The organism is Amycolatopsis sp. NBC_01307 (assembly GCF_035975215.1).
Lineage (GTDB): Bacteria > Actinomycetota > Actinomycetes > Mycobacteriales > Pseudonocardiaceae > Amycolatopsis.
In genome coordinates this window covers 5539886-5596233 of record NZ_CP108403.1, presented here as the reverse complement: position 1 = coordinate 5596233, position 56348 = coordinate 5539886, and the positions used below count along the sequence as shown (strand labels likewise).

The 56348-nt window shown below is 71.7% G+C and carries 59 protein-coding genes and 1 pseudogene (1 of these 60 cut by a window edge); 39 read left to right on the top strand and 21 right to left on the bottom strand.

Annotation, left to right across the window (positions count from 1 at the left end; translation table 11 throughout):
• Positions 1-94 precede the first annotated feature (94 nt).
• The 7 genes from rimP to OG439_RS23705 all read left to right on the top strand — a co-directional run bounded on the left by rimP (position 95) and on the right by OG439_RS23705 (position 6884).
• Positions 95-646: a ribosome maturation factor RimP gene (rimP, locus tag OG439_RS23735; RefSeq protein WP_326943080.1), complete on the top strand. Its 552-nt coding sequence runs from the start codon at positions 95-97 to the stop codon at positions 644-646.
• Positions 643-1689: a transcription termination factor NusA gene (nusA, locus tag OG439_RS23730; RefSeq protein WP_247054727.1), complete on the top strand. Its 1047-nt coding sequence runs from the start codon at positions 643-645 to the stop codon at positions 1687-1689. The genes rimP and nusA overlap by 4 nt, the downstream gene beginning before the upstream one ends.
• Complete coding sequence (locus OG439_RS23725) at positions 1686-2081, top strand: YlxR family protein (protein ID WP_326943079.1); 396 nt, start codon at positions 1686-1688, stop codon at positions 2079-2081. Before nusA ends, OG439_RS23725 begins: the two co-directional genes overlap by 4 nt.
• A gap of 78 nt (positions 2082-2159) precedes the next feature.
• Complete coding sequence (gene infB, locus OG439_RS23720) at positions 2160-5174, top strand: translation initiation factor IF-2 (protein WP_326943078.1); 3015 nt, start codon at positions 2160-2162, stop codon at positions 5172-5174.
• Between the two features lie 82 nt (positions 5175-5256).
• The gene (locus OG439_RS23715) at positions 5257-5550 is read left to right on the top strand and encodes a DUF503 domain-containing protein (RefSeq protein ID WP_247054723.1); all 294 of its coding nucleotides are present in this window, start codon (positions 5257-5259) and stop codon (positions 5548-5550) included.
• A 19-nt stretch (positions 5551-5569) separates the two neighbouring features.
• The gene (gene rbfA / locus OG439_RS23710; protein WP_326943077.1) at positions 5570-6046 is read left to right on the top strand and encodes a 30S ribosome-binding factor RbfA; all 477 of its coding nucleotides are present in this window, start codon (positions 5570-5572) and stop codon (positions 6044-6046) included.
• Positions 6047-6050: 4 nt separating this feature from the next.
• Positions 6051-6884, top strand: a complete 834-nt coding sequence (locus OG439_RS23705; protein WP_326943076.1) for an alpha/beta hydrolase — start codon at positions 6051-6053, stop codon at positions 6882-6884.
• Here the strand turns inward: OG439_RS23705 and OG439_RS23700 are convergent.
• The 4 genes from OG439_RS23700 to OG439_RS23685 are packed head-to-tail and all read right to left on the bottom strand — an operon-like array spanning position 6868 to position 8943.
• On the bottom strand, positions 6868-7278 hold the full coding sequence (locus OG439_RS23700) for a VOC family protein (protein WP_326943075.1): 411 nt from the start codon (positions 7276-7278) through the stop codon (positions 6868-6870). The genes OG439_RS23705 and OG439_RS23700 overlap by 17 nt on opposite strands.
• A 5-nt stretch (positions 7279-7283) precedes the next feature.
• On the bottom strand, positions 7284-7727 hold the full coding sequence (locus tag OG439_RS23695; RefSeq protein ID WP_247054714.1) for a helix-turn-helix transcriptional regulator: 444 nt from the start codon (positions 7725-7727) through the stop codon (positions 7284-7286).
• A 26-nt stretch (positions 7728-7753) separates the two neighbouring features.
• Positions 7754-8386 (bottom strand): class I SAM-dependent methyltransferase, encoded by a 633-nt coding sequence (locus tag OG439_RS23690; RefSeq protein WP_326943074.1) that lies wholly within the window; start codon positions 8384-8386, stop codon positions 7754-7756.
• On the bottom strand, positions 8383-8943 hold the full coding sequence (locus OG439_RS23685) for a TetR/AcrR family transcriptional regulator (RefSeq protein ID WP_326943073.1): 561 nt from the start codon (positions 8941-8943) through the stop codon (positions 8383-8385). Before OG439_RS23685 ends, OG439_RS23690 begins: the two co-directional genes overlap by 4 nt.
• A 143-nt stretch (positions 8944-9086) precedes the next feature.
• Between OG439_RS23685 and OG439_RS23680 the strand changes: the two genes are divergently transcribed.
• Positions 9087-9338 carry a hypothetical protein gene (locus OG439_RS23680; protein ID WP_326943072.1) on the top strand — a complete coding sequence of 84 codons (252 nt, stop codon included), beginning with the start codon at positions 9087-9089 and terminating at the stop codon, positions 9336-9338.
• Between the two features lie 20 nt (positions 9339-9358).
• A complete protein-coding gene (locus tag OG439_RS23675; RefSeq protein ID WP_326943071.1) occupies positions 9359-10519 on the top strand; it encodes an SPFH domain-containing protein in 1161 nt (386 codons plus the stop codon).
• A gap of 55 nt (positions 10520-10574) precedes the next feature.
• On the opposite strand, the gene OG439_RS23670 is transcribed toward OG439_RS23675, so the two are convergent.
• The 5 genes from OG439_RS23670 to OG439_RS23650 form a co-directional block, all read right to left on the bottom strand.
• The gene (locus OG439_RS23670; RefSeq protein WP_326943070.1) at positions 10575-11510 is read right to left on the bottom strand and encodes an ABC transporter substrate-binding protein; all 936 of its coding nucleotides are present in this window, start codon (positions 11508-11510) and stop codon (positions 10575-10577) included.
• An 8-nt stretch (positions 11511-11518) separates the two neighbouring features.
• Positions 11519-12286 carry an amino acid ABC transporter ATP-binding protein gene (locus OG439_RS23665; RefSeq protein WP_326943069.1) on the bottom strand — a complete coding sequence of 256 codons (768 nt, stop codon included), beginning with the start codon at positions 12284-12286 and terminating at the stop codon, positions 11519-11521.
• Positions 12283-13206: an amino acid ABC transporter permease gene (locus OG439_RS23660; RefSeq protein WP_326943068.1), complete on the bottom strand. Its 924-nt coding sequence runs from the start codon at positions 13204-13206 to the stop codon at positions 12283-12285. Before OG439_RS23660 ends, OG439_RS23665 begins: the two co-directional genes overlap by 4 nt.
• Complete coding sequence (locus OG439_RS23655) at positions 13203-13688, bottom strand: GNAT family N-acetyltransferase (protein ID WP_326943067.1); 486 nt, start codon at positions 13686-13688, stop codon at positions 13203-13205. Before OG439_RS23655 ends, OG439_RS23660 begins: the two co-directional genes overlap by 4 nt.
• Positions 13689-14158: 470 nt before the next feature.
• Positions 14159-15190: a TRM11 family SAM-dependent methyltransferase gene (locus tag OG439_RS23650; protein WP_326943066.1), complete on the bottom strand. Its 1032-nt coding sequence runs from the start codon at positions 15188-15190 to the stop codon at positions 14159-14161.
• Between the two features lie 25 nt (positions 15191-15215).
• On the opposite strand from OG439_RS23650, the gene OG439_RS23645 reads away from it, so the two are divergent.
• The 3 genes from OG439_RS23645 to OG439_RS23635 all read left to right on the top strand — a co-directional run bounded on the left by OG439_RS23645 (position 15216) and on the right by OG439_RS23635 (position 19055).
• Positions 15216-16205, top strand: coding sequence for a DHH family phosphoesterase (locus tag OG439_RS23645; protein ID WP_326943065.1), 990 nt, complete (start codon positions 15216-15218; stop codon positions 16203-16205).
• 58 nt (positions 16206-16263) lie between these two features.
• The gene (locus OG439_RS23640) at positions 16264-17583 is read left to right on the top strand and encodes an MATE family efflux transporter (RefSeq protein ID WP_442792344.1); all 1320 of its coding nucleotides are present in this window, start codon (positions 16264-16266) and stop codon (positions 17581-17583) included.
• Positions 17584-17729: 146 nt separating this feature from the next.
• Complete coding sequence (locus tag OG439_RS23635) at positions 17730-19055, top strand: MFS transporter (RefSeq protein WP_326943063.1); 1326 nt, start codon at positions 17730-17732, stop codon at positions 19053-19055.
• Here the strand turns inward: OG439_RS23635 and OG439_RS23630 are convergent.
• Positions 19026-19532 (bottom strand): GNAT family N-acetyltransferase, encoded by a 507-nt coding sequence (locus tag OG439_RS23630; protein WP_410619834.1) that lies wholly within the window; start codon positions 19530-19532, stop codon positions 19026-19028. The two genes, OG439_RS23635 and OG439_RS23630, sit on opposite strands and share 30 nt — an antisense overlap.
• Positions 19533-19647: 115 nt before the next feature.
• Between OG439_RS23630 and truB the strand changes: the two genes are divergently transcribed.
• The 9 genes from truB to OG439_RS23585 all read left to right on the top strand — a co-directional run bounded on the left by truB (position 19648) and on the right by OG439_RS23585 (position 28217).
• Entirely contained in the window at positions 19648-20553 is a 906-nt protein-coding gene (gene truB, locus OG439_RS23625) for a tRNA pseudouridine(55) synthase TruB (RefSeq protein WP_326943061.1), read from the top strand.
• Between the two features lie 27 nt (positions 20554-20580).
• Positions 20581-21543: a bifunctional riboflavin kinase/FAD synthetase gene (locus OG439_RS23620; protein ID WP_326943060.1), complete on the top strand. Its 963-nt coding sequence runs from the start codon at positions 20581-20583 to the stop codon at positions 21541-21543.
• 123 nt (positions 21544-21666) lie between these two features.
• Positions 21667-22140 (top strand): helix-turn-helix domain-containing protein, encoded by a 474-nt coding sequence (locus OG439_RS23615; RefSeq protein WP_247054687.1) that lies wholly within the window; start codon positions 21667-21669, stop codon positions 22138-22140.
• Complete coding sequence (locus OG439_RS23610; RefSeq protein ID WP_326943059.1) at positions 22140-22643, top strand: 2'-5' RNA ligase family protein; 504 nt, start codon at positions 22140-22142, stop codon at positions 22641-22643. The genes OG439_RS23615 and OG439_RS23610 overlap by 1 nt, the downstream gene beginning before the upstream one ends.
• A gap of 145 nt (positions 22644-22788) precedes the next feature.
• Positions 22789-23058 carry a 30S ribosomal protein S15 gene (rpsO, locus tag OG439_RS23605; RefSeq protein WP_003084034.1) on the top strand — a complete coding sequence of 90 codons (270 nt, stop codon included), beginning with the start codon at positions 22789-22791 and terminating at the stop codon, positions 23056-23058.
• Positions 23059-23285: 227 nt separating this feature from the next.
• Entirely contained in the window at positions 23286-25532 is a 2247-nt protein-coding gene (locus OG439_RS23600; RefSeq protein ID WP_326943058.1) for a polyribonucleotide nucleotidyltransferase, read from the top strand.
• A gap of 134 nt (positions 25533-25666) precedes the next feature.
• A complete protein-coding gene (locus OG439_RS23595) occupies positions 25667-27031 on the top strand; it encodes a M16 family metallopeptidase (RefSeq protein WP_326943057.1) in 1365 nt (454 codons plus the stop codon).
• Positions 27028-27774, top strand: a complete 747-nt coding sequence (gene dapB, locus OG439_RS23590; protein ID WP_326943056.1) for a 4-hydroxy-tetrahydrodipicolinate reductase — start codon at positions 27028-27030, stop codon at positions 27772-27774. Before OG439_RS23595 ends, dapB begins: the two co-directional genes overlap by 4 nt.
• Positions 27771-28217, top strand: a complete 447-nt coding sequence (locus tag OG439_RS23585) for a tetratricopeptide repeat protein (protein ID WP_247054677.1) — start codon at positions 27771-27773, stop codon at positions 28215-28217. Before dapB ends, OG439_RS23585 begins: the two co-directional genes overlap by 4 nt.
• Before the next feature lie 106 nt (positions 28218-28323).
• On the opposite strand, the gene OG439_RS23580 is transcribed toward OG439_RS23585, so the two are convergent.
• Positions 28324-28842, bottom strand: coding sequence for a hypothetical protein (locus OG439_RS23580; RefSeq protein WP_247054675.1), 519 nt, complete (start codon positions 28840-28842; stop codon positions 28324-28326).
• A 1-nt stretch (position 28843) separates the two neighbouring features.
• Between OG439_RS23580 and OG439_RS23575 the strand changes: the two are divergent.
• A pseudogene (locus OG439_RS23575) lies at positions 28844-29389 on the top strand (GtrA family protein); the annotation flags it as partial.
• Between the two features lie 66 nt (positions 29390-29455).
• Here the strand turns inward: OG439_RS23575 and OG439_RS23570 are convergent.
• Entirely contained in the window at positions 29456-30013 is a 558-nt protein-coding gene (locus OG439_RS23570) for a GNAT family N-acetyltransferase (RefSeq protein WP_326943055.1), read from the bottom strand.
• A gap of 60 nt (positions 30014-30073) precedes the next feature.
• Here OG439_RS23570 and OG439_RS23565 point away from each other — a divergent pair, with 60 nt between their 5' ends.
• Positions 30074-31288: a winged helix-turn-helix domain-containing protein gene (locus tag OG439_RS23565; protein WP_326943054.1), complete on the top strand. Its 1215-nt coding sequence runs from the start codon at positions 30074-30076 to the stop codon at positions 31286-31288.
• 91 nt (positions 31289-31379) lie between these two features.
• Here OG439_RS23565 and OG439_RS23560 read toward each other — a convergent pair whose 3' ends face one another.
• The 3 genes from OG439_RS23560 to OG439_RS23550 form a co-directional block, all read right to left on the bottom strand.
• Complete coding sequence (locus OG439_RS23560) at positions 31380-32462, bottom strand: ADP-ribosylglycohydrolase family protein (protein WP_326943053.1); 1083 nt, start codon at positions 32460-32462, stop codon at positions 31380-31382.
• 78 nt (positions 32463-32540) lie between these two features.
• A complete protein-coding gene (locus OG439_RS23555) occupies positions 32541-33557 on the bottom strand; it encodes a DUF4097 family beta strand repeat-containing protein (protein WP_326943052.1) in 1017 nt (338 codons plus the stop codon).
• Positions 33558-33569: 12 nt separating this feature from the next.
• Positions 33570-34106, bottom strand: a complete 537-nt coding sequence (locus OG439_RS23550; protein ID WP_247054661.1) for a toxin-antitoxin system HicB family antitoxin — start codon at positions 34104-34106, stop codon at positions 33570-33572.
• 144 nt (positions 34107-34250) lie between these two features.
• On the opposite strand from OG439_RS23550, the gene thyX reads away from it, so the two are divergent.
• From thyX to OG439_RS23510, 8 genes are all read left to right on the top strand, one after another.
• A complete protein-coding gene (gene thyX / locus OG439_RS23545) occupies positions 34251-35003 on the top strand; it encodes an FAD-dependent thymidylate synthase (RefSeq protein ID WP_247054659.1) in 753 nt (250 codons plus the stop codon).
• Positions 35003-35401 carry an ACT domain-containing protein gene (locus tag OG439_RS23540; RefSeq protein WP_247054657.1) on the top strand — a complete coding sequence of 133 codons (399 nt, stop codon included), beginning with the start codon at positions 35003-35005 and terminating at the stop codon, positions 35399-35401. The genes thyX and OG439_RS23540 overlap by 1 nt, the downstream gene beginning before the upstream one ends.
• 174 nt (positions 35402-35575) lie before the next feature.
• Positions 35576-36817 (top strand): Nramp family divalent metal transporter, encoded by a 1242-nt coding sequence (locus OG439_RS23535; protein ID WP_326943051.1) that lies wholly within the window; start codon positions 35576-35578, stop codon positions 36815-36817.
• 27 nt (positions 36818-36844) lie between these two features.
• On the top strand, positions 36845-37285 hold the full coding sequence (locus OG439_RS23530; RefSeq protein ID WP_326943050.1) for a hypothetical protein: 441 nt from the start codon (positions 36845-36847) through the stop codon (positions 37283-37285).
• A gap of 78 nt (positions 37286-37363) precedes the next feature.
• Positions 37364-38854: a serine/threonine-protein kinase gene (locus OG439_RS23525; protein WP_326943049.1), complete on the top strand. Its 1491-nt coding sequence runs from the start codon at positions 37364-37366 to the stop codon at positions 38852-38854.
• Positions 38855-38956: 102 nt separating this feature from the next.
• On the top strand, positions 38957-39970 hold the full coding sequence (dapA, locus tag OG439_RS23520) for a 4-hydroxy-tetrahydrodipicolinate synthase (RefSeq protein WP_326943048.1): 1014 nt from the start codon (positions 38957-38959) through the stop codon (positions 39968-39970).
• Entirely contained in the window at positions 39967-41664 is a 1698-nt protein-coding gene (locus OG439_RS23515; protein ID WP_326943047.1) for a ribonuclease J, read from the top strand. Before dapA ends, OG439_RS23515 begins: the two co-directional genes overlap by 4 nt.
• A 145-nt stretch (positions 41665-41809) precedes the next feature.
• On the top strand, positions 41810-43465 hold the full coding sequence (locus OG439_RS23510; protein WP_326943046.1) for a VWA domain-containing protein: 1656 nt from the start codon (positions 41810-41812) through the stop codon (positions 43463-43465).
• Between the two features lie 19 nt (positions 43466-43484).
• Here the strand turns inward: OG439_RS23510 and OG439_RS23505 are convergent, their stop codons facing one another.
• The 3 genes from OG439_RS23505 to OG439_RS23495 are packed head-to-tail and all read right to left on the bottom strand — an operon-like array spanning position 43485 to position 45964.
• On the bottom strand, positions 43485-44432 hold the full coding sequence (locus OG439_RS23505) for an EamA family transporter (RefSeq protein WP_326943045.1): 948 nt from the start codon (positions 44430-44432) through the stop codon (positions 43485-43487).
• A gap of 50 nt (positions 44433-44482) precedes the next feature.
• Positions 44483-45097: an NAD(P)H:quinone oxidoreductase gene (gene wrbA / locus OG439_RS23500; RefSeq protein ID WP_326943044.1), complete on the bottom strand. Its 615-nt coding sequence runs from the start codon at positions 45095-45097 to the stop codon at positions 44483-44485.
• A gap of 60 nt (positions 45098-45157) precedes the next feature.
• Positions 45158-45964, bottom strand: a complete 807-nt coding sequence (locus tag OG439_RS23495) for a lysophospholipid acyltransferase family protein (RefSeq protein WP_326943043.1) — start codon at positions 45962-45964, stop codon at positions 45158-45160.
• Between the two features lie 913 nt (positions 45965-46877).
• Here OG439_RS23495 and OG439_RS23490 point away from each other — a divergent pair.
• On the top strand, positions 46878-49394 hold the full coding sequence (locus OG439_RS23490) for an FtsK/SpoIIIE family DNA translocase (protein ID WP_326943042.1): 2517 nt from the start codon (positions 46878-46880) through the stop codon (positions 49392-49394).
• Between the two features lie 36 nt (positions 49395-49430).
• Complete coding sequence (locus OG439_RS23485; RefSeq protein ID WP_326943041.1) at positions 49431-49868, top strand: hypothetical protein; 438 nt, start codon at positions 49431-49433, stop codon at positions 49866-49868.
• Here OG439_RS23485 and OG439_RS23480 read toward each other — a convergent pair.
• From OG439_RS23480 to OG439_RS23470, 3 genes are all read right to left on the bottom strand, one after another.
• The gene (locus OG439_RS23480) at positions 49861-50478 is read right to left on the bottom strand and encodes a nitroreductase family protein (protein WP_326943040.1); all 618 of its coding nucleotides are present in this window, start codon (positions 50476-50478) and stop codon (positions 49861-49863) included. The two genes, OG439_RS23485 and OG439_RS23480, sit on opposite strands and share 8 nt — an antisense overlap.
• A gap of 59 nt (positions 50479-50537) precedes the next feature.
• A complete protein-coding gene (locus OG439_RS23475) occupies positions 50538-50972 on the bottom strand; it encodes a phospholipase (protein ID WP_326943039.1) in 435 nt (144 codons plus the stop codon).
• Between the two features lie 105 nt (positions 50973-51077).
• Positions 51078-51596 carry an amino-acid N-acetyltransferase gene (locus tag OG439_RS23470; protein WP_371827714.1) on the bottom strand — a complete coding sequence of 173 codons (519 nt, stop codon included), beginning with the start codon at positions 51594-51596 and terminating at the stop codon, positions 51078-51080.
• Positions 51597-51683: 87 nt separating this feature from the next.
• Between OG439_RS23470 and rimO the strand changes: the two genes are divergently transcribed.
• From rimO to pspM, 6 genes are all read left to right on the top strand, one after another.
• A complete protein-coding gene (rimO, locus tag OG439_RS23465) occupies positions 51684-53120 on the top strand; it encodes a 30S ribosomal protein S12 methylthiotransferase RimO (protein WP_326943038.1) in 1437 nt (478 codons plus the stop codon).
• A complete protein-coding gene (gene pgsA, locus OG439_RS23460) occupies positions 53117-53767 on the top strand; it encodes a CDP-diacylglycerol--glycerol-3-phosphate 3-phosphatidyltransferase (protein WP_326943037.1) in 651 nt (216 codons plus the stop codon). Before rimO ends, pgsA begins: the two co-directional genes overlap by 4 nt.
• A gap of 2 nt (positions 53768-53769) precedes the next feature.
• The gene (locus OG439_RS23455) at positions 53770-54282 is read left to right on the top strand and encodes a CinA family protein (RefSeq protein ID WP_326943036.1); all 513 of its coding nucleotides are present in this window, start codon (positions 53770-53772) and stop codon (positions 54280-54282) included.
• Between the two features lie 98 nt (positions 54283-54380).
• Positions 54381-54848, top strand: coding sequence for a helix-turn-helix domain-containing protein (locus OG439_RS23450; protein WP_247054625.1), 468 nt, complete (start codon positions 54381-54383; stop codon positions 54846-54848).
• A 246-nt stretch (positions 54849-55094) separates the two neighbouring features.
• A complete protein-coding gene (locus OG439_RS23445; RefSeq protein WP_326943035.1) occupies positions 55095-55940 on the top strand; it encodes a PspA/IM30 family protein in 846 nt (281 codons plus the stop codon).
• Positions 55941-55971: 31 nt separating this feature from the next.
• Positions 55972-56348: the beginning of a phage shock envelope stress response protein PspM gene (gene pspM / locus OG439_RS23440; protein WP_326943034.1), read on the top strand. Its footprint extends 631 nt past the window's final position; the window shows 377 of its 1008 coding nt (coding positions 1-377); its start codon is at positions 55972-55974; the stop codon falls past the right edge of the window.

The window sequence follows — 56348 nt, the reverse complement described above, 5'->3', positions numbered from 1 at the left end:
GCCCGCCGCTCGCGCGTGGTGACAAGGCGACCGGATAAGCTGGTCCACCACCGACCCGTTCCCCAACCCCCACCCCGACCGAGGAGAGCCCCACGTGCCAGGAGAACTCGCCAGCCGGCTTCAGCCGATCGTGGCCGAAGCCGTCACCGCCGCGGGTTTCGACCTCGATTCGTTCGAGGTCCAGCAGGCCGGCCGGCGGCAGCTGGTCAAGGTCGTCGTCGACTCCGACGACGGCATCGGGCTGGACGAGGTCGCCGAGGTCAGCCGCAAGGTGGCGGCGGCGCTCGACGAGAACGAGCACGTGCTCGCGAGCGCGTACACGCTGGAGGTCACCTCACCGGGCATCGAGCGCCCGCTGACCCAGCAGCGGCACTGGCGGCGCGCGCGGTTCCGCTTGGTCAAGGTCACCCCGGTCGAAGGTGACGCCTTCGTGGGCCGGGTCGGTCACGCGGGCGCGGACGCCGCCCGCCTCCTCGCCGACGGCGAGCTCCGCGACGTCCGCTACGCCCAGGTGGCGAAGGCGGTCGTCGAGATCGAGTTCAAGCAGCCGCCCGCCGAGGATCTGAAACTGCTCGACGACGACGCGTCCGGCCTGACCGGCGCCGGTCAGGCCGAGACCGAGAAAACGGAGAAGGGGTCGAAGTGAACGTCGACATCGCCGCACTGAGGGCGATCGAACGGGACAAGGACATCCCCTTCGAAACGGTGATCGAGGCCATCGAGACGGCCTTGCTCACCGCGTACAAGCACACCGAAGGGCACCAGCCGCACGCCCGCATCGACATCGACCATAAGTCCGGCCTGGTGCGCGTGCTCGCGCGCACGCTGACCCACGACGGCGAGACCGACGAGGAGTGGGACGACACCCCCGAGGGGTTCGGCCGGATCGCCGCCACCACCGCGCGCCAGGTCATCCTGCAGCGGCTGCGTGACGCCGAGCACGAGAAGACCTTCGGCGAGTTCTCCACCAAGGAGGGCGAGATCGTCGCCGGCGTCATCCAGCGCGACGCCCGCGCCAACGCGCGCGGCATGGTCGTGGTCCAGGTGGGTGACACCGAGGGCGTGCTGCCGTCGGCGGAGCAGGTGGCCGGGGAGTCCTACGAGCACGGCAGCCGGATCAAGGCGTACGTGGTCACCGTCGCGCGCGGCAACCGCGGCCCGCAGATCACGCTCTCGCGCTCGCACCCCAACCTCGTGCGCAAGCTGTTCGCGCTGGAGGTCCCGGAGATCGCCGACGGGACCGTCGAGATCGCCGCCGTGGCGCGCGAGCCGGGACACCGCACGAAGATCGCGGTGAAGTCCACCGTGGCGGGCGTGAACGCCAAGGGCGCCTGCATCGGCCCGGTCGGCGCGCGCGTGCGCAACGTGATGAGCGAGCTGGCCGGCGAGAAGATCGACATCATCGACTACTCGGAGGACCCGGCCCGGTTCGTGGGGAATGCCCTGTCCCCGGCGAAGGTTGTTTCCGTACGGGTCATGGACGAGCGGGGCAAGACCGCCCGCGTCGTGGTGCCGGACTTCCAGCTGTCGCTGGCGATCGGCAAGGAGGGCCAGAACGCCCGCCTCGCCGCCCGTCTGACCGGCTGGCGGATCGACATCCGCAGCGATGCCGCGCCGGTGGACGACGAGGGTGATCAAGACCACGCCGGTCCGTCGCGGCCCGCCGCGACAACCGGTTCGGCTGAGTGAAGGTCGAAGCGGTAGACTCCGGAGTGGTTCGAAGCCCGCGGCGGGTAGCCGAGCGCCAGCCCCACCGAGAATCCCCGGTGCGGACTTGTGTCGGTTGCAAGCGGCGGGCCTTGATCGGTGAGCTGCTGCGCGTGGTCGCGGTGGCCGGACGGGTGGTCGTCGACGGACGTCGTCGGCTCCCGGGTCGGGGGGCGTGGTTGCACCCCGACGCGGACTGTCTGGCCAAAGCCGAACGGCGGCGGGCTTTCCCGAGGGCCTTGCGGGCCCCGGGAGCGCTCGACGTCCGGGAGGTCCGCGGGTACGTCGAGCACGCCACGCATCACGAAGCCGGGACGTCCCCGGCTCCGCGAGGAACGAAGGAAGCAGGTCGACCCGTCATGAGTCAGCCGTGAAGCTGAAGCCATGAACGCGAGACAATAAGGACGAGGTCAGCGGGTTCCCCGCCTGGCCTCCCCTAGATGAGGAGAGCTGTGCCAGGCAAGGCCCGCGTACACGAGCTCGCTAAGGAGCTCGGCATCACCAGCAAGGACGTGCTCGCCAAGTTGAAGGAACAGGGCGAATTCGTCAAATCCGCGTCGTCCACGGTCGAGGCGCCCGTCGCCCGCCGGTTGCGCGACGCGTATGCGCCCAAGGGCGCCAAGAAGCCCGGCCCGACCCCCGGTCCGTCGGCGCGCCCGGGACCCCCGGCCGCCAAGCCGGGCGCTCCCGCGCCGAAGCCCGCGACGCCCGCTCCCCAGCAGCAGGCACCCGTCGTGCAGGCCGCCCCCGCGGCGGCCCCGCAGCAGCAGGCCCCGGCCTCGAAGCCGGCCGCCGCACCGGGCAACCGCCCGGCCGGTCCCGGCCCCCGGCCCGGCCCGCGTCAGCAGCCGGCCACGCCCGCTCCGGTGGAGCAGGTCCCGGCCGCGAAGGCCGAAGCGCCGGCCGCACCCCCCAAGCAGGAGACCCCGGCCGCGCCCGCTCCGCAGGGCAACACCGGTTCGGTCGTCCCGCCGAAGCCGCAGGGCCCCAAGCCCGGCGGTCCCAAGCCCGGTCCGCGCACCCCGCGGGTCGGCAACAACCCGTTCGGTGTCGGTTCCGGCGCCCCGCCGCGCCCGCAGGGCCCGCGTCCCGGTGGCGGCGGCCAGGGCGGCGACACCCGCCCGCCGCGTCCCGGTGGGACCGGTGGCGGCGGTGACCGTCCGGCTCCGCGTCCCGGTGGCGGCGCCGGTGGCAACCGGCCGAGCCCGGGCAACATGCCCCCGCGGCCGAACCCCGGCATGATGCCGGGCCGCACGCAGCGCCCGGCCGGTCCCGGTGGCGGCGCTCGCGGTGGTCCCGGTGGCGGTGCCCGTGGCGGCCCCGGCGGCGGCGCTCGTGGCGGTCCCGGTGGCGGCGGCGGCGGTTTCCGCGGCGGCCCCGGTGGCGGCGGCGGTGCCGGTGGCGGCTTCCGTCCCGGTGGCGGCGGCGGTGGCGGCGGTGGTTTCCGTCCCGGTGGCGGCGGCCCCGGTGCCGGTGCCCCGGCCGGTGGCGGCGGCGGTTTCCGCGGTGGCGGCGGCCGTGGTGGTCCCGGTGGCCGTGGCGGCACGGCGGGTGCCTTCGGGCGTCCGGGTGGTCCCTCGCGCAAGGGTCGCAAGTCGAAGCGGCAGAAGCGCCAGGAGTACATGGACAACATGCAGGCGCCCAGCGTCGGCGGCGTCCGCTTGCCCAAGGGGCAGGGCGAGACGATCCGGCTGCCGCGTGGCGCTTCGCTGACCGACTTCGCCGAGAAGATCGACGCCAACCCGGCTTCGCTGGTGCAGGTGCTCTTCCACCTCGGCGAGATGGTCACCGCGACGCAGTCCGTGTCGGACGACATCCTCGAGCTGCTCGGCGGCGAAATGAACTACCACGTTCAGGTCGTCAGCCCCGAGGAGGAGGACCGCGAGCTGCTGGAGACCTTCGACATCACCTACGGCGACGACGCCGGTGGCGAAGAGGATCTGCAGGTCAGGCCGCCGGTCGTGACCATCATGGGTCACGTCGACCACGGTAAGACCCGGCTGCTCGACACGATCCGGAAGACGAAGGTCCGCGAGAGCGAGGCCGGCGGCATCACGCAGCACATCGGTGCGTACCAGATCGAGACCGAGCTCGAAGGCAACCCGCGCCTGATCACCTTCATCGACACCCCGGGCCACGAGGCGTTCACCGCCATGCGTGCCCGTGGTGCCAACTCGACCGACATCGCGGTGATCGTGGTGGCGGCCGACGACGGTGTGATGCCGCAGACGGTCGAGGCGATCAACCACGCGCAGGCCGCCAAGGCCCCGATCGTGGTCGCGATCAACAAGATCGACAAGGAAGGCGCGAACCCGGACAAGATCCGGCAGCAGCTGACCGAGTACAACCTCGTGGCCGAGGAGTACGGCGGCGACACGATGTTCGTCGAGATCTCCGCGCGGCAGAACATCAACATCGACGGTCTGCTCGAGGCGATCCTGCTGACCGCCGACGCCGCTCTGGACCTCCGGGCCAACCCGGACATGGAGGCCCAGGGTGTCGCGATCGAGGCGCACCTCGACCGCGGCCGCGGCCCGGTGGCCACCGTTCTGGTCCAGCGCGGCACGCTGCGCGTCGGTGACTCGGTCGTGGCGGGTGACGCCTACGGCCGCGTCCGCCGGATGGTCGACGAGCACAACGTCGACGTCACCGAGGCGCTGCCGTCGCGTCCCGTCCAGGTCATCGGGTTCACCTCGGTGCCGGGTGCGGGCGACACCTTCCTGGTGGTCGACGAGGACCGCGTCGCCCGGCAGATCGCCGAGCGCCGTTCCGCTCGTACGCGCAACGCGCTCAACGCGTCGCGCCGTAAGCGGGTCAGCCTCGAGGACCTCGACTCCGCCTTGAAGGAGACGAACAGCCTCAACCTGATCATCAAGGGTGACAACTCGGGTACCGTCGAGGCCCTCGAGGCATCGCTGCTGCAGCTGGACGTCGGCGACGACGTCGAGCTGAACGTGGTGCACCGCGGTGTCGGTGGCGTGACCGAGTCGGACATCGACCTGGCGACCGCGTCCGACGCGATCGTCCTCGGGTTCAACGTCCGCGCCCAGGGCAAGGCGACCGAGCGGGCCACCCGCGAGGGCGTCGACGTCCGGTACTACACGGTCATCTACCAGGCGATCGACGAGATCGAGCAGGCCCTCAAGGGCATGCTCAAGCCCGAGTACGAAGAGGTCGAGCTGGGCCGCGCGGAGGTTCGCGAGGTCTTCAAGTCCTCCAAGATCGGCACGATCGCGGGTTGCCTGGTCATGTCCGGCGAGATCCGGCGCAACGCGCGCGCCCGGCTGCTGCGCGACGGCACTGTCGTCGCGGAGAACCTGCCGGTCAGCTCGCTGCGGCGGTTCAAGGACGACGTGGTCGAGGTCCGCGAGGGCTACGAGTGCGGTCTGACGCTCGGTTCGTACGGCGACCTCAAGGTCGGCGACTCGATCGAGACGTACGAGCAGCGCGAGAAGCCGCGGGCGTAAGGCGTCCGGTCCCGGGGGTGCGGTTTCGGCCGCACCCCCGGGGATTTCGCTTCCCATCCCTACGACACCACCACCATTGCCTATGTACGTCGGAGCTCTTGAGCTCGACATCCTGCTCGGCGACGTCCATTCGCTGAAGCAGAAGCGATCCGTGGTCCGGCCGGTGCTGGCCGAGGTGCGCAAGCGCTTCGCCGTGTCGGTGGCCGAAGCCGGTCACACCGACCTGCACCGGCGGACCCTCATCGGGGTGGCCGTGGTCGCCGAAGGTGGCGAGCACGTCCGTGACGTGCTCGACTCGTGCGAGCGCTACGTGGCGAGCAGGCCGGAGTTCGAACTGCTCTCCGCCCACCGCCGGCTGCTCGGCCCAGACGACTGATTTTCTCGAGGAGAAAGACATGGCTGATCCTGCTCGGGCCCGCAAGCTCGCCAAGCGGATCTCGCAGATCGTGGCGTCCGCGATCGAGCACGAGGTCAAGGACTCCCGGCTGGACTACGTGACCGTCACGGACACGAAGGTCACCGGCGACCTGCACGACGCCACGGTGTACTACACGGTGCTCGGCGAAAAGCTGGACATCCCGCCGGACTTCGCCGGTGCCGCCGCCGCGCTCGAATCGGCGCGCGGCATGCTCCGCACGATGGTCGGGCAGGGCACCGGGGTGCGCTACACCCCGACCCTGACGTTCGTGGCCGACACGATCCCCGAAGAGTCGAAGCGCATCGAGGCCCTGCTCGAAAAGGCCCGTGAGGCCGACGCGGAGGTCGCCCGGCGGTCGGCGGGAGCCCAGCACGCGGGCGAACCCGACCCGTACAAGGCCCCCCGCGAAACCGAGGACGAAGACGAGCCGGCGGCGGAGGAGAGCCGGGGCTGACCCGGTGCTCTCCCGTCGCGGCCTGCTCGCCGGCAGCGCACTCGCGCTGCTGGCGGGCTGCTCGTCGGCCCCCTCCGGCCCGCCGCCCGGCCCGCCCGCGACGGCACCCCCGACCGGCCCGACGCCCCTGAGTGCGCCCGTCACCGTGCAGCGGATGCACTCCGCGGCCCGCGGCACCGACGTCGAGCTGGTCCTGATCACCCCCGACGGCGTCCCGGCCTCGGGCCTGCCGGTGTGCCTGGCCCTGCACGGCCGCGGCGCCCGCGCCCGGACGTTCCTCGACCTCGGCGTCCCCGAGGCGCTCACCAAGGCCGTGCACGCGGGTGTCCCGCCGTTCGCGATCGCCGCCCCCGACGGTGACCACTACTGGGTGAACGTCGGGAAGAACGACGACCCGCAGCGGATGCTGTCCGACGAACTTCCCGTTTGGCTCACCCAGCGTGACCTCAAGGCGCCCGCGGCGGTGTTCGGCATTTCGATGGGCGGCTTCGGCGCCCTCCGCTTCGCCCGCGCCCACCCGGACCTGAAGGCGACGGCCGTGGCGAGCGCGGCCCTGTTCGTCAGCTGGCCGGATGCCCGCGCCCGCAAGGTGTTCGCCGACGAGGCCGGCTGGCGCGCGGAGGAACCGCTGCTGCACGCGGCCGATGTGCACGGCGCGAACCTGGGTGTGTGGTGCGGCGAGTCCGACCCGTTCCTGGGCGCCGACCGCAAGCTGGTGAACGCGGTCTCGCCGGCCGTGGCGCGGTTCTCGCCGGGCAAGCACGAAGACGCCTACTGGCGCGGTGTCCTGCCCGACGTGCTGGAGTTCGCCGGGCGGCGGATCACCCCAGCTGGCTGATGCGGACCATGTTGCCCGCCGGGTCGCGGAACGCGCAGTCGCGGACGCCGTAGGGCTGGTCCATCGGCTCCTGGACGACGTCGGCGCCGCTCGCCTGGACCTGGTCGAACGTGCCCGCCAGGTCCGAGGACGCGAGCACGATCGACGCGTAGCTGCCCTTGGCCATCAGCTCGGCGATCGTGCGGCGCTCGTCGTCGGTCAGGCCCGGGTCGGCGGCCGGCGGGTGCAGCACGATCGACGTGTGCGGCTGGTCGGCCGGGCCGACCGTGATCCAGCGCATGTCCCCGTACCCCACGTCGTTGCGCACCTCGAAACCCAGCGCGTCGCGGTAGAACGCGAGCGACTTCTCCGGGTCTTCGGCGGGGAGAAACGTGTGCTGGATGATGAGGTTCATGCTGCTCACGATAGGTGCGAGCGGGTGGGCGTCGCTTCTCGATTCCTGATCGGCCGCATGACCTGCTTGGCCAGGCAGGTGGGGATGCCCTCGCCGTCACCGGCCGCCAGGCGCTTGTAGGCGCTCGGCGAGATGCCGACCAGCTCGGAGAACCGCGTGCTGAACGTCCCGAGCGACGAGCAGCCGACCGCGAAGCAGACCTCCGTCACCGAGAGATCACCCCGCCGCAGCAGGGTCATGGCCCGCTCGATGCGCCGGGTCATCAGGTAGCTGTAGGGCGACTCGCCGAAGGCGGCGCGGAACTCCCGGCTCAGGTGGCCCGCCGAGAGGTGGACGCCGCGCGCCAGCGCCTCGACGTCCAGCGGCTGCGCGTAGTCCCGGTCGATCCGGTCGCGGACGCGGCGCAGCAGCACGAGTTCGCGCAGGCGCGCGTCCGATTTGCCGGTCACGCAGTCAGCATGCCCGCTCGATCACGTCACCGCAAAGGCGGCCGCCGAGCGAACAGGATCGCTTGCGGAACGTCATCATCGGGGTTCAGCAGCCACTCCGCCTCGATCTCGAACCCCGCGTCGCGGACGAGCGCGCCGACCCGTTCCGGGCGCCGGCGGTGAACGTGGACCTTCATCGGGTGGCCGCCGTAGCCCTGGGTCTTCAGCGTGGCCGAGTCGCCGACGTGGTAGCCGATCACCAGCCGGCCGCCCGGGCGCAGCACCCGGTGGAAGTGGCCCAGCACGCCGGGAACCGCGTCGTCCGGGACGTGGATCAGCGACCAGAACGCGAGCACTCCCGCGACGGAGGCGTCCGGGCGGGGCAGGTCCGTCATCGAGCCCACCTCGAACCCGACGCCCGCGTAGGCCTCGCGGGCCAGCTCGATCATCGACGGCGAGAGGTCGACGCCGGACGCGTCGACGCCGAGGGACACCAGGTGGGCGGTGAAGTGCCCCGGGCCGCAGCCGACGTCCACGACCGGGCCGTCGGCCCGCGCGGCGAACAGCGCGAGCGCCGCCCGCAGGTACGGCTGGGTCGTGACGGCGTCGCGCACGATGCCGGCGTAGCTCGACGCCACCGTGTCGTACGACGTGCGGGTGTCCGCGAGCCAGCCGGTCACGGCAGCGGGTGGGCGGCCGGGGCCCGCAGGCCGTCGAGGACCAGGGCGAGCCCGCGCCGCCAGTCCGGGGTCGCCGTCGCCGCCGCGAACACCACGGCGAGGTCCATCGTGCGGAAGTCCGGCCGCAGCGCGCCGGCGTCCTGCGCCCGCTTGACGATCCGGTCCATCCGGGAACCGTTGGCGCGCTTGGCTTTTTCGAGACCCGAGGCCGGGTCGAACGTCCGCGAGCACACCTCGGTGAAGCCGCGGTCGGTCACCTGCATCCGCACCGAGCGCTCGAGGTAGAGCACGAAGCCGTCCCACGGGTCCGCGCACGCGAGGGCCTCGTCGCTGATCGCCTGCGCTTCTTCCAGCGTCGGCAGGAACGCGGCTTCGACGAGGTCGGCGCGGGTCGGGAAGCGGTTGTAGAGCGTGCCGATCGCGACCTCGGCGCGGCGGGCGATCTCGTCCAGCGGGGCGTCGACGCCCTTGGCGCCGAACACCGCCCGCGCGGCCGCGACCAGCGCCTCGCGGTTGCGCCGGGCGTCCGCGCGCAGGGGGCGCTGCTCCACCGTCACGGTTGGTGAGTGTAGCCGCCGGCGCCGCTTCCCGATCGGAACCTCGCACAGCCCACGCCCGGGGGCCACCGGGAGCACAATGGGGTGAGCGGGGTGAGCGGGCTCGGTCCGCGCCGAGGCGGGCAGACGAGGGAGGTCGGTACATGCACTCCGATCTGACCCCGTCGGGCCGCACCGGGGTCCTCCTCGTCGGCACCCGCGGGCCGCACGGTCCCGGGGAGGTGCTGATCCGGATCCGGGGCGGGCTGGAAACCTTCCTGGCCTGGTCCGACACGGCGCTGCCGAAGGGGACGACCGTGCTGGTCGTCGAAACCCGCGGCCGGCGCACGGTCGACGTCGTGGCGTGGGACGTCCCGGAAAGCTCCGCGGAACCCGCGCCGGAAACCACTTCCTAGTGTTCGTCTAAGGACAGTCGATGTTCGGTTATCGCGTGCCGGCCCCCAACGAGGCGATGCTCATTTCGGGCGGCAAGAGCAGCAAGGGCGCGTCGCCGTTCCGGGTCGTCACCGGGCACGGCGCTTTTGTCATGCCGGTGTTCCGGAAAGTCCGGTTCCTGACGCTTTCGATGTGTGAAGCCGAAGTGACCGAAGTGTGCGTGACGAAACAGGCCATCGCCCTGACCGTGCGGGCGGTGATCGCGTTCAAGGTCGGCAACGACACCGAAAGCATCGTCAACGCCGGCCAGCGGTTCCTCTCCGACCAGGACCAGATGTCCGTGCTGACCGGCCGGATCTTCTCCGGCCACCTGCGCTCGATCATCGGGTCGATGACGGTCGAGGAGATCATCACCGAGCGGCAGAAGCTGGCCACCGAGGTGCTGGACGGCTCGGCGGTGGAAATGGCGAAGATCGGCCTTTCGGTCGACGCGCTGCAGATCCAGTCGATCGACGACATGAAGCTCGGCTACATCGCCGCGATGGCCGCGCCGCACAACGCCGCCATCCAGCGGGACGCCCAGATCGCCCAGGCCGTGGCGAACAAGAGGGCGGCGGAGGCCGAGCAGGAGTCGCAGCGGACCCAGGCGGCGTACGTCCGGCAGACGTCGATCGTGCAGGCGCAGTACCGCGCCGAGGTCGAGGCGGCGCAGGCCGAGGCGGCTCAGGCGGGGCCGCTCGCGCAGGCGAAGGCGCAGCAGGAGGTCATCGACGCGCGGACCGTGCTGGCCGAGCGCGAGGCCGAGCTGCGCCAGCAGCAGCTGGTGGCCGAAGTCATCAAGCCGGCCGACGCGGAGGCCGAGCGGATCCGCATCCTGGCCGTGGCCGACGCCGAGAAGATGCGCGTGCAGGCGGAAGCGGCGGCGTCGAACAACCGCGTCGCGCTCGACCGGATGCTCATCGACCAGCTGCCGCTGATCGTCAAGGAGGCCGGGCGCGGCCTGGCCGGCGCGAACGTCAACATCCTCAACGGCGCCGACGGCCTGGGCGAGATGGCCGCGGGCCTGGTCGGCCAGGGACTGTCCATCCTGGACTCGGTGAAGCGCGGGCTGAGCGCCTCGCCGGCCCCCGCGCCCGCGGCTTCCCCGGAGAGCAACGGAAAAGCCATCACCGCGAAGCCGGGCGAAGTGACCCAGTCCTGAATCATTCCTGACCGGTGCCGCGGGCCCGAGCGGCGACGGGCCCGCGGCACCCGGGTCACTTGCGGGGCAGCCCCTGCGGGTTGATCTCCGACGCCGGCAGCCCTTCCGACGCCAGGTTCCAGCGCTTGAGGACCTCGGCGTACCGGCCGTTCTTGATCACCGTGTCCAGCGCCTGCTGCAGGGCGTTCACGAGGCCGTTGCCCTTCTTGGTCATCGCCGCGATGTCGGCCTCGATCGTGCCGCCGCCGGACACCGAGCCGACGATCTTCGTCTTGCCCTCGACGGCCACGTGGTAGGCCGACGTCGGGTTGGGCCCGACGTAGGCGTCGATCCGGCCCGACTGCAGCGCCAGGTAGTAGTCCGAGGTCGCCTGGTAGTACTGGAACTTCACCGGGGCCAGCCCGGCGGACTTGTTCTGCTGGTCCCAGCGCAGCAGGATCTGCTCCTGGTTCGTCCCGGCGCCGACGCCGATGGTGAGCCCGGCGATGTCCTTCGCCTCCCGCACCGTGGTGTTCTTGTCGTTGCGGACCTCGAAGGCGATGGTGTCCTTGCGGTAGGTCGCGAAGTCGTACTTGTCCTTGCGCTCCTCGGTCACCGTGATGTTCGAGAACCCGCTGTCGTACTGGCCGTTGTCGACGGAGAGGAACAGGTTCTCCCACGACGTGGCCTGCAGGTCGAGCTTCAGCCCGAGGACGTCGGCGACGATCGACGCGACGTCCGGCTCGACGCCGATGACCGTCTTGTCGTCGTCCGCGCGGAACGACAGCGGCGGCGTGCCGTTGCCGGTGGTGCCGACGACCAGCGTGCCGCGGGCCCGGATCGCCGCCGGGACGAGCGCGGCGATCGCGTCCACCTTGTCGGCGTGGACGCGGTTCTGGTTCGCGGTGATGTTGACGCCGCCGGGCTGGGCCGCCGGTTCCGTGGCCGCTTCGGGACTGCCGCACGCGGTGAGCGCGAAGGCCGACGCGAGCAGGAGGACACGCAGTTTCATCGTTTTCATCAAAGGACTTTCTCCACGAAGGCCCGGGTGCGGGCGTGCTGGGGGTGGTCGAGGACGGCTTCGGGCGAGCCCTGTTCGACGACGCGGCCGGCGTCGAGGAACACGACGGTGTCGGCGACTTCGCGGGCGAAGCCCAGTTCGTGGGTGACGACGACCATCGTCGTCCCCGCTTTCGCGAGGTCCCGGATGACCGCGAGGACCTCGCCGACGAGCTCGGGGTCCAGCGCCGACGTCGGTTCGTCGAACAGCAGGACATCCGGTTCGAGGGCCAGCGCCCGCGCGATCGCGACGCGCTGCTGCTGGCCGCCGGAGAGCCGGCGCGGGTACTGGCCCGCCTTGTCGGCGAGCCCGACCCGGTCCAGCAGCTCCCGGGCGCGGACCTCGGCCTCGCCGCGCGGCCGGCGTTGCGCCGAGATCGGCGCCTCGACGACGTTCTCCAGCACGGTCAGGTGGCCGAACAGGTTGAAGTTCTGGAAGACGAACCCGATCCGGGTGCGCTGCTTGAGGATCTCGCGTTCCTTGAGCTCGTGGAGCCGGTCGCCGGCCCGGCGGTAGCCCATGAGCTCGCCGCCGACGCTGATGAACCCGCGGTCGGCCCGCTCCAGGTGGTTGATCAGCCGCAGCAGCGTCGATTTGCCGGACCCGGACGGTCCCAACAGGACGGTCACTTCACCTTGGCGCACCTGGAGATCGACGCCGTCGAGCACGGTCAGCGGGCCGAAACTCTTGTGCACGCCCCGGACGTCCACCATGAACTCCGCGCTCATGCCCGCCCCCAGACCGCGCGCAGGCGCTGCAGCGGGGTCGGCGGCAACGTGCGGAGCGCCCCGCGGGCGTAGTAGCGCTCGACGTAGAACTGGGCGACCGAGAGCACCGACGTCAGCGCCAGGTACCAGAAGGTGGCCACCAGTAGCAGCGGGATGACCCGGCCGCTGCGGGTGTAGATGACCTGGACCTGGTAGAACAGCTCCGGCAACGCCATCACGTAGACCTGTGAGGTGGCCTTCAGCAGGCCGACGATCTCGTTGGCGGCGGTCGGCACGATCGTGCGCATCGCCTGCGGCAGCACGATCCGGCGGAACTGCCGCCCGGCCGGGATGCCGAGCGCCGCGGCGGCCTCGCGCTGGCCGGCGTCCACCGAGAGGAACCCGGCGCGGACGATCTCCGAGGCGTACGCGCCCTGGTGCAGCGCGAGCCCGAGCCCGGCCGCGAGGAACGGCGGGATGAGGCTCATCGTGCCGACCGAGACGAACGACGGCCCGAACGGGACGCCGAAGGAGATCTCGTTGTAGAGGATCGCGAGGTTGTACCAGAACAGCAGCTGGAGAATGAGCGGGACGGACCGGAAGATCCACGTGTAGGTCCAGGCGACCGCGCGCAGCAGCGGATTCCGGGAAATGCGCATGAGCGCGAGCACAGTGCCGAGCAGGAATCCGGCGACCACGCCGAACGCCGTCAGTTCCAGGGTGAGCAGCACGGCGTCGAGCACCGATTTCTGGAACAGGTACTTCGAGAAGGTCGGCCAGTCGAACGCCGTGTTGGTCACCAGCGCGTGGCCCGCCATCGCGACCAGCACCGCGACGATCGCGGCGGCCACCCAGGTCAGCGGGTGCCGTGCGGGCACGATCTTCAGCGACTCCTCCGGCGCCGTCAAAGGTGCGGGCCGGGTGCCGACGTCGCTGGTCACCGCGATCCCACGGGCGCGGGAAGCGCTTTCGAGAACCGCAGCCGGGTGACCGGCACGGCGTCGACGTCGAAGTGCGGCGTGTACCCGGCGGCCAGGTAGAGCGCCCGGGCCTCGGGCTGGCTCGGGCCGGTGGTCAGGTGGATCCGGCGGTACCCGCGGAGCGCGATCTCGGCCTCCAGCTCGGCGACGACGCGGCGGCCGAGCCCGTGGCCGCGGTGCGCGCGGTGCGTCCAGATCCGCTTGAGCTCGGCGGTGTCGTCGTCGTAGCGCTGGAACGCCCCGCCCGCGACGGCGCGCTGGTCGTGGAGCAGCACCAGCAATCCGCCATTCGGCGGCGCGAAATGCTCCGCCGGGTATTCCCGCAGTTCGAAATGGACGTCGGCGAGCACGCGGTGGTAACGCGTCGAATATTCACGGGCCAGGTCGGCGAGCAACGGCCGGACCCGCGGATCTGACTGGGCGACCCAGACGGATTCGGGCATGACGACACCTGTTCGGGGAAAAGAACGAGGAGGAAAAGCGCCTGCCCAAAACGCGGGGGCGCTTTCCGTTGACGTCGTCGACTTTAGGAACCCGGGCCGAGCCGGGTCAACGAGCCGCCGCCCGGTTCCAGATCCTGGACGGCGGCTTTCAGGAAGCGGGCTTGGCGGCTACGACGAGGTCGCGCAGGATGGCTTGGTCCACCCGGTGGGCGAACTCTTCGTAGGGCCCGCCTTCGCGGACGTCGAGGCCGCGCGGGATCGCCGCGCCGTAGTGGGTCTGCGTCCTGGACTCAGATCGTGGATTCGCAGCGACGACGAGGTCGCGGGATCGCTTGGTCCACCCGGTGGGCGAGCTGCTCGCACGGGCCGCCTTCGCGGAGGCGGAGGCCGGTCTCCCCGCGGGATCTGGGCCGGCTCTTCGTGCGCGTCCCCCGGGACCGCCGCCGCGGTGAGTCGACGGCGTCCCGGAGTCAGGAAGCGGGCTTGGCGGCTACGACGAGGTCGCGCAGGATGGCTTGGTCCACCCGGTGGGCGAACTCTTCGTACGGCCCGCCTTCACGGACGTCGAGGCCGGCCTTCGCCAGGATCGCGACCAGCTCTTCGCGCGGCAGCACGGTGGTGTTCCACGAGATGCCGAGCGCGCCGCCGGGCTTGAGGACGCGGGTCCACACCGGGATCGCCGCGGCCAGCAGGTCGCGCGGGCTGCGCTGCAGGCCCGTGTCGCGGTGGCTGCCGTGCTGGACGCCGTACGGGGCGTCCGTGACGATCACGTCGGCGGAGTTCGCGCGCAGGACCTCGTCCGTCGTCAGCGTGTCCGCGTTGAAGTAGGCGAGCTTGCGGGTGTCGCCCGCCTTGTAGTCCTCTTTGGTGAACGCGTACTCGATGTCGAGGCGGCGGCCGAGGCGGGCCTTGTTGCGGCGCAGCACGCCGGACTCGGCCGTGTGCTTCACGCGCTTGTTCCGCAGCCACGTCTTGATGAACGCCTCGTACGCCTCGAAGTCCTTGGCGTCGACGTCCAGGCCGGTGGCGTGCAGGCCGTACATGATCGCGTGGTTGAGCGTGGTGCCGCGGCCGCACAGCGGGTCGAGCAGGTAGCGCGGCCTGTCCGAGGCGGGGTCCGCGGTGGCCAGCAGCGTGATGTTCAGCAGCAGCTTGGTGAACGACTCGTTGGTCTTGCCCGCGTACTTCTGGATGGTCAGCAGGTCCGAGTCGGCCTTCGCGAGCGGCGTCACCTTCACCGGGCGCAGCACGTCGCCGTCCAGCTCGAACAGCGCGTACAGCGACGACAGGTTCGACAGCAGCGCGAGGTCGCGCTCGCCGAGCGGCGCGGAGCTGGTGAAGCGGACGTAGCCGACGCCGCCGAGCTCGACGTCCTCGATCCCGGACAGCCCGGCCGCCAGGGCCGTGCCGAACACCGCCAGCTCGGCGCGCAGCAGCGCGGGGGAGGAGGCGGCGTAGACCCGGTTGGCGGACGGGTGGACCAGGATCACGTACTCGGACATCCCGCAGAGCGTAGCGTGACGCACCGTGACCTCCACTTTGGCGCAGGACATCGAGGCCGCGGCCGCACTGCTCGCGACGGCCACCGACGTGACGGTGCTCGGGCACGTCCGCCCCGACGCGGACGCGCTGGGCAGCGCGCTCGCCCTCGGCCGGGCCCTGCTCCAGCGCGGCGCCCGGGTGCGCGTGTCCTTCGGCGAGCCCGACGAGGCCCCCGAGACGCTCCGCTGGCTCGACGAGGACGGCCTGCTCACCCACCCGGACGACCTGCCCCCGACCGAGGCGCTGCTGGTGTGCGTCGACACGCCGGTGCCGCAGCGGCTGGGCCGGCTCGCCGGGCGCGTCGGGGCGGCCGGGCAGGTGCTGGTGATCGACCACCACGCGACCAACACGTTCTACGGCACCCACCACGTCGTCGACGAGAGCGCCGAGGCCAGCGCGATCCTGGTGTTCCGGGTCCTCGACGCGCTGGGCGTCGAGCCGGACGAGCCGATCGCGCGCGGGCTCTACGCCGGGATCGTCACCGACACCAGCGGGTTCCGCCGGGCGAGCCCGGAGACGCACCGGATGGCGGCGCGGCTGCTGGCGGCGGGCGTCGACCCCGAGGCCGTGGTGCGGCGGATCGTCGACGAGCGGCCGTTCGCCTGGCTGCCGATGCTGTCCTCGGTGCTGGCGGCCGCCGAGCTCGAGCCGGAAGCCGCGCAGGGCAAGGGTTTCGTGCACACGATCGTCGGCGTCGACGCCGCGAGCACGGTGCGGGCCGAGGAGGTCGAGTCGGTCATCGACGTCGTCCGCTCGGTGCGCGAGGCCGCCGTCGCGGCGGTGCTCAAGCAGGACCCGGCCGACCCGCGGCAGTGGCAGATCTCGTTGCGCTCCATCGGGATCGACGTCTCCGCGGTGGCCGCGGAGTTCGGCGGCGGCGGGCACCGGCAGGCCGCGGGGTGCACGATCGCGGGCCCCGCCGAAGACGTCCTGGCCGGCCTGCGCGCCGCGCTGGAACGGGCGCCGCTGCTCTAGGGTCGCGATTCCCGCCGGCCGGAAACTGTCGGTGCCGGCGGTTAGAGTCCGGTTCGTGGTGAACGTGGCGGAGAACGAGCGGGTCCCGGCGAAGCGGGTCCTGGGGCTGGCCGTGCCGGCGCTGGGCGTGCTGGCCGCCGAGCCGCTGTACGTGCTGGTCGACACGGCGGTCGTCGGCCACCTCGACGCGCTGTCGCTGGCCGGGCTCGCGCTCGGCGGCGTCGTGCTGTCCCAGGTGTCGAGCCAGCTGACGTTCCTGTCCTACGGCACGACCTCGCGCACGGCCCGCCTGCACGGGGCCGGCCGCCGGGCCGACGCCGTCCGCGAAGGCGTCCAGGCGACGTGGCTGGCGCTGTTCGTCGGGCTCTTCGTGCTGGTCGCCGGGCAGCTGCTGGCCTGGCCGATCGCGCGGGTGCTCTCGGGCAGCGACGAGATCACGAGCGCGGCCGTGTCGTGGCTGCGGATCGCGTTGTTCGGGGCGCCGCTGATCCTGGTCACCATGGCCGGCAACGGCTGGATGCGCGGGGTGCAGGACGCCGTCCGGCCGCTGCGGTACGTGCTGGCGGGCAACGGGATCTCGGCCGTGCTGTGCCCGGTGCTCGTCTACGGGGCCGGGCTCGGCCTGGAGGGCTCGGCGATCGCGAACGTCGTCGCGCAGGTGATCTCCGCCTCGCTGTTCTTCGCCGCGCTGGTGAAGGAGAAGGCCGGGCTGCGGCCCGACTTCCGGGTGATGCGCGCCCAGCTGAGCCTCGGCCGCGACCTGGTGCTGCGCAGCCTCGGGTTCCAGCTGTGCTTCGTCTCGGCGGCGGCCGTCGCGGCCCGGACGTCGACCGAGGCGGTCGGCGCGCACCAGGTGGTGCTGCAGCTGTGGGTGTTCCTCTCGCTGATCCTGGACTCGGTCGCGATCGCGGCGCAGTCCCTGGTCGGGGCCGCCCTCGGCGCGGGTTCGGCCCGGCAGGCGCGCGGCGTCGCCACGCAGATCACGCGCTACGGGCTGCTGATGGGGTGCGTCCTGGGCGTGGTGTTCGCGGCCCTGTCGTGGGTGCTGCCACGCGCGTTCACGGCCGACCCGGGTGTGCTGGCCGAGGTCCCGCACGCGTGGTGGTTCTTCGTGGCGCTGCAACCGATCGCGGGCGTGGTGTTCGCCCTGGACGGCGTGCTGCTGGGCGCGGGCGACGCGGCGTTCCTCCGCAACGCGACGCTCGGCAGCGCGGCCCTGGGCTTCCTCCCGCTGATCTGGGCGTCCCTCGGCTTCGGCTGGGGCCTCACCGGCATCTGGACCGGGCTCTCGCTCTTCATGGTCCTGCGCCTGGTGGCGGTGCTGGTCCGCTGGCGCTCGGGCACCTGGGCGGTGACCGGCGCGATCCGCCCCGCGTGATACCCGCCGAGCGGGTGTGACGCCGGTGACCTGTGGTGAACGCCACCGGGGTAACGGCTAGGTTTCGCCGTTGCTCAGGCGCTACAAGTAGTGGGGACGGCAGTGCGGGCGTCCCGTACCGAAGCCCCTAGCCACTGGAGGTCCCCGTGCCGCCCGCCACCGGCCGCGCCACCGCCCGGTCCTGGCTCATCTGGTCCGCCGCCGTCACCGTCTACCTGCTCGCGGTGTTCCACCGCACCTCCTTCGGCGTCGCCGGGCTGCAGGCGGCCGAGCGCTTCGGCGTCGGCGCGGCCGCGCTCGGCACGTTCACCGTGCTGCAGGTCGGCGTCTACGCCGCGATGCAGATCCCGACCGGCGTGCTGGTCGACCGCTACGGCCCCCGCCGCGTGCTCACCGTCGCCGTGCTGATCCTCGGGGCCGGCCAGATCCTGCTCGGCGTCGCGCACTCCTACGGCCTCGGCCTGCTCGCCCGCGGTGTGCTGGGCCTCGGCGACGCGCTCACCTTCGTCAGCGTGCTGCGCCTGGTCGCGGCCCACTTCCCGGGCCGCCAGTACGCGCTGCTGACGTCGTTCACCGCGGCCGTCGGCTACATCGGCAACCTCGCGGCCACCGTCCCGCTGTCGCTCGTCCTCGACAGCGCCGGCTGGACGCCCACCTTCCTCGCGGTCGGCGCGCTGACCGTGCTCTACACCCTGGTCGTGACGCTGCGGGTGCGCGACGTCCCGGCCGGCGTCGAGGTGCCGGTCCGCGAAGCCGTCCGCCCGCGCGAGCTCGGCCACCAGGTCGCCGAGGCGTGGCGGACGCCGGGGACACGCCTGGGGTTCTGGGTGCACTTCAGCACGATGTTCGCGCCGAACGCGCTGACGCTGCTGTGGGGCGTGCCGTGGCTGGTGCAGGGCCAGGGGCAGTCGAAGGCCGCCGCGAGCGCGCTGCTCACGGTGTTCGTCTTCGGCTCGATGGCCGGCGGTCCGTTGCTCGGCGGCCTGATCGGCCGCCGCCCGGAGCTGCGGATGCCGCTGGTCGGGGGCTACATCGGCGGCGCCGCGGTGCTGTGGGCGGTGCTGCTGAGCTGGCCCGGTCAGGTCCCGGTGGGGCTGCTGGTGCCCGCGTTCGCCTTCCTCGCGCTCGGCGGCCCGGCCTCGATGATCGGCTTCGCGCTGGCCCGCGACTACAACCCGCTCAGCCGTGTCGGCACGGCGACCGGCGTGGTCAACGTCGGCGGCTTCGTGGCGACGACGATCGCCGCGCTCGCGGTCGGCGTGCTGCTGCAGTGGACCGGCGGGAACTTCCGGTGGTCGCTGCTGGCGATCGTGGTGCTCCTGGCGGTCGGGACGTCCCGGATGCTCGTGTGGTGGCGCCGCACCCGCACCCACCTGTTCCTCGCCGCGGCCCGCGGCGAGGAGATCCCGGTCCGGATCACCCGCCGCCGTTGGGACGCCGCCCTACCGGAGACGCCGATCGTGGCCGCTTGACCGGCCCGGCGGCACCTCGGCCTGCATGAGGTGCCGGGCCACGGCGAACCCGCGCCGTTCGTAGGCCGGCACGGCGCGCTTCGACGAGTGCACGGTGACGCGCTCGAGCCCGAGATCCGCGGCCAGGCGCAGGATCGCGTTGATGAGCAGGCCGCCGAGACCGCCGTCGCGCGCCTCCGGCGAGACGTACACGCTCTGCACGTCGCCAGCGGCCCGGGTGAACGCTGTCGGCGTCGGCACGCGCGCGGTGATCGCCAGGAACGCCATCCCGATCACCTGGTCCTCGCGCACCACGACCAGGCACCGGTGGCTGGCCGTGTGGTCCCGTGCCCAGGCGGCGAACTCCCGCACGAACCCGGCGCGCGCGGCGCCGGGCAGGCCGTCCCGCTCGGCGACCCACCGCCACCGCAGCCCGGCGACGGCTTCGAACTCGGCGGCCCTCGCGGGCCGGACTTCGATCTTCGCCACGCCCCTCATCCTGGCCCTGTGCCGCGCCGCCGCTCAAGCACCCGGCTGCCCTACCGGGGACGCCGATCGCGCCGCCCGAACGCACCCGATCGGCCGACGATCAGCGGCCGCTAGGGTTTGCCGCGTGTCGAGCCCCAAACCGCCCCGCCGTCCCGCCCCGCCGCCCGGTCTCCTGATCGTCGACAAGCCCGCCGGGATGACGTCGCACGACGTCGTCGCCCGCGCCCGCCGGATCATGGGCACCCGCAAGGTCGGGCACGCCGGCACGCTCGACCCGATGGCGACCGGCGTGCTGGTGCTCGGCATCGAGCGCGCCACCAAGCTGCTCGGCCACCTGGCGCTCGACCGCAAGACCTACCTCGCGACGCTGTCGCTGGGCAGCAGCACCACGACCGACGACGCCGAGGGCGAGATCCTCACCACCGCGGAGACCGGCGGCGTCACCGACGCGGCGATCGCCGCCGGGATCGCGAAGCTCACCGGCCCCATCCAGCAGGTGCCCAGCGCGGTCAGCGCCGTCAAGATCGACGGCAAGCGCGCCTACGCCCGGGTCCGCGCGGGGGAGGAGGTCGTCATCCCGCCGCGCCCGGTCACGATCTACCGCTTCGACGTACTGGGCATCCGTCACGAGGACGACCACGTCGAGGTCGACGCCGTCGTCGAGTGCTCGTCGGGCACCTACGTCCGCGCGCTGGCCCGCGACCTGGGCGCCGACCTCGGCGTCGGCGGTCACCTGATGGCGCTGCGGCGCACCACGGTCGGCCCGTTCTCGCTCGCGAAGGCGCGCACGCTGGACCAGCTGGAAGAGGCGCCCGAGCTGAGCCTGGACCTCGACGCCGCCGTCGCCGCCGCCTTCCCGCGGCGCGACCTCGACGCCGCGACGGCCAAGGCGGTCCGCCACGGCCAGCGCATCCCGGCGGCCGGGGTCGAGGGCACCTACGGCCTCTTCGGCCCCGACGGCAAGGTGCTGGCGCTGGCCGCCGACGAAGAAGGCGTGTCCCGAGCAGTGGTCGTGTTGCTGCCCGCCTAGGGTGGTCCGAGAAGACGGGAGTGTGACGTGCTGCGGTGGCGTGGGCTGGGGGACCTTCCCGGCGGCTGGGGACGGTGCGTGGTCACCATCGGCGTGTTCGACGGCGTGCACCGCGGGCACCAGGAGCTGATCAACCGGACCGTGGCCGCGGCCGCGGAGCGCGACGTGCCGAGCGTGGTGCTGACGTTCGACCCGCACCCGTCGGAGGTGCTGCGCCCGGGGAGCCACCCGGCGCAGCTGACCACGTTGCGGCGCAAGGCGGAGCTCGTCGAAGGCCTCGGCGTCGACGTCTTCTGCGTGCTGCCGTTCACCTTGGAGCTGTCCCGGCTGCAGCCGGAGGAGTTCGTGCACGAGGTGCTGGTCGACCGGCTGCACGCGGCCGCGGTGATCGTCGGCGACAACTTCACCTTCGGGGCCAAGGCCGCCGGCACCGTCGAGCTGCTGCGCACCCTCGGCCGCCGCTTCGGCTTCGCCGCCTACGGCGCGGAACTGCAGGGCAAGGAACTGTCCGAAGAGGACCAGTCGGCCATCACGTTCTCCAGCACGTACGTCCGCTCCTGCATCGACGCCGGGGACGTCGTGGCCGCCGCCGAGGCGCTCGGCCGCCCGCACCGGCTCGAAGGCATCGTCGTGCGCGGTGACGGCCGGGGCCACGAGCTCGGCTACCCGACGGCGAATCTGTCGACCCCGCGGTTCGCCGCCGTCCCGGCCGACGGCGTCTACAGCGCCTGGTTCACCCGCTCGGCGGACCCGTCGCGCCGGCTGCGCGCCGCGGTCTCGGTGGGCACCAACCCGACGTTCTCCGGGCGCGAGCGGACCGTCGAGGCGTTCGTCCTCGACGTCGACGAGGACTTCTACGGCCAGCACGTCGCGATCGACTTCGGCACCCGGCTGCGCGACCAGGTGCGGTTCGCCGACTCGGCCGGGCTGGTCGCCCAGATCGACGAGGACGTCGTCGAGACCAGAAAGGCCCTCCCGGACGCGGGGTAGCGCCTCGACCGGGGCGAAAAGGGGGATTTCGCGTTCACGGACGTGATCGTGATGGCAAGATGCTCACGGACAGTGTGCGTGCAGACTGAGCGGGCGAAGAAGCGGTTTAGGGGAGCGGAACTGGTGGAGGACCACAAGATCGTCCAGCGGAACATCGCGCTGCAGCGCGAGTGGTACGGGGAGCCCCTGGGCGACCGCGTGCGCCGGCTCGTCGTCGCCTTCGACGTTTCGCAGGCGTTCCTGGCCGAGGTCCTCGGCATCAGCGCCCCCATGCTCAGCCAGGTGATGAGCGGGCGGCGCGCGAAGATCGGCAACCCGGTCGTGCTGGCCAGGATGATCATGCTCGAACGCAAGATCCTGGTCCCCGAGGTCGCCGCCGGCAACCGCGACGCGATGCTGGCCGCGATGGAGGACGTCCGCGACTCGCGGCCCACCGTCGGGCGCGACAACATCCCGGTGGTCAACGAGGACCAGGCCGTCCTGGCCTACCTGCGGGACCTGGCCGAGGACGAGGACCTGGGCGAGGCCGCCAAGCGGCTCGACGACGACTTCCCGGCGATCGCCGACCTGCTCCGCCGGGCCGGTCACGGCGGCTGATGCCGGCCCTGTTCAGCGCCCTGCTCCCGCCCGGCGACGTCGTCGACGCGGTCGCCGGGGCCCTGGGCGACCAGGCAGGCGGCCTGGCCTGGGAGCCACCGGAGAGGTGGCACGTCACGCTCGCCTACTACGGCCGGGACGACGCCGGCACCCGGGGAGCGTGGCTCGCGGACCGGCTGGCCGGCCGCCGCGCCGTCGACGTCCGGCTGGAAAAGGCCGCGACGTTCCCCGGGGTGCTGTGGTTGACTGTCGCCGGATCGGAGCTGACGCCGCTCGCGCACGCCGCGGGCGCCGATGCCGAGGCGAGGCCGTACCGGGCCCACCTGACGCTGGCGCGGTTCCCCCGGGAAGAACCCGGGCTCGCCGAGCGTTGGACGTCGCAGCTGGCCGGTTTCACGAGCCGGAACTGGCAGGCCACGCGCGTGGCGCTGATGACCAGCGAGCGCGAACCGGGCGGAACCCGCTACCGGGTGGCCCGCGAGTTCGAGCTGAACGGCGCCTGAAGGCCCTGCTCAGAGTGACACGTGGCCAGAATGGTAACGTCAATGATCGGGTCCGGCTGCAGTCCGTGGCGGCCGTGACCGACTTCCCGGCGTTGATTCCGCGACCGGGGCCGCACGGCACTGATCATCTCGAGGAGTTACACAAGTGGCGCTGTCCACCGAAGAGAAGAAGTCGATCCTGGCCGAGTACGGCGTGCACGACTCGGACACGGGATCCCCCGAGGCCCAGGTCGCGCTGCTGACCAAGCGGATCGTCGGCCTCACCGAGCACCTCAAGGCTCACAAGCACGACCACCACTCGCGTCGCGGGCTCCTGCTGCTGGTCGGCCGTCGCCGCCGGCTGCTGAACTACGTGATGAAGGTGGACATCGAGCGTTACCGTGCGCTGATCCAGCGCCTCGGCCTGCGCCGATAGCTTGAACCCGAAGGGGAGTGGCCGCCGGTCGCTCCCCTTCGGTTTAAGAGAACAACGGCGCGAGCGCGCACGAGGAACCGTCCGCCGGTCCTCGGTAGTGGTTCCCGGGAAGAGTCCCGGGGACTTCGATCGAAGACCGGCATCACTCCTCGAGCGTCCTTGAGCGAAACGGGTCCCAGGGTGGGAGACTCGCGTCGTACGAAGGAACTAAAGAGGAGAAACACCCTATGACCGACTCCACCGGAGTCACCGTGCACGAAGCAGAAGCCGTGATCGACAACGGCCGTTTCGGCACCCGCACCGTCCGCTTCGAGACGGGCCGCCTGGCCAAGCAGGCCGCCGGCGCCGTCGTCGCGTACCTCGACGAAGAGACCATGCTGCTCTCGGCGACGACCGCGTCGAAGCACCCGAAGGACCACTTCGACTTCTTCCCCCTGACGGTGGACGTCGAGGAGCGCATGTACGCGGCCGGCCGCATCCCCGGCGCGTTCTTCCGCCGCGAGGGCCGCCCCTCGACCGACGCGATCCTGACCTGCCGCCTGATCGACCGGCCGCTGCGCCCGTCGTTCACCGACGGTCTGCGCAACGAGATCCAGGTCGTCATCACCGTCCAGAGCCTGAACCCGGACGACCCGTACGACGTGCTGGCCATCAACGCCGCGTCGGCGTCGACCCAGATCGCCGGCCTGCCGTTCTCGGGCCCGGTCGGCGGCGTGCGCGTCGCCCTGATCGAGGACCAGTGGGTCGCGTTCCCGACCTGGTCGCAGCTCGCGAAGGCCACCTTCAACATGGTCGTCGCCGGCCGCATCGTCGGTGACGACGTCGCGATCATGATGGTCGAGGCCGAGGGCACCGAGAACACGCTCGACCTGATCGCCGACGGCGGCAAGGCGCCGGACGAGGTCTCGGTCGCGCAGGGTCTCGAAGCGTCCAAGCCGTTCATCAAGGTGCTGTGCGAAGCCCAGCAGAAGCTGGCCGACGTGGCCGCCAAGCCGACCGGCGAGTTCCCGGTCTTCCTGGCCTACGAGCAGGACGCCTTCGACGCCGTCGCCGCGATCGCGACCGACGACCTGGCGAACGCGCTGCAGATCGCCGGCAAGCAGGACCGCGACGCCGCGACCGACCAGGTCAAGGCCGCCGTGCTGGAGAAGGTCGGCATCAACGAGGGCGAAGCCTTCGAGGGCCGCGAGAAGGAGATCGGCGCCGCGTTCAAGGCGCTGTCCAAGAAGGTCATGCGCAAGCGCGTCCTCACGGACAAGATCCGCATGGACGGCCGTGGCCTGACCGACATCCGGTCGCTCTCGGCCGAGGTCGCCGTGATCCCGCGAGCCCACGGTTCGGCGCTGTTCGAGCGCGGCGAGACCCAGATCCTGGGCGTCACCACGCTGAACATGCTTCGCCTGGAGCAGCAGATCGACTCGCTGTCCCCGGAGACGCACAAGCGCTACATGCACCACTACAACTTCCCGCCGTTCTCCACCGGCGAGACCGGCCGCGTCGGTTCGCCGAAGCGGCGCGAGATCGGCCACGGCATGCTCGCCGAGCGCGCCCTGGTCCCGGTGCTGCCGAAGCGCGACGAGTTCCCGTACGCGATCCGCCAGGTCTCCGAGGCGCTGGGCTCCAACGGCTCGACCTCGATGGGCTCGGTCTGCGCGTCCACCATGGGCCTGTACAACGCCGGTGTGCCGCTGAAGGCGCCGGTCGCGGGCATCGCGATGGGCCTCATCTCCGACGAGGTCGACGGCGAGACGCGCTACGTCGCGCTGACCGACATCCTCGGGGCCGAGGACGCCATGGGCGACATGGACTTCAAGGTCGCCGGCACCAAGGACATCATCACCGCCCTGCAGCTGGACACCAAGCTCGACGGCATCCCCTCCGAGGTGCTCGCCGCCGCGCTGAAGCAGGCGAAGGACGCCCGTCTCACCATCCTGGAGGTCATCGCCGAGGCGATCGACGGCCCGGACGAGATGAGCCCGTACTCGCCGCGCGTCACCAGCGTGAAGATCCCGGTGGACAAGATCGGCGAGGTCATCGGCCCGAAGGGCAAGATGATCAACTCGATCACCGAGCAGACCGGTGCCGACATCTCCATCGAGGACGACGGCACGATCTACGTGGGCGCGGCCGACGGCCCGTCGGCGGAGGCGGCGATCGACCTGATCAACGCCATCGCCAACCCGCAGCTGCCCAAGGTCGGGGAGCGCTTCCTCGGCACCGTGGTGAAGACGGCCGCGTTCGGCGCGTTCGTCTCGCTGCTGCCGGGCAAGGACGGCTTGGTGCACATCTCCAAGCTGGGCAACGGCAAGCGGATCGCCAAGGTCGAGGACGTCGTCAACGTGGGCGACAAGCTCCGCGTCGAGATCGCCGACATCGACAACCGCGGCAAGATCAGCCTGATCGTCGTCCAGGAGGAGGAGGCCCCGGCCGCCACTCCCGCCGCAGACGCCGACGCCGAGAAGGCCGACGCCTAAGCAGAACCAGTCAGCGTGAAGGCCTCCTGATCCGCTCGGTGCGGGTCGTGAGTGGTAATGCGGGTTAGAACCCTCATTACCACTCACGACCGTCGGCGGCAGGGGGCCTTCACGGCATCGTGAGTAAGGAACCCATGGCACGGCAGGTTTCCGGGCACGAGCAGCCCGTCGGCACCACCCGCACGCTGGAGTCCACTCCGGACGGTGCGGTCGTCAAGCGCAGTGTTCTGCCCGGTGGCCTGCGCGTGATCACCGAGCACGTGCCGGCGTCCCGCTCGGCGACGGTCGGGCTGTGGGTCGGCATCGGCTCGCGCGACGAGCCGGTCGCCGTCGCCGGGGCCGCGCACTACCTCGAACACCTGCTGTTCAAGGGAACCGCGCACCGCGACGCCAAGCAGATCGCCGAGGAGATCGACGCGGTCGGCGGCGAGTTCAACGCCTTCACCGCGAAGGAGCACACCTGCTACTACGCGCAGGTGCTCGACGCGGACCTGCCGCTGGCCGTGGACCTGGTCACCGACGTCGTGTTCGACGCGCTCTGCACCGACCGCGACATGGACATGGAACGCAGCGTCGTCCTCGAAGAGATCTCGATGCGCGACGACGACCCGGAAGACCTGCTGCACGAGACGTTCGTCAGCGCGATCCTCGGCGACCACGTGCTCGGCCGCCCGGTGCTCGGCACCGAGAAGTCGATCATCGAGATGTCGCCGGCCGCGTTGCGCGGGTTCTACAAGCGCCGCTACACACTGCCGCGGATGGTGCTGGCGGTGGCCGGGAACATCGAGCACAACCAGGTGCTTCGCCTGGTGCGCAAGGCTCTTCGCGACCGGTTGGCGGGCGAGGCCACGCCGGTCGCGCCGCGCGAGGGCCGGGCACGGATCAAGACCGTGCCGAAGCTGGCCCTGCACACCGACGACACCGAGCAGGCGCACGTCATGCTCGGCCTGCGGTCGCTCTCGCGCCACGACGAACGCCGGTTCGCCTTGTCGGTGCTCAACGCGGCGCTCGGCGGCGGCATGAGCTCGCGGCTGTTCCAGGAGATCCGTGAACAGCGTGGCCTGGCGTACCAGGTGTACTCGTCCGTCGCGAGCTACTCCGACACCGGTCACATGTCCGTGTACGCGGGCTGCCAGCCGGAGAAGCTCGGCGACGTCGCGGGCGTGATCCGCGAGGTCCTCGACAAGGTCGGCGTCGACGGCCTGACCGACGCCGAGGTGGCCCGCGCCAAGGGCCAGCTGCGCGGCGGGATCGTGCTGGGCCTGGAGGACACGTCGTCGCGGATGTCGCGGATCGGCAAGAACGAGCTCAACTACGCCCACTACCTGGGCGTCGACGACACGATCGCGCGCATCGACGCCGTCACCACCGACGAGGTGTGTGCCCTCGCTCGCACTTTGTTCGCACGGCCGGGCGGGGTCACGGCGGCGGCGGTCGTCGGCCCGTACGCTCACGCCGACGACCTGCCCGATGACTTGCACGAGGTGATCGCTTCATGACCATCAACGTCGGTGTGCTCGGCGCGCGCGGCCGGATGGGCGCGACGGTGGTGAAGGCCGTCGAAGGCGCCGAAGACATGAAGGTCGTCGCCGCTTTGGACGACGGCGACGACTTCGCGGCGCTTGCCGAGGCCGAGGCCGAGGTCGTCGTCGACTTCACCCACCCCGACGCCGTGATGGACAACCTGAAGTACCTGGTGGCGCACGACATCCACGCGGTCGTCGGCACCACCGGCTTCAGCGAGGAGCGGCTCGCGTCGCTGCGCGCGCTGCTCGAACCGAAGCCGTCGCTGGGTGTGCTGATCGCGCCGAACTTCGCGCTGGGCGCGGTGCTGGCGATGCGCTTCGCGGCGCAGGCGGCGAAGTTCTACGCCTCGGCGGAGATCATCGAGCTGCACCACAACCGCAAGGCCGACGCGCCCTCGGGCACCGCCGCGCACACCGCCCGGATGATCGCCGCGGCGCGCGCGGAGGCCGGCGTGACGCCGGGCCCGGACGCGACGACGTCCGAACTGGACGGTGCCCGCGGCGCCACGGTCGAGGACGTCCGCGTCCACTCGGTCCGGCTGCCCGGGCTCGTCGCGCACGAGGAGATCCTGTTCGGCGGCGAGGGGGAGACCCTGACCATCCGCCACGACTCCCTGGACCGGACGTCGTTCATGCCGGGCGTGCTGCTCGGCGTGCGCACGGTGCTCACGCGCCCCGGCCTGACGGTCGGCCTGGAGAACGTGCTCGACCTGTGAAGGCGCGCAACGTCGCGCTGCTGATGACGGCGGCGCTGGTCGTCTACCTGGTCCTGCTCGCGGACCGGGCGTTCGCGCTGTTCGCGTCGGGTACCGGCCTGGGCATCGCGCTCGGGATCGGCGTGCTGCTGCTGCCGATCCTGGGCGTCTGGATCGTCGTCGTCACCTGGCGCAACGGCCTGCAGATCCAGCGGCTGTCCCGCCGGCTGGACAGCGAGGGCGAGCTCCCGGACGTCTCCGACCTGCCCCGCCGCCCGTCGGGCCGGGTCGACCGCGACGCGGCCGACGCCTGGTTCGACCAGCGCCGCGCCGAGGTCCAGGCCGACCAGGAGAACTGGCGCGCCTGGTACAAGCTCGCGTACGCCTACGACATCGCGGGCGACCGCCGCCGGGCCCGCGAGACGATGAAGAAGGCCCTGGAACTGGAAGCCGCCGACCACTGACCCGTCACTTTCCCCAGGAAAGCTGCGCCGCGCCGCCCGCGAGCCGTCACTTTCCCTAGGAAAGATGCATCGCCTCACGCGGACTTCACTCGCGGCCGGGCAGGCGTCAGTGGTGCATCCAGCCCGCGAACACGGCGGGTGCGGCGGCGATCAGGCTGAAGCGGATCCAACGTCCGGTCAGGCCGGCCGTCAGGAACGTCGCCAGGCGCATCCGGACCAGCCCCGCCAGGACGCTCGTCGCCATGAACGGCGGCAGGCCGACCAGGGAGCTCACGCCGTACGTGCCGGCCATCCAGTGCGGGTGGCGGTGGCAGCGCTCGCGCAGGGCGTCGACCCGCGCGCGGATCTTCTTCGTCCGCAGTTCCCAGCGCACCTTGCGGGCCGTCATCGGGCGCTCGCGGTGCAGCCGGTCGTGCAGTGGTTTCGGCAGCTTGATGGTGCCGCGCGCGGCCAGGTAGTAGAGCGTCTTCCCGGCGATCTGGCCCACCGCGACGGCCGCGCCGAGCCACAGCCAGTGCAGGCCCGGGTGGCTCGCGCACAGCCCGATCAGGAACACCTCGGCGTTGATCAGCGGCACGAGGGCCGAACCGAACGCGACGCCCAGCGTCAGCAGGATCCAGCTCATCGTGTCACCTCCTGATTTGCTCCCGGTCTTCCAAGTTATCAGTTCGAAATCTCCGCGCACTGGGGTTGGCCCTACTCTTCGGCCGGTGGTCCGCACCAGAAGATCACCTGCCGGACGGTTTCCGGCCACCTCCCGCTGGAACGCTGACGGCGTGGCCGCCGAGCAACCTCGTACGCCCGCTGACCGATTCGGCGCCCTGTGCCGGACCGTCGTGCGGTTTCTCCCCTGGGGTCTGTCGCGGATCGTGGCGCCGACGTTTCTCGGCTTCTGCCTGATCAACGGCTTCACCTTCGGCCTCGACCTGGGCCTGCTGACCGTTTTCCACGGGCTGCTGGGCTGGCCGGTGTGGCTCGGCATCACGCTGGCGTACGGCTGCGCGTTCGCGGTGAGCTTCGTGCTGAACCGGACGTTCAACTTCCATTCCCACGCGGCCGTCGGAATCCAGCTCGTGCTTTACACCGGGGCGATCGCCGTCAATTACGCGGTGTTCCTGCTGGGTGTGGGCGCGGGACTGAGCGCGCTCGGCGTCGAATACCACCTCGCGCGGGTGCTGGCGGGCGCCGGCGAGGGCGTCTTCATGTACGCCGTGATGCGGTGGGTGCTCTTCCAGGACTCAGACGAGGGACAGCTCGAGGGTTCCGGTGAGCCGGACCTCGCGGAGCATGCGCTCGCCGGTGTCGAGGGTGCGGACCGTGCCGTCGGGGTTCCAGCCGGCCCGGCGGTAGAAGCCGAGCGAGGCGTGGTCTCCTTGGCCGACCCAGGCGATGCCGCGCACGGCGCCGTCGGCCCGCAGCCCCGCCGCGGCGGTCCCGAGTAGCCGCCCGGCGTGCCCGCGCCGTCCCCAGCGCGGCTCGACGAGCAGGTTGGCGATCAGCCCGGTGACGTCGGCGTCCGCGGGCAGGGACCCGTCGGCCGCGGCGACCTCGACGTCCGGGGCCAGGCCGGCGACGCAGAACCCGACGGTGAACTCGCCTTCGGTGGCGACGTAGACCTGGCTGTCCGGGTAGTCGATGGCCTCGGTCCAGGTGCCGACCAGGTCGGTGCCGTCCAGCTCGGCCAGGGCCTGCTTGCCCAGGAGGTCTTCGTAGGCGGCGTGCCAGGTCTCGCGCTGGATGCGGGCGATCTCCGCGGCGTCGGACAGGTCGGCGGGGCGGACGGCGGCGTCGCTCATGGACCCGAATCTATCGGGTCGCCGAAAACTGTCGGTGGTGGCTGGCACGATGACGTCATCATGCAGACGATCAGTGTCGCGACGGCCCGGAAGACGTTCCTGGCCGCGCAGGGCTTCGCCGACCCGCGTCCCTCCGGTGTGCCGTCGCGGCGGCACCTGAAACGCGTGCTTTCGCGCGTCCAGCTGCTGCAGCTGGACTCGGTGAACGTCGCGGTCCGGGCGCACTACATGCCGGTGTTCTCGCGCCTGGGTTCCTACGACCCCGCGCTGCTGGACAGCGCGGCGTGGTCGCACTCGGCGAAGCAGCCGCGGCTGCTGGTGGAGACGTGGGCGCACGAGGCGAGCCTGCTGCCGGTCGAGGACTGGCCGCTGATCCGGTCGGGCGCGAAGCGGGACGGCTGGTGGAAGCACTACGGGCCGCTCATCGAGAAGTCACCGGGCCTGGTCGACGAGATCCTGTCGGTGGTCAAGGAGCTGGGCCCGATCGGCGCGGGCGGCATCGAGCGCCAGGTGGAGGCGGACGCGCAGCGGCGCGGCCCGGGGTCGTGGTGGGAGCGCTCGGAGGTCAAGCGCGTCTGCGAGTACCTCTTCGGCGTCGGCCAGCTGACCACGGGCACGCGCCGGTCGTTCGAGCGGCTGTACGACCTGACGGAGCGGGTGGTCCCGCCGGAGATCCTGGCCGTCTCGGTGTCGGCCGACGAAGGGGCGCGCGGCCTGATCGAGCGGTCGGCGCGCGCGTTGGGCGTCGCGACGGAGACGGACCTGCGCGACTACTACCGCCTCGGCCCGACCCCGGCGCGCCAGGCGGTGGCGGAGCTGGTCGAGTCCGGCGTGCTGGAGCCGGTGGCGGTCCGGGGCTGGAAGGCCCCGGCGTACCGCCACTTCGAGGCGCGGACCCCCCGAGCGGTCACCGGCCGCGCGCTGCTGTGCCCGTTCGACCCGCTGATCTGGGAACGCGCCCGCACGGAGCGGCTGTTCGGGTTCCGCTACCGCATCGAGATCTACGTCCCGGAGCCGAAGCGGGTGTACGGGTACTACGTGTTCCCCTTCCTGCTGGACGGCGAACTGGCGGCGAGGGTGGACCTGAAGTCCGACCGCGCGACGGGCGTCCTGCGCGTCCAGGGCGCCTTCGCCGAGGAGGGCGCAGACCTGGCGCGGCTGCTCCCGGAACTGGCGGCGGAACTGAGACACATGGCGGAGTGGCTGGGCCTGTCGGGAGTGGCGGTGGGCGCCCGAGGCGACCTGGCCCCGGCACTGACGAAGCTGGTGCGCTGAGGGCGGGTCGACCACCGAGCCGACCTTCTGGGCGCGCGAGTCGTCCATCCAGGTACGCGTGTCGTCCGTCGAGGTTCGCGGGGTTCCTCGCCTAGTACCCGCGCGTCTGCGCCGATTCCGTCGCGAAGTCGTCCGCCAGCCGGGCGATCGTCGCGCGGCCCTCCACAAGGGACACCCAGTCCCACGGCAGCACGTCGTCGCCGTGCCGGGCGCCGAGCAGGTTTCCGCAGATCGACCCCGTCGAGTCGCTGTCGCCGGAGTGTGTGACGGCCAGCCGGAGCCGGGCGCGGAACGTCGTCTCCGGGTGCGCGTCCGGCACGCTCACCGGTGCCAGCGCCGCGTAGACGGCGATCGCCAGCGCCTCTTCGGCCACCCAGCCACCGCCGAGGGACTCGACCTTCTCGGGCGAGGGATCGCCCGAGAAGGCCAGATCCAATGCCTGACGCAACGCGGCCAGCGTCTCCTCGTGCGCCGGGTAGCGCGCGAGCAGCCGCATCGACCGCAGCACCGCCGCTTCCAGGGACTCGCCTTCGAGCAGGTACGCGATCATCGCCGCGAACGCGCCCGCCGCGTGGTAGCCGGTCGGGTGGCCGTGGGTGATCCGCGCGCAGTTCGCCGCGACGACGTAGGCGTGCCGCGCGTCGCCGGCGAACCCGAACGGCGCCGAGCGCATCACCGTGCCGCAGCCCTTCGAGTCCGGGTTCACCGGACCCGGCCGGCCGTCCGGCTCGGCGTAGGTGTCCGGGGTGTAGGCCGCGCGAAGGCCGGAGAGGCACGCCGAACCCGGCGCTCGCCGCGCGTAGAGCCACGGCTCCAGCCGCAGCTGCCCGGCCCGGTGTCGCCAGCCTTCCGCGGGCGGCGGCGCCGGGTGCTCCTGCGTGTCGAGCCAGCGCAGGTACGCGTCGTGCACGAGCTGCGCCAGCGCGCCGCCGATGCCCTTCGCCTGCGCGCGGACCCAGCCGCGGTGGAAGCCTTCGAGGCTGAACAGCGTCATCTGCGTGTCGTCGGTGATCTCCGCGACGCCCTCGGCGTTCGCCACCAGGCCGACCGGCTGCCGGATCGCCGCGAGGGCCTGGAACTCGACCGGGTTGCCCAGCGCGTCACCGATCGCCCCGCCCAGCAGGCACCCGCGCAGCCGCGCCCGGTACACCGCGCGCTCGGTCTCCACCGTCATGCCGCCATCCTGGCACCCGGACGTGAAGAACGGGCCGTTCCCGGTACCCTCACCGGGAACGGCCCGTCATCCCCTCATTCAGCCGGCCGCGCGCGTCACCACGGCGTTGCCGGAGCCCGTGCGGGCGCGGACCTTCAGCGTCACGCCGCCCGCGGGGGCGGCGCCGGCGACGTCCAGCTCGCTGGAGACGCGGCCGCCGCTGGAGGTCAGGTCGACCTCGGCGGTCGTGCCGCCGCGGATGCCGATGCGGACCTCGCCGGAGCCGGTGATCAGGTCGAGCGTGCCGGCGCCGGCGTCGGCCACCGAGAGGTCGCCGCTGCCGGTGCGGGCCATCACCTCGCCGGTCACCGCGCCCAGCCAGACGTCGCCCGTGCCGGTCGCCAGGGTCGCCGAGCCGGCCAGGGACGTCGCCTCGACGTTGCCGCTGCCGCTGCGCAGCTGCAGGCCGCCGAGCGTCGGGCCGAGCTTGATGGCGCCGCTGCCGGTGCGCACGGTCGCCGCGCCGTCGGCCCGGTCGAGCTTCACCTCGCCGGAGCCGGTCAGCACGTCGACGCGCCCGGCCGAGCCGGCGACGGTGACGTCCGCCGCGCCCGCCCGCACCTCGACGTGCGAACCCGCCGGCGCGTGCACGGTCACCGACAGCGCGACGTTGCGCAGCTGCCACGCCTTCGGCGCCTGGACGACCAGGCGGTTGCCCAGCTTCTCGATCCGGCTCTGCTTCACCGCTTCGGCGGGGGAGGCCGTCGGGTCGACGCCCAGCTGGTCGCCGAAGCGCTCGCCGACCCAGGACAGCAGGTTGTTGACGCCCTCCACCCACGGCTGCTGCTCGCCCTGGTCGTGCCGCAGCTCGACGCGCGCGCCGGACTCGCGGTCCAGCACCAGTTCCACGCGCCCGATCGTCACGGCGACGTCCAGCTCGAGCGGCCCGCCGGCCTCGAACTCCTGGACGCGCACCAAGCCGTCGGCCGTGGTCTCGTCGGTGCGGGCCTCTTCGGCGTGGGTTTCTTCAGTGGAAGCCTGTTCGGTGGAAGTCTCGTCGGCCGGAACCTCCGAGGCGGGCGGTGTCTCGTTCGGTGTCGTCTGCTCTTCGCTCATGGTCGTTTCCCCTCAGCCCTCGACCCAGCCGTGCAGGCGGGAGCCGCTCTGGTCGCTCTTGGAGTGGTGCTTGCGCCCGCCGCCCAGCCCGCCGAGGCCGCTGCCACCCAGCCCGCCGTGGCCCAGCGCGCCCTGGACCGCCTGGGAGACGAAGGTGTTCAGCGAGACGCCCTGCGCCTGCGCGGCCCGCTCGGCCTGGCCCTTGATCTGGTCGACCAGCCGCAGCGTGATGCGGGTGATGTCACCGGTGTCGATCGGTGGTGGTGGCGTGGTGTCACGTGGTGTCGCCCGTGGTGCCGGTTCCTCCGCGGCGCCGGTGACGACCACGCGGACGTCCCGGCCGTCGAGCCGGACGTCGACGACTTGGCCGGGTAGGCTGGCGGTGACCTCGGCGGCGAGGTCCGCGAGCGCGTTCATCAGCGTCAGGCGGACCGCCGGTTCGAGCGCGGCCGACAGCAGGGCGGCCGCACGCCGGGTGTGCTCATCCCCGGCGGAGGCCGTGTTCGCGAGGTCCTCGCGGAGGTTGGCGATGTACGGCGTCAGGTCCATGACACCACTATGACGTCACTTCTGACATCGGTCAAGGCGATCGCGGTGTCAAGGCTGGTGTCATGTGTCGCCCGGGAGTGGCCGCCCTCACGCGGTTAGGCTGCGCTGGAGTCGTGGAGTCGGGCCGGGAGAAGGAGTGCGGACGTGGCCGAAACCGTGTCACCCAAGGTGCAGCTGATCGCGAAGACGGAGTTCTTCCCGCCTGAGGACGTGCCGTGGTCGACCGACGCGGACGGCGGCCAGGCGCTCGCCGAGTTCGCCGGGCGCGCCTGCTACCAGTCGTGGAAGAAGCCGAACCCGGTCACCGCGACCAACGCCGGCTACATCGAGCACATCATCGACGTCGGCCACCTTTCGGTGCTGGAGCACGGTTCCGTCAGCTTCTACATCAGCGGCATCTCGCGATCGCTGACCCATGAGCTGATCCGCCACCGCCACTTCTCGTATTCGCAGCTCTCGCAGCGGTACGTGCCCGAGCGCAACGCGGCCTTCGTCGAGCCCGAGGTGATCGCGAACGACCCGGCGCTGCACGAGAAGTTCCTCGCCGCGGCCCAGGCGAGCGTCGACGCCTACACCGAGCTGCTCGCCGGGCTCGAGGAGAAGTTCGCCGACGTGCCGAGCGCGACCCTGCGCCGCAAGCAGGCCCGCCAGGCCGCGCGCGCCGTGCTGCCGAACGCGACCGAGACCCGCATCGTCGTCACCGGGAACTACCGCGCGTGGCGCCACTTCGTCGCGATGCGCGCCACCGAGCACGCCGACGTCGAGATCCGGGAGCTGGCCGTGGAGTGCCTGCGGCAGCTGCAGAAGGCCGCGGCGAACATCTTCGCGGACTTCACCATCTCGACGCTGCCCGACGGCACCGAGATCGCCACGAGCCCGAAGGTCCTCGAAGGCTGATGAAACGCCTCGCGATCGACGTCCGGCCCGGCGAGTACGCCGTCGTCCGGCTGCCCGCGGACGCCCCGGTGCCGGCGGAGCTGCTCGCTCCCGGCGAACCCGCGTTCGTCTCGGTGACCCGGACGCCCGAAGAACTGTCGGTGATCTGCCCGGCCGGGCGCGAACCGGCCGGCAGCTCGGCCGCGGAGGACGGCTGGCGGCTGCTGTCGGTCCGCGGCCCGCTCGAGTTCACCCTCACCGGCATCATCGCCGCGCTGGCCTCGGAGCTGGCCGCGGCCGGTGTCGCGCTGTTCTCGATGTCCACGTTCGACACCGACCACATCCTGGTCCGTGCGACCGAGCTCGACCACGCCGTCAAGGCGCTGCGCGAGTCCGGCCACGAGGTCGCCCACCCCTGACTCGTTGTCCGTGAAGGCCTCCTTACCGGCTCTTAAGGCCGGGAAGGAGGCCTTCACGGCTTTTCGGGGTACCCGGGGTGACCGAGGTGGGAGCGATCACCCTTGTCAGGCAAAGTTCGGCATGCCTAAACTTCGGTTTTGGGTCCCCGACATCCGGTTCGAGAGGCAGGCGCCATGGCTGTGACCGAGGCCGCCCGGCCGAAACTGGTGTCGCGCCTGCGCACGGGCTCGGCCCTGCTCGGCCCGGCGTTCGTCGCGGCGATCGCCTACGTCGACCCCGGGAACGTCGCGGCCAACATCAGCGCCGGCGCCCGCTACGGCTACCTGCTGGTCTGGGTGATCGTCGTCGCGAACCTGATGGCCGTGCTCGTCCAGTACCTGTCCGCGAAGCTCGGCCTGGTCAGCGGGATGTCCCTGCCGGAGGCCCTGCGCGCCCGGCTGTCCCGGCCGGCCCGGATCGGGTACTGGCTGCAGGCCGAGGTCGTCGCCATCGCCACCGACCTGGCCGAGGTCGTCGGCGGCGCCATCGCCCTCAACCTGCTGTTCGACCTGCCGCTCGTCGTGGGCGGCCTGATCACCGGCGCGGTGTCGCTGACGCTGCTGGCCGTGCAGGACCGCGGCGGCCAGCGGACGTTCGAGCGCGTCGTCACCGGCCTGCTGCTGGTCATCGCGATCGGCTTCCTGGCCAGCCTGTTCGTCGAGCCGCCGTCGGCGTCGGGCACGCTCGGCGGGCTGGTCCCGCGCTTCGAGGGCTCCGGCAGCGTGCTGATCGCCGCCGCGATGCTCGGCGCGACGGTCATGCCGCACGCCGTCTACCTGCACTCCGGCCTGGTCCGCGACCGCCACGGCCGGGCGGACGCCGGCAGCCGCCGCCGGCTGCTGCGCGCCACCCGCGCCGACGTCGGCCTGGCGATGCTCCTGGCCGGCGCGGTCAACCTCGGCATGCTGCTGCTCGCGGCCACGAACCTGCAGGGCCAGGAGGGGGTCGACAGCATCGAGGGCGCGCACGGCGCCGTCGCCCACGCCCTCGGTCCCGGCATCGCGCTGATGTTCGCGATCGGCCTGCTCGCATCCGGCCTCGCGTCGACGTCCGTCGGGGCGTACGCGGGCGCGATGATCATGCAGGGCCTGCTCCACAAGCGGGTTCCGCTGGTCCTGCGCCGCCTGGTCACGCTCACCCCGGCTATCGTGGTGCTCGCGCTCGGTGCCGACCCGAGCGCGGCGCTGGTCGTCTCGCAGGTGGTGCTGTCGTTCGGGATCCCGTTCGCACTGGTACCACTGATCCGCCTGACGGCCGACCGCGAGCTGATGGGCGCGGACGCCAACCATCGCCTGACAACGGTGGCGGCGTCGCTGATCGCGGCGGTCATCATCGCGTTGAACCTGGTGTTGATCTACTTGACCTTCACCGGCTGACACCCCACGAGCAGGGAGGCCGCGACCATGGCCTGGATCTTCGCCCTCAACGCCGAATGCGGGGGGCGTGAGACCCACGCCCGGGATCTCGCGCGCCACTTCGAGGGCTGGCCTTCGCGCATCTTCACCGCCAACGGCGGCTGGTGGTGCGGAGTGGCGCCCGAGGGGGTGGGCGAGCGCGGCGTCGAGTCCGACGAGGACGCGACGGCCGTCACCGCGGCCGGGCGCCGGCTCTACTGGCAGCTCCGGACCGCGCCACCGGTCTACCGCTACGCCCTCGCCGGTCCGAAGACCGACGAGCTGCGCAGCTACGACCAGCTCATGGCCCAGGACCTGACGCTCGTGCCCGGTCTCGTGGTCAGCGAGGACATCTGGTTCGCGACCGGTCGGCGGTCCGACTTCAGCGACTTCGCCCCGGGCTACCGCTGGATCCCGTACCACGGCGAAAGGTACGCCCCGGCTCGCTGAGTCACGAATTGCGCGGAACCCGAGGCGCTCTGCGGCGGTCCGACTAGCATCTGCGCGACCGCCGCCTGAAGGAGCACCGTGACCGACGAACAGACCCGTCCGTACCCGCCGCGGGCGCCCGCCACGCCTGGTCAGCGGGTTGTCGCGGGCCGTTACGTCCTGCTCGGCGAGCTCGGGCGGGGCGGCATGGGCGTCGTGTGGCGGGCCCAGGACCAGGTGATCGGCCGCCAGGTGGCGGTCAAGGAGCTGCGGCTGCCCGACGCCGAGTCCGCCGCCGTCTTCTCCGAGCGCGCGCTGCGCGAGGTGCGCACCGGCGGCCGGCTCAACGACCCGTCGATCGTCACGGTCTACGACGTCGTCACCGACGGCGGCACCACGTTCATCGTGATGGAGCTCGTCGAGGCCCCGTCGCTGGCCGACCTCGTGCGCCAGCGCGGCCCGATGCACGCGGCGCAGGCCGCGCAGCTGGGGGAGCGCGTGCTCACCGCGCTGCAGGCCGCGCACAAGGCCGGGATCGTGCACCGCGACGTCAAGCCGGCGAACATCCTGGTCGCGCCGGACGGCCGGGTGAAGCTGACGGACTTCGGCATCGCCCACGCCATCGACGACCCGCGCCTGACCACCAGCGGGATGATCGTGGGCTCGCCCGCGTTCATGGCGCCGGAGCGCGTCGAAGGCCGGGAAGCCATGCCCGAGTCCGACCTGTGGTCGCTCGGCGCGACGCTGTTCTACGCCGTCGAGGGCACGATGCCGTTCGAGCGGGCGACCACGGCGGCGACGCTACACGCGATCATGACCGAGATCCCGTACCTGACCCGCGGCCACGGCCCGATCGCCGCGGTGATCCTCGGGCTGCTGGTCGCCAAGCCGGAGGCCCGGCTGACCACGGCCCAGGCCCAGAACCTGCTGGCCACGGCCCAGGGCGCGCGGCCGACCCCGCCGGGCGGCACGGCGATGCTGCAGGGCGGCCCGCCGACCCGGATGGCGCCGCAGCCGCCGAAGAAGAACCTGCGCGGGCTGTGGATCGCGCTCGCCGCGGTGCTCGTGGTGGCCGCCCTGGTCGGCGGGTTCTTCGCCGGCAAGGCCTTCGAGAAGCCCGCGGTCGACGCGCAGAAGCAGCCGACGATGACCTACGGCATCGGCGGTCAGATCCGCGCGGCCATCGGCAGCTACTACCGGTGCTTCAACGCCCCGGTGCAGGACGGCGCGATCATCAGCGAGGACGACAACAAGTCCGAGTGCGACAAGAGCCACTCGCTGGAGGTCTACGAGATCGGCGGCCTGCTGTCGGTCGAGAACTGGAACACCGAAGACGTCGCGGTGGCCGCCTACCCGGGTCTGGACGCGGTGAAGGCGAGCGCCGAAGCCGCATGCGCGACGGCGTTCCGCTCCTCGATCGTGCCGGAGGCCAAGCGCACCGGCCTCACCTACCGCGCGCTCGTGCCCACCGCGGCCGAGTGGACGGGCACGCCGGTGAAGGGCGAGGAACCCAGCCGCGACTTCTACTGCGTCCTCACCAAGGCCGACGGCGGCCCGATCACCGCGCCGATCGTGACCAAGGTCAAGTAGAAGTTCCGGGACGAACGGCCGGACCCCGGAAATCCTCCGCACTTTCCCGCACCCGACCAGGTCGGCGCGGTTTTCGTCGGGGGGAGGAGGTACCGTCTCAGCATGTCCAACCCACCAACCGCCGCGCCCGGACGGCCGTTCGGGCGCGTGCTCACCGCGATGGCCACCCCCTTCGACGCCGACGGCGCGCTGGACCTGAAGCGGGCGCAGGAGCTGGCCGAGCACCTCGTGGAGCTGGGCAACGACGGCCTCGTCATCAACGGCACCACCGGCGAGAGCCCGACCACGACCGACGCGGAGAAGCAGGAGCTCGTCCGCGCCGTGGTCGAGGCCGTCGGCGACCGCGCGACCGTCGTGGCCGGCGCGGGCACCAACAACACCGCGCACAGCATCGAGCAGGCCAAGCTGGCCGAAGCGGCGGGCGCGCACGGGCTGCTGGTCGTCACCCCGTACTACTCACGCCCCAGCCAAGCCGGGCTGTACGCGCACTTCACCACCGTCGCCGACAGCACCGGCCTGCCGGTGATGCTCTACGACATCCCGCCGCGCTCGGTCGTCCCGATCGAGGTCGACACGCTGCTGCGGCTGGCCGAGCACTCGCGGATCGTCGCGGTCAAGGACGCCAAGGGCGACCTGATCGCCGGCTCCGAGGTCATCGCCAACACCCACCTCGCCTACTACTCGGGCGACGACGGGCTGAACCTGCCCTGGATCTCCGTCGGCGGCACCGGCGTGGTGAGTGTGATCGGTCACGTCGTCGCGGGCCGGATCCGCGCGATGATCGACGCCTACGAGAACGGCGACACCTCCACCGCGCGCACCAACCACCGCGGCATGCTGCCGGTGCTGCGCGCGATGTCGCGGGTCGGCGGGGTCGCGTTCAGCAAGGCGGCGCTGAAGCTGCGGGGCTTCGACATCGGCGAGCCGCGGCTCCCGATCGTGGCCGCGACGCCCGAGCAAACCGCCCTGATCGCCGCCGATCTGGCCCAGGGCGGCGTGCCGCTGGGCGACACGGCGGCCCAGGACTGGCATGGTGAGCGGGTGGCACAAGCAGACTCGAGGGCCGCCTACGTGGCGCCGACCTCGCACACCAGCGTTGGGACCCTGCCTCGGTGAGCTCACTTCCCCCAGGTCCAGGCCCCACCAACGCCCCGCCCGAACTGCCCGCCGGGGCCCTGCGCGTTGTCGCGCTGGGCGGTATCGGCGAGGTCGGGCGCAACATGACCGTCTTCGAGTTCGCCGGCCGGCTGCTCATCGTCGACTGCGGGGTGCTCTTCCCCGAAGACGACCAGCCCGGCGTCGACCTGATCCTGCCCGACTTCCGCGCGATCGAGGACCGCCTCGACGACATCGAAGGACTGGTGCTCACCCACGGGCACGAGGACCACATCGGTGCCGTCCCGTTCCTCCTGCGCCTGCGGCCGGACCTGCCGATCTACGGCTCGAGGTTCACCAACGCCCTGCTCGCGGCCAAGGCCAAGGAGCACCGGCAGCGGCCGAAGCTGATCGAGGTCCGCGAGGGGGAGCGCCGCGACGTCGGCGTGTTCAACCTCGAGTTCTTCGCGGTGAACCACTCGATCCCGGACGCGCTGGCCGTCGCCATCCGCACCCCGGCGGGTGTCGTCCTGCACACCGGTGACATCAAGCTCGACCAGCTCCCGCTCGACGGGCGCCTCACCGACCTGGCCGGCTTCTCGCGGCTCGGCGACGAGGGCGTCGACCTGTTCTGCGTCGACTCGACCAACGCCGAGGTCCCCGGGTTCGTGATGCCCGAGCGCGACATCGGCCCGGTCCTCGACGACGTCGTCCGCCGCGTCGGCCAGCGGGTCATCGTGGCCTGCTTCGCCAGCCACGTGCACCGCGTCCAGCAGGTGCTCGACGCCGCGCAGCGGCACGGCCGCCGGATCGCGTTCGTCGGCCGGTCGATGGTCCGCAACATGGGCATCGCGGCCGACCTCGGCCTGCTCAACGTGCCGGACGGCCTGCTGGTCGACCTCGACCAGGCGAGCGGCCTGCCGGAGAGCAAGGTCCTGTTCGTCTCCACCGGGTCCCAGGGCGAGCCGCTCTCGGCGCTGTCGCGGATGGCGCGCGGCGAGCACCGGCAGATCTCGATCCGCGCGGGCGACACCGTCGTGCTGGCCAGCTCGATGATCCCGGGCAACGAGACCGCGGTGTTCGGCGTGGTCAACGGCCTGACCCGGCTCGGCGCGAACGTCGTGCACCAGGGCAACGCCAAGGTGCACGTCTCCGGCCACGCGTCGGCGGGCGAGCTGCTCTACCTGTACAACGCGGTCCGGCCGAGCAACGTGATGCCGGTCCACGGCGAGTGGAAGCACCTGAAGGCCAACGCCGAGCTGGCCATCCGCACCGGCGTCGCGGCGGACAACGTGGTGATCGCCGAAGACGGCGTGGTCGTCGACCTGGTCGACGGCAAGGCCTCCCGCACCGGCCGCGTCGAGGTCGGGCACGTCTACGTCGACGGCCTCTCGGTCGGCGACGTCGGCGAGTCGACCCTGTCCGACCGGCTGGTGCTGGGTGAGGGCGGGTTCATCTCGATCAGCGTCGCGATCGAATCCGCCACCGGCCGCCCGGTCAGCGCCCCGACGGTGTCCGGCCGCGGCTTCTCCGACGACCCGAAGGCGCTCGCCGCCGTCGTGCCGCTGGTGGAGATGGAGCTGGCGCGCACGGAGGCCGAGGGCATCACCGACACCCACCGCATCGCCCAGGCGGTCCGCCGTGTGGTCGGCCGCTGGGTGGCCGACACCTACCGCCGCCGCCCGATGATCGTCCCGACGGTCATCCCGGTCTAGACCCTTCGAAAGTACGCAGAACGCCTTCGCCTCCTCCGGGAGTGCGAAGGCGTTCTACGTTTCTTAGCCCGTCCGGACCACGTGCGGCCAGTGGACTGCGGACTAGCCTTGAGTCTCACCCGCCTCGGGAAGAGAGGCCGCGCCGATGGGACGTCATTCGCCGGACGGGCGACGACGCCGCTTGCTCGTGCCCGCCCTGGCGACCGGGCTCGTGGTCGTCCTCGGTGCCGCGGCCTGGGTGACCGTTTCGGTGGTGCGATCCGCGCCGGCCTGCGAACAGCCGGCGAAGGTCCTGGTCACCGCGTCCCCGGACATCGCGCCCGCGCTGTCGCTGGTCGTCCAGGGCCTCGACCTCGGCTGCGACTCCATCGAGGTCCAGACCCGTGAGGCGACGCTGGCCGCCGAACGGCTCGCGATGTCCGACGGCACCCCGCGACCGCAGGTCTGGGTGCCCGACTCCACCCTCGCGCTGCGCCGCGCCCACCAGCTCGGCGCCGCCGACGTCCCCGAGACCGGCGCGTCGGTCGCCAGCTCGCCGGTGGTGCTCGCGGTCGCGGAAGCGGCGGCGAAGGGTCTCGGCTGGCCGTCGCGCACCTTGAGCTGGGCCGACGTCCTCGCGCCGGACGCGGCGGGGATCGTCACCGGCATGCCCGACCCGGCGCGCGACGCCGTCGGCGCGGCGGCCCTGTTCGGGATCCGGGCCACCGTGCGGTCGAACCCCGACGCCGCGGCGGCCTACGTCGCACAGCTGCGGCGGTTCTCGACGAACACGCTCGGCGAGGGGAACGACCTCATCGCGCGGCTGCCGGGGTCGAGCGACGGCGCCGGCACGGGCTCGGTGACGGCGTTCCCGGTGTCGGAGAACTCCTTGCTGCGCCACAACGTCGAGGACGCGGCGTCGTCGCTGGTCGCCGTCTACTCGGCCGCGGTGCCCACGCTGGACTACCCGTTCGCCGAGCTGGGCGGGATCACGCCGGAGCAGCGCCCGATCGTCGACAAGCTGCGCGAGGCGATGCTCAACGGCTCGGGCGGCGACGCCATCGCGAAGACGGGCCTGCGCGCCGCGGGCGGCCAGGCGCTGCGCGAGCACGCGGACGACCCGCGCGTGTCGCCGACGGGCTTCCGGACGCTCGGCATGCCGGACGCCGTCGACGTCGACTACCTGCTCAACCAGTGGGCCGGCATCAACCTGAGCGCGCGGGTGCAGGTGCTGCTCGACGTCTCCGGTTCGATGAACGCGCAGGTGCCGGGCACCGGGCTGAACCGGATGCAGCTGACCACCGAGGCCACGGCGAAGGCGTTGCACCTGTTCAAGCCGACGACCCAGCTGCGGATGCTGGAGTTCTCGACCCGCTTGGACGGCGACAAGGACTACCGCGAGATCCTCCCGATGGCGCCGGTCGCCCAGCACCTGGCCAGCGGCGCGCTCGACAAGCTGAACCAGCTGAAGGCCACCGCCGACGGCGGGACGGGCCTCTACGACAGCGTGCTGGAGACCTACCGCACCGCGCGTCGCGAGTGGGAGCCCGGCCGGCTGAACCTGGTGATCGTCGTGACGGACGGCCGCAACGAGGACCCGAAGGGCATCAACCGCGCGGACCTGCTGACGGAGCTGGGAAAACTGCAGGACGCGAGACGCCCGATCCCGCTGATCGGCGTCGGCGTCGGCCCGGACGCGGACAAGACGGAGCTGGACGACATCACGAAAGCCACGGGCGGCAGCGCGTTCGTGGCCACCGACCCGACGAAGATCACGGAAGTGTTCTTCGGAGCCTTGAGCCGCATAGCCGGCGGCGGCTGACCCTCCACAGTGGACGCTGTCAGGCCGTGAGGATCTCCGAGTTGCGTTGCACGACGTAGGCGCCGGCCAGCAGGATCGCCGCGCCGAGCAGCTGCGGCCAGGCGAGCTCCTCGCCGAGCAGCAGCCACGCCGCGACCGTCGTGATCACCGGTTCGACCAGCCCGAGCACGCTCGCCACCGACGCCGGCAGGTGCCGCAGCGACGAGATGCCGAAGACGTAGGCGAGCACCGTCGCCACCAGGACCAGCAGGGTCAGCAGCAGCCACACGGGCGGGTGCCAGGCCCCGAACTCGACGTCGACGTCGAGCAGGCGCACCGGCCACGTCCACGGCGGCGCGACGACGCACACCGCGACCGCGCCGAGCACCATGCCCCAGGTGACCAGGCCCAGCGGGTCGATGTCGGCCACCGCGCGCTCGCCGAGCAGGAAGTACCCGGCCGAGCAGAGGGCCGCGCCGACGCCGGCGAGCAGGCCGGTGACGTCCAGCGTCACGCCCTGCCAGACCTGCGCGACCATCGCGAGCCCGGCCATCGCGAGGGCGATGCCGCCCCAGACGGCCCGCGGCAGCCGGTGGCGCCGCACGAACCGGACCCACAGCGCGATGAGCACCGGCGAGACGAACTCCAGCAGGATCGCGATGCCGACCGGGATCCGGCCGGCGGCGACGAAGTACAGCAGCTGCACACCGGCCACGCCGAGCAGGCCGTACCCGACCAGCACCGGGAGGTGCTCCCGGCGCACCTTCAGCTTCCGCGGCGCGAACAGCGCCACGCCGGCGAGCAGCACGACCCCGGCGAGCGTGATCCGCGCGGCGGCGACCTGTTCCGGGGTGACGCCGGCGGACATCGCCGACTTGCCCAGCGTGCCCGACGTGCTGAAGAACAGCGCGGCGAGCAGGACGAGCGTGGTCCCGCGGGCGCGGGAGGTGACCCGCGGCGGCGCGACGACGGGCAGTTCGGTGGTCACCCTCGCGACTCTAGGGGCCGCGGGCGTCACCACCAAAAGAGTTTTCCCGGTTATTCAGGCTGCTTGAGGCCGGTCGCGACGTGCGTCGTGATCGTGGCCAGCCGCCGCCCCTGGAGGCGCAGCGCGCCGAGCGCGAGGTCGTCCGGCGCGGCCGACTTGCGCGAGACGAACGAGCCGCCGTACGGGTTGCCGGACTCCTTCAGGTGCGGGTCGGTGTAGCCGAGCGGCACGACGATCGCGCCCCAGTGGTAGAAGACGTTGTTGATCGCCAGCAGCGTCGACTCGAGGCCGCCGTGCGCGGTCGACGCCGTGGTGAACGACGTCGCGACCTTGTCCGCGAGCTTTCCCTGCGCCCACAAGCCACCCGTGCTGTCCAAATAGGACTTGAGCTGGGCGGCCGGGCCGCCGAAGCGGGTCGGGCTGCCCACCGCGAGGCCGTCGGCCCACAGGAGGTCGTCGAGCGTGGCGAGGTCGTGGTGCGGGCCGGAGTCGACCCAGGCCTGCCAGCGGGGGTTGGTGGCGATCGCGGCCGGCGGCACCGTCTCCGGCACGGTCCGCACCCGCACCTCGGCCCCGGTCTCCTCGGCCCCCGCGGCGAGGGACTCGGCGAGGGCGGCGGTGTTCCCGGTCGCGCTGTAGTAGACGACGAGTATCCGTGTGCTCACGTCCGCCGACTCTAGGGGCTGATGGTCACGTGTCCCAGAATCCGGACTGCGGCTACGGGGTTACCGGGGCTTCCACGGGCTGACGGTGTCGGTCGGCCGCGTCGGGTCGTGGAAGCGCGGCCGGTCGAGCTCGCCGGTGCGCAGCGGGATCAGGCCGTCGGTGATCGCCTGCATGATCTTCGCGTGCGCCCGCACGCCGGCGCCGGGGCGTTCCGGCTCGACGTCCGCCAGGTCGACGGGGTCGCCGAAGTGCACCCGGAACTTCGGCCGGCGCAGCGGCGCGCTGAGCCCGGAGCGGGCCAGCGGGAGCAGGTCGGCCGGGCCGTTGACGGTCTCGGTGCCCCAGTAGACGGCCTCGTGCGCGCCCCACTGGCTGATCGGGATCACCGGGACACCCGCGGCCAGCGCCAGGCGGGCGGCGCCGGTCTTGCCGCGCTCCGGCCACAGGCCCGGGTCGTGGCTGATCCGCCCTTCGGGGTAGACGATGATCGGCTCACGGGTGGTCTTCATCGCCTCGACGGCCTCGGCGAACTGCCCGACGGCGGTGCCGGCGTGCTTGCGGTCCACGCGCAGGTGCCCGCTGACCCGCAGCGCCGGCCCGATGACGGGCGCGTCCAGGATGCCGCCGGCCAGCATGAAGCGCGGGTTGATCCCGATCCGCTTGCACGCGGCCATCAGGACGAAGGCATCGAATACACCGATGTGGTTGGCGGCCATCAGCAACGGCCGCCCCCGAAGCTGCGCCGGAACCTGGCCGGACACGGTCAGCCGCCCGACGAGGTTCACCAGCCCGCGGTCGATGTTCAGCATGGTCCGCCAGATGGCCGGGGCACGGCGGGACGAGTCGTCGGTGCGCAGCGCGAACATGCGCAGAGCATGGCAGACGCCGGATTTCACCCGGATGGCTGCTCGGCTGCGTCACGAACGGGCCGTCGGTGACGTTCTTGACCGGGATCGACCGACCGACCGACCGATCGACCGACCGACCGACCGATCGACCGACCGACCGACCGATCGACCGACCGATCGACCGACCGACCGACCGACCGACCGGCCGGCCGGTCGGGTCGGGTCGGCCGGTCGGGTGGGGGCGAAGGGTCCGTTGGCGACGGTTCGGGCGCGAACGGGCCGTTCGTGCGGTTGCGCTCGCGGGTTGTGCGGCGCGAACGGCCCTTTCGCGACTCAGTCGGCCAGGTGGATGCGCGAATGGTCCGTTCGCGCAGGTCGGGGAGGTGCGTGCGGCACGAACGGCCCTTTCACACCGGTTGAGGCCGGAGGCGAGCGGCGCGAATGGCCCTTTCGTGCTGCCTCGGCCTACTGAAGTGCGGCACGAGCGGTCCGTTCGCACCGCCGAGGCCCTGACCTGCGTCACCAACGGTCCATTCGTGACGCGGGGCGCGTGTTGCGAGCGGACCGTTCGCGCCCAACTGGTCACGAACGGTCCGTTCGTGACGGTTAAGCGCGGGTGTCGTCGCGACCGGCCCGTTCGCGCGCTTCGCACCCCTGGTCAAGGGTGCGAAAGGGCCGTTCGCAGCGCCGCAGCCCGGCGGATGTGGGGCACGAAAGGGCCGTTCGCGCCGCTCAACCCCGGAAACCCGCCACGAAAGGGCCGCTCGCGCGCACCGAACCCGGAAACCCCGCCCCACCGGCCCGACAACACCGCCACCGACCCATCCCACTCACCCGAATGGCCCCACCGCGCCCGACCGTGAGGCAGAAGTTCACGATGCGCTGAGAGTGGCGCATGTGACGAAACGGCGTCGGCGGTTACCGTTGGAGCATGGCTGGGTCGGCGACGAGGAAGCGAAGTACGGGAAGCGGCGCGAAGGGAGCAGCGGCGCGCAAGCCCCGTACTCCGGCGAAGCCGAGTTCCGGCGCCACCCGGAGCACCCGGACCTCCCGGAAGCCGGCCGCTCGCAAGCCGGCTCCTCGGCGGAAGACTCCCGGTGTCTTCGGCAAGGGTGTCCGGGGGACCTGGAACCTGCTGGCCCGGGGCATCGGGACGCTGGCCCGCACCGTCGGGCGCACCCGGGAACTCGAGGCCGAGCACCGCCGTGACGGGCTCGCGCTCGGGCTGATCGCGCTCGCCATCATCGCCGCCGTCGGGGTCTGGTGGCGGGCCGCCGGGCCGATCGGTGCGGGTGTGGAGATCGCGACCCGGACCGTGCTGGGGGCCGGGGCCGTGACACTGCCGCTGGTGCTCGTGGTCATCGCCGTCGCCCTGATGCGGTCCGAACCGCATCCGGAGACGCGGCCGCGGATGGTCGTCGGGACCATCATGGTCGTGCTGTCCGTGCTCGGGATGCTGCACATCTTCACCGCGCTCCCGGGCACCAACGACGGCCGGATGTACGCCGGCGGTATCGTCGGCGCCTTCTCCGGCGGGCTGCTGACCATGGGCGTCACCACCTGGGTCGCCGTGCCGCTGCTGATCCTCGCCCTCGTCTTCGGCATCCTCGTGTTCACCGGCACGCCCGTGCGCGAGATCCCGCACCGCCTGCGCAACTGGGGCCTCGACGAAGAAGACCTCGCCGAGGGCGACGAGGGCTCCATCTTCGCGACCGACGAAGACGACGTCACCGAGGCCGATCCGAAGGCCGCGCGGCTGCGCAAGCCGTCCCGCCGCCGTCAGGCCGCCGACGCGAACCCCGAGCAGCTCGACATCGAGGCCGCCCTCGCCGAGATGCCGACGCCGATCAAGCCGCCGAAGGCGCTGCCCAAACCGCCGGCGGCGGAGGTGCCCGAAAAGAAGCCGAAGAAGGCCCCCGAGCCCGCGATGGCGGTCACCCGGACGGTGGAGGGCGACTACAAGCTGCCGCCGCCGGATCTGCTGAAGCTCGGCGACGCGCCGAAGTCCCGCAGCAAGGCCAACGACGCCATGATCGAGGCGATCACCGGCGTCCTGGAGCAGTTCAGCATCGACGCGCAGGTCACCGGCTTCACCCGCGGCCCGACGGTCACCCGGTACGAGGTCGAGCTCGGCCCGGGCGTAAAGGTCGAGAAGATCACCGCGCTGACCAAGAACATCGCCTACGCCGTGGCCACCGACAACGTCCGGCTGCTGGCGCCGATCCCCGGCAAGTCCGCGGTCGGCATCGAGGTGCCGAACTCCGACCGCGAGATGGTCCGCCTGGGTGACGTCCTGCGCGCGCCGACCACCGTCAAGGACAACCACCCGATGGTGATCGGCCTCGGCAAGGATATCGAGGGCCACTTCGTCACCGCGAACCTCACGAAGATGCCCCACCTGCTGGTCGCCGGCTCCACCGGTTCCGGTAAGTCGAGCTTCGTCAACTCGATGCTCGTCTCGCTGCTCGCGCGGGCGACGCCCGACGAGTGCCGGATGATCCTGATCGACCCGAAGATGGTCGAGCTGACGCCGTACGAGGGCATCCCGCACCTGATCACGCCCATCATCACCCAGCCGAAGAAGGCCGCCGCCGCGCTGGCCTGGCTGGTGGAGGAGATGGAGCAGCGCTACCAGGACATGCAGGTCAACAAGGTCCGCCACATCGACGACTACAACAAGAAGGTGAAGTCCGGCGAGATCACGGCGCCGCCAGGGTCCGAGCGCGAGTACCGGCCGTACCCGTACATCATGGCGATCGTCGACGAGCTCGCCGACCTGATGATGACCGCCCCGCGTGACGTCGAGGACGCCATCGTCCGGATCACGCAGAAGGCGCGTGCCGCCGGGATCCACCTGGTCCTGGCCACGCAGCGGCCGTCGGTCGACGTCGTCACCGGCCTGATCAAGACCAACGTGCCGTCGCGGCTCGCGTTCGCGACGTCGTCGCTGACGGACTCGCGGGTCATCCTCGACCAGCCGGGCGCGGAGAAGCTGATCGGCATGGGCGACGCGCTCTACCTGCCGATGGGCGCCGGCAAGCCGGTCCGCATCCAGGGCGCGTTCGTCGGGGACGAAGAGATCTCCGCGGTCGTCAACTACGCCAAGGAGCAGGCGCAGCCGGACTACCAGGACGGCGTCACCGCGCAGAAGGCCGGCGAGAAGAAGGAGATCGACGCCGACATCGGCGACGACCTCGACGTGCTGATCCAGGCGACCGAGCTGATCGTCACCTCGCAGTTCGGCTCGACGTCGATGCTGCAGCGCAAGCTGCGGGTCGGGTTCGCCAAGGCCGGCCGGCTGATGGACCTGCTGGAGAGCCGCGGCGTGGTCGGCCCGTCGGAGGGCTCGAAGGCCCGCGACGTGCTGATCAAGCCGGAGGAGCTGGAGTCGGTCCTGTTCATGATCCGCGGCGGCGACCCGGTCCCGGCCGACCCGGACGACGAGTGATGCAACCCGCGGCCGGGCCTGTTCCGTCCTGAGCACGTGGACACACAGCGATTCGCAGCCGGACTGTTCGCTTTCGCCGTCGTCGCGGTGAGCGCCGGGAGCTCGGTCGCCTCCGGGCAGGCCGTACCCGCGTCCACGCCGGCGGCGTCGGCTCCCTCGACCGTCGGGACCGCGCTCGGCCAGGACGTCACCCTGCGGCTCGGCCAGGAGGCCGACGTGCAGGGGCGTGACCTGACCGTGCGGTACACCCGCCTGGTCTCGGACTCCCGGTGCCGCCCCGGCATGCAGTGCTTCTGGCAGGGCGAGGCCTCGGTGGCCTTCCTGCTGAGCGAGCCCGGCCGCGGCGAGAGCACCACGGCCGAGCTGCACACCGGCCCGCGCACGGGCCCGCAGGCGACGAGCTTCGCCGCGAGCCGCGTCGAGCTGGTGTCGGTGAGCCAGGACGCCGGTGAGGCGACGGTCCGGATCAGCTGAGCGGCGCGCCCCAGTGGTCCAGGTAGGCGACCTCGGCCAGCGGGACGCGCGCGGCCGGTTTGAAGTCCGGGACCGTCGTGTACGCCACCGGCAGCAGGCCGACCTGGGTGAAGCCGGCCGGGACGCCGAGGATCTCGGCGGCCGCCGCCTCGCGGGACAGGTGGTAGGTCGTGAGCGTCGAGCCGAGGCCGCGGGAGCGCAGGGCCAGCTGGAAGTTCCAGACCGCCGGGAAGATGCCGCCGTAGAAGGCCGCGTCCGTCGCGTTCTCGCCGCTCGGGCGGCCCTTGAGGCACGGGATGACGAACACCGGCACCCGCTCGATGACGTCGATCAGGTGCTGCCCGGACGCCAGCGCCCGCCGGGTCGCGGCGTCGCCCGCCTCGCGGTCCGCCAGGTAGGCCGAGCCGACCTCCCGGAACAGCCCGCCGAGACGGTCCTTCACCCGCTGGTCGCGCACCACGAGCCAGCGCCACGCCTGGGCGTTGCCCGGGGTCGGTGCCTGCAGCGCGAGGTTCAGGCACTCCTCGAGGACCGCCGCCTCGACCGGGCGATCGAGGTCGAGCTTGCGGCGGACGGCGCGGGTGGTGCTGAGCAGGTGATCGATCTCCATGCCCCCATCCTGGCCCGGACTGCGACAGTCCGGGCCAGGAAGGCGGTCAGACCACCGGCTCAGCCGCCGAACTTGCGGACGGCCTGGTAGTACGTCCAGGCCGCGCCCTTGCACACCACGTTCGACCCGCAGACGCTCTTCAGGTCGCTGTAGAGGTTGTCGTCGATCTTCAGGCGGTTCGCCGAGGTGAACCGGCCCTGCTTCTTGTAGTTGCGGTACCCGAAGTCGTGCCGGTGGCAGCCCGGCAGGAACTGGAAGCCGAACGGGGTGTCCGGCGACCACGAGCAGCCGTCGGACGACCAGTCGAGCTGGCCGTTGTAGGGCTTCTGCGCCCGGGTGGACTCGAAGCCGGACAGCGAGGTGTGGAAGAGGTACTGGTCGGTGACCGTCGGGATGTCGACGGCCGCGGCGGTGCCGGTGCCCAGCAGGGCCCCCAAGCCGACAGTCACGGCCACCGTCATGGTGGCCCCCAGGTTCCGGAGTGTCGTGCGCATCGTGTGCTTTCCCTTGCTGATCAAGTGGACGATTTGCCCGACCAGCTTCGAGTGCGCTTTGTCCCGCCGTCACCGCCCGAAAGGAGGATGTTCGGTGAATTTCCCTCAGAGCTGGAGCAACATGCGTGAATTGCCCAGGGTGTTGGGCTTGACATACGGCAGGTCGAGGAATTCGGCGACGCCGGTGTCGTGCGAGCGCCGCATCTCCTCGTAGACCTCGTGCGACACCGGGGTGCCGTCGATCTCCACGAAACCGTGGCCGGCGAAGAAGCCGGTCTCGAAGGTCAGCACGAACAGCCGCCGGAGACCGAGCTCACGGGCCTCGTCGACGAGCCGGGCGACCAGCAGCCGCCCGACACCCTGGCCGCGGGCGGCCTTGTCGACCACCACGGTGCGCAGCTCGGCGATGTCCTCCCAGAGGACGTGGAGCGCGGCCGCACCGAGGACTTCGCCCGCCGCTTCGGCGATCCAGAACTCCTGGACGGCCTCGTAGAGGGTGACCAGGTCCTTCTCCAGCAGCACGCGGCCCGCGTCCGCGTCGACCAGGGCCTTGATCTTGCGGATGTCGGCGATCCGGGCACGGCGGACGGTCGGGCGGGGCGAGTCGGACGGCACGAGCGTCAACTCAACCACACGGCCCTGGAGGCGGGATGACACGACCGGGCTACGCCGTCGTCGGACCGGCGAGGACCGGCGGCTACCCTGAACGTCGTGCCTTCTCCCACCACGGAACCTGCCGCCACCCGACGCGTCTCCCTGCTGACCCTGGGCTGCGCCCGCAACGAGGTCGACTCGGAGGAGCTGGCGGGCCGGCTGGCGGCCGGCGGCTGGGAGCTGGCGGCCGATCCCGAGGACTCCGACGTCGTGGTGGTCAACACCTGCGGCTTCGTCGAGTCGGCCAAGAAGGACTCCGTCGACACGCTGCTGGCGGCCTCGGACACGGGCAAGAAGGTCGTCGCCGTCGGCTGCATGGCCGAGCGCTACGGCCACGAGCTGGCCGACAGCCTGCCCGAGGCGGACGCCGTCCTCGGCTTCGACCACTACGCCGACCTTTCCGACCGCCTGGACGACGTCGTCGCCGGCCGCAAGGTCGCCTCGCACACGCCGGGCGACCGCCGCAAGCTGCTGCCGATCAGCCCGGTCCAGCGCCCCGCCGCGGCCGAGAACGTCGAGGTCCCGGGCCACGCGCGGCACGGCTGGGGCCCGCGGGTGCTGCGCACGCGCCTCGACGACTCCCCGGTGGCCGCGCTGAAGATCGCCTCCGGCTGCGACCGGCGCTGCTCCTTCTGCGCCATCCCGTCGTTCCGCGGCTCCTTCGTGTCCCGCCAGCCGGACGAGATCGTTGCCGAGGCCATGTGGCTGGCCGAACACGGCGTCAAGGAACTGTTCCTGGTCAGCGAGAACTCGACGTCCTACGGCAAGGACTTCGGCCGTGACGGCGCCACCGCGCTGGAGCGGCTGCTGCCGCGGCTGGCGGAGATCGACGGCATCGAGCGCGTCCGCGTCTCCTACCTGCAGCCGGCCGAGACGCGCCCGCAGCTGGTGAAGGCCATCGCGACCACGCCGGGTGTCGCCGAGTACTTCGACCTGTCGTTCCAGCACTCCAGCGAGCAGGTGCTGCGCCGGATGCGCCGGTTCGGCTCGACCGACTCCTTCCTCGCGCTGACCGAGCAGATCCGCGAGTACGCGCCCGAGGCCGGCATCCGCACCAACGTGATCGTCGGGTTCCCCGGCGAGACCGAGGACGACCTGGCCGAGCTGGAGCGCTTCCTCACCGGCGCCCGGCTCGACGCGGTCGGCGTCTTCGGCTACTCCGACGAGGACGGCACCGAGGCCGAGGGCTTCGAGGGCAAGCTCGACCCCCAGGTGGTCACCGAGCGCGTCACGCGGATCTCGGCGCTGGTCGAGGAGCTGACCTCGCAGCGCGCGGAGGACCGGATCGGCACCTTCGTCGACGTCCTGGTCGAGCTGGACGACGACGGCGAGCTGACCGGCCGCGCCGCGCACCAGGCCCCCGAGGTCGACGGCGAGTGCGTCATCCTCGACGCCCCGGAGAAGACCCAAGTGGGTGATTTCCTCCGCTGTGAGGTCGTCGACTCGGCGGGTGTCGACCTGATCGTGCGCGCGGCACCGGACGCCGACCGGTGAGTGCGCTCCCGAGCGACGCCGCGGACGAGGGCCTGGTCCCGCCGGCCGCGGAGACGACGGCGCAGGTCCCGGAGGCGACCCCGGTCCCGACCCTGAACCTCGCGAACCTCCTGACGCTCTCGCGGCTGGTGCTGGTGCCGCTGTTCATCGCGGCGCTGTTCACCGGCGACGGCGTCGACACCACCTGGCGCGCGATCGCGACCGGGCTTTTCGCCGTCGCCTCCGCGACCGACCAGCTCGACGGCTGGGTGGCCCGCAAGTACGGCCTGATCACCGACTTCGGCAAGATCGCCGACCCGATCGCGGACAAGGCGCTCACCGGCGCTGCCCTGGTCGGGCTGAGCATCCTCGGGATGCTCGGCTGGTGGGTCACGATCGTGATCGCCGTCCGCGAGATCGGCGTCACGCTGCTGCGCTTCTGGGTGATCCGCCACGGCGTGATCCCGGCCAGCCGCGGCGGCAAGGCCAAGACGATGGCCCAGATCGCCGCGATCACGGCGTACCTGCTGCCGCTGCCGGCCGGCGCCGATCCGGTGCGCTGGGCGCTGATGGGCCTGGCGCTGGTGCTGACCGTGGTCACCGGCGTCGACTACCTGGTCCGGGCGGTGCGCCTGCGCGCGGCCGGACGCCGGGTCACCGGGAACTGAGCGTGGACGAGGAGGCCCTGGTCGCGGCGCTGCGGGCCCGGGGCGAGACGGTCGCGGCCGCCGAGTCGCTGACCGCCGGGCTGGTCTGCGCCACCCTGGCCCGGGTGCCGGGGGCGAGCGCGGTCCTGCGCGGCGGCCTGGTCGTCTACGCCACCGAACTGAAGACGCGGCTGGCCGGGGTGGACGCCGACCTGCTCGCCGAGCACGGCGCGGTGTACCCCGAGGTCGCGGCCCAGCTGGCCGAGGGCGCCCGCGAGCGCTGCGGCGCCACCTGGGGGCTCGGGCTCACCGGCGTGGCCGGCCCGGCCGCCCAGGACGGCGTCGCGCCGGGCACCGTGCACATCGGGCTCGCCGGGCCACCGGCTCTTTCGGGGGCTCGGGTGGCGGAGCCCCCGGACCGAGGCGGAGCCTCGTTTGTCACAGTCCGTACCCTGACCTTGAGCGGCGACCGGGACTTGATCAGGACCGCGTCGGTCCGCGCCGCGTTTGCCCTGCTCGGGGAACATCTGGCGTGAATCGGGCGTTCGCCCTTGGCGTACGGGCACCCAAATCCTGCGCCCGGGGCGCCGCTCTGGGTAACGTAGGGGGTACTTGTACGGAAGGGAGGCGCGTGATGACCGTGCTGTTGCGTGAGGCGATCGGTGATCGGCTCCGTCATGCCCGCACCAACCAGCGTCGTACGCTGCGCGACATCTCCCGCGCCGCCAGGGTCAGCCTCGGCTACCTCTCCGAGGTGGAACGCGGCCAGAAGGAGGCGTCGAGCGAGCTGCTCGCGTCCATCTGCCAGGCCCTGGACCTTCCGCTCGGCGAACTGCTGCACCACGTGGCAGCGGACGTTTCGGCCCTCGACAACGTCGAGGTCGCGCCGGTCGACGAGCGGATCGTGGACGGCGCGCCCCGGGAGAAGGTGCCCGACCGCGGTGCGAAGGCCTCGGCGGCCGGGATCGAAGGCGGCCGCCTGATGTCCGAGCTGATCGGCAACGACCTCGCGGACCTGCGGGTTTCGCCGGCGCCGCGGATGAACACCACCCTGCGCACGACGATCGGGCAGCCGAAGCTGGCCTCCACGATCGCCGCATAGTCACGAATCGGACACGACGACGGCCCCGGGCAACGCGCCCGGGGCCGTTCGCGTGGGATACCCGTGGGATACCGGGGTGATCAGGGGGTGAACCCTGAAATCCCCCGGGGTCGCCTGGAATGGACGTGGCCGACCTGACACGATGGAACCCAACGCCGGGGTCGGTGCGTTGCATGTGCAGGGGAGCGACGCCCCACCACCCCGAGTACTCAAGGCCCGTGGGACGCAAGAAGGCAGGCGGAGGAGATGGCCAACCCGTTCGTGAAGTTCTGGAAGTACATGATGGCGGCGTTCTCGTCGAAGATCGACGAGCACGCCGACCCGAAGGTACAGATCCAGCAGGCCATCGAGGAGGCGCAGCGCAACCACCAGGCGCTGACGCAGCAGGCCGCCTCCGTGATCGGCAACCAGCGTCAGCTGGAGATGAAGCTCAACCGGCAGCTCAGCGACGTCGAGAAGCTGCAGGCCTCGACCCGCCAGGCCCTCGTCCTCGCGGACGAGGCCCGGGGCAAGGGTGACGAGCAGAAGGCGACCGAGTTCGAGACCGCCGCGGAGAGCTTCGCGACGCAGCTCGTCACGGCCGAGCAGAACATCGAGGACCTCAAGACGCTGCACGACCAGTCGCTGCAGGCGGCGGCCCAGGCCAAGAAGGCCGTGGAGCGCAACTCGCAGATGCTGCAGCAGAAGCTGGCCGAGCGCACCAAGCTGCTCTCGCAGCTGGAGCAGGCGAAGATGCAGGAGCAGGTCTCCGCTTCGCTGAACCAGATGAGCCAGCTGGCCGCGCCGGGCAACACGCCGTCGCTGGAAGAGGTCCGCGACAAGATCGAGAAGCGCTACACCACGGCGCTGGGTCAAGCGGAACTCGCTCAGAACTCGGTCCAGGGCCGCATGATGGAGGTCCAGGCCTCCACCACGCAGTTCGCCGGGCAGTCGCGGCTCGAGCAGATCCGCGCGTCGATGCGCGGCGACTCGGTCGCCCAGGTGACCGACGGCGGCGCGGCGGCGGCCCAGAAGCCGGCCGCCAGCTCGGCCGACATCCAGCGTGAGATCCAGGCGCGCGTGCAGGCGGAGCAGGGCAAGAACCCGGCTTGACGCCGGAGCCGGAGCCGAACAGGGGGCGGGCATGGGACAGCAAGGCAGAGGCCGGGACTTCAGCGAGTTCGGCGCCAAGCTCGACAAGCACATCGAGAAGCTGCCCGAATACGCCCAGCGCGCCCAGGAGAAGCTCCAGAAGGTCCAGAGGTACTTCCCGCCGGCCGATCAGGCCGGCGGGAAGCCCGGGACCGCCCGGCCGTCCTACCAGCGGCCGAACCCGCTGCAGCGGCCGCGGACGTCCGGGTCGCGGATGCCGGACCTGTCGTCGTTGGCGTCCGTGGCGAACCAGGTCCCGGCCTTCGCCGAGGCCCGGACCAAGTGGAACCGGTGGAACGACCCCGCCGCGAAGCTGGAACGCCGCAAGCGCCGGACGTCACGCGCGCTCACGCTGTGGATCCTGCTGAC

Bases quoted from the DNA above. Each gene is read 5' to 3' on its own strand.
- OG439_RS23715 (WP_247054723.1), top strand. From the start codon at position 5,257: ATGTACGTCGGAGCTCTTGAGCTCGACATCCTGCTCGGCGACGTCCAT.
- rbfA (WP_326943077.1), top strand. From the start codon at position 5,570: ATGGCTGATCCTGCTCGGGCCCGCAAGCTCGCCAAGCGGATCTCGCAG.
- OG439_RS23700 (WP_326943075.1), bottom strand. From the start codon at position 7,278: ATGAACCTCATCATCCAGCACACGTTTCTCCCCGCCGAAGACCCGGAG.
- OG439_RS23680 (WP_326943072.1), top strand. From the start codon at position 9,087: ATGCACTCCGATCTGACCCCGTCGGGCCGCACCGGGGTCCTCCTCGTC.
- OG439_RS23675 (WP_326943071.1), top strand. From the start codon at position 9,359: ATGTTCGGTTATCGCGTGCCGGCCCCCAACGAGGCGATGCTCATTTCG.
- OG439_RS23670 (WP_326943070.1), bottom strand. From the start codon at position 11,510: ATGAAACTGCGTGTCCTCCTGCTCGCGTCGGCCTTCGCGCTCACCGCG.
- OG439_RS23665 (WP_326943069.1), bottom strand. From the start codon at position 12,286: ATGAGCGCGGAGTTCATGGTGGACGTCCGGGGCGTGCACAAGAGTTTC.
- OG439_RS23655 (WP_326943067.1), bottom strand. From the start codon at position 13,688: ATGCCCGAATCCGTCTGGGTCGCCCAGTCAGATCCGCGGGTCCGGCCG.
- OG439_RS23650 (WP_326943066.1), bottom strand. From the start codon at position 15,190: ATGTCCGAGTACGTGATCCTGGTCCACCCGTCCGCCAACCGGGTCTAC.
- OG439_RS23630 (WP_410619834.1), bottom strand. From the start codon at position 19,532: ATGAGGGGCGTGGCGAAGATCGAAGTCCGGCCCGCGAGGGCCGCCGAG.
- OG439_RS23610 (WP_326943059.1), top strand. From the start codon at position 22,140: ATGCCGGCCCTGTTCAGCGCCCTGCTCCCGCCCGGCGACGTCGTCGAC.
- OG439_RS23600 (WP_326943058.1), top strand. From the start codon at position 23,286: ATGACCGACTCCACCGGAGTCACCGTGCACGAAGCAGAAGCCGTGATC.
- OG439_RS23595 (WP_326943057.1), top strand. From the start codon at position 25,667: ATGGCACGGCAGGTTTCCGGGCACGAGCAGCCCGTCGGCACCACCCGC.
- dapB (WP_326943056.1), top strand. From the start codon at position 27,028: ATGACCATCAACGTCGGTGTGCTCGGCGCGCGCGGCCGGATGGGCGCG.
- OG439_RS23580 (WP_247054675.1), bottom strand. From the start codon at position 28,842: ATGAGCTGGATCCTGCTGACGCTGGGCGTCGCGTTCGGTTCGGCCCTC.
- OG439_RS23570 (WP_326943055.1), bottom strand. From the start codon at position 30,013: ATGAGCGACGCCGCCGTCCGCCCCGCCGACCTGTCCGACGCCGCGGAG.
- OG439_RS23565 (WP_326943054.1), top strand. From the start codon at position 30,074: ATGCAGACGATCAGTGTCGCGACGGCCCGGAAGACGTTCCTGGCCGCG.
- OG439_RS23560 (WP_326943053.1), bottom strand. From the start codon at position 32,462: ATGACGGTGGAGACCGAGCGCGCGGTGTACCGGGCGCGGCTGCGCGGG.
- OG439_RS23555 (WP_326943052.1), bottom strand. From the start codon at position 33,557: ATGAGCGAAGAGCAGACGACACCGAACGAGACACCGCCCGCCTCGGAG.
- OG439_RS23550 (WP_247054661.1), bottom strand. From the start codon at position 34,106: ATGGACCTGACGCCGTACATCGCCAACCTCCGCGAGGACCTCGCGAAC.
- OG439_RS23540 (WP_247054657.1), top strand. From the start codon at position 35,003: ATGAAACGCCTCGCGATCGACGTCCGGCCCGGCGAGTACGCCGTCGTC.
- OG439_RS23535 (WP_326943051.1), top strand. From the start codon at position 35,576: ATGGCTGTGACCGAGGCCGCCCGGCCGAAACTGGTGTCGCGCCTGCGC.
- OG439_RS23530 (WP_326943050.1), top strand. From the start codon at position 36,845: ATGGCCTGGATCTTCGCCCTCAACGCCGAATGCGGGGGGCGTGAGACC.
- dapA (WP_326943048.1), top strand. From the start codon at position 38,957: ATGTCCAACCCACCAACCGCCGCGCCCGGACGGCCGTTCGGGCGCGTG.
- OG439_RS23510 (WP_326943046.1), top strand. From the start codon at position 41,810: ATGGGACGTCATTCGCCGGACGGGCGACGACGCCGCTTGCTCGTGCCC.
- OG439_RS23495 (WP_326943043.1), bottom strand. From the start codon at position 45,964: ATGTTCGCGCTGCGCACCGACGACTCGTCCCGCCGTGCCCCGGCCATC.
- OG439_RS23490 (WP_326943042.1), top strand. From the start codon at position 46,878: ATGGCTGGGTCGGCGACGAGGAAGCGAAGTACGGGAAGCGGCGCGAAG.
- OG439_RS23480 (WP_326943040.1), bottom strand. From the start codon at position 50,478: ATGGAGATCGATCACCTGCTCAGCACCACCCGCGCCGTCCGCCGCAAG.
- OG439_RS23475 (WP_326943039.1), bottom strand. From the start codon at position 50,972: ATGCGCACGACACTCCGGAACCTGGGGGCCACCATGACGGTGGCCGTG.
- OG439_RS23450 (WP_247054625.1), top strand. From the start codon at position 54,381: ATGACCGTGCTGTTGCGTGAGGCGATCGGTGATCGGCTCCGTCATGCC.
- OG439_RS23445 (WP_326943035.1), top strand. From the start codon at position 55,095: ATGGCCAACCCGTTCGTGAAGTTCTGGAAGTACATGATGGCGGCGTTC.